General features: G+C 70.0%; 51 protein-coding genes (2 of these 51 running past the window's edge). 26 read left to right on the top strand and 25 right to left on the bottom strand.

Translation table 11 applies throughout. The annotated features are described in order from the left end of the window. Positions 1–1,639 carry the 5' portion of a monovalent cation:proton antiporter family protein gene (locus OMP39_RS15315; protein ID WP_264892739.1) on the bottom strand. Its footprint begins 362 nt before the window's first position, so only the first 1,639 of its 2,001 coding nucleotides appear in the window; its start codon is at positions 1,637–1,639; the stop codon falls past the left edge of the window. A 90-nt stretch (positions 1,640–1,729) separates the two neighbouring features. On the opposite strand from OMP39_RS15315, the gene OMP39_RS15310 reads away from it, so the two are divergent. Genes OMP39_RS15310 through OMP39_RS15290 form a run of 5 tightly spaced genes read left to right on the top strand, consistent with a single transcriptional unit; the run spans position 1,730 to position 6,171 of the window. Continuing rightward, positions 1,730–2,737: a KpsF/GutQ family sugar-phosphate isomerase gene (locus tag OMP39_RS15310; protein WP_280925514.1), complete on the top strand. Its 1,008-nt coding sequence runs from the start codon at positions 1,730–1,732 to the stop codon at positions 2,735–2,737. Further along, positions 2,737–3,315, top strand: a complete 579-nt coding sequence (locus OMP39_RS15305; RefSeq protein ID WP_264892737.1) for a KdsC family phosphatase — start codon at positions 2,737–2,739, stop codon at positions 3,313–3,315. The genes OMP39_RS15310 and OMP39_RS15305 overlap by 1 nt, the downstream gene beginning before the upstream one ends. Beyond that, on the top strand, positions 3,312–4,016 hold the full coding sequence (gene lptC / locus OMP39_RS15300; protein WP_264892735.1) for an LPS export ABC transporter periplasmic protein LptC: 705 nt from the start codon (positions 3,312–3,314) through the stop codon (positions 4,014–4,016). Before OMP39_RS15305 ends, lptC begins: the two co-directional genes overlap by 4 nt. A gap of 28 nt (positions 4,017–4,044) precedes the next feature. After that, positions 4,045–4,833, top strand: coding sequence for an SDR family oxidoreductase (locus OMP39_RS15295; RefSeq protein WP_264892733.1), 789 nt, complete (start codon positions 4,045–4,047; stop codon positions 4,831–4,833). A 48-nt stretch (positions 4,834–4,881) separates the two neighbouring features. Next, positions 4,882–6,171 (top strand): DUF445 domain-containing protein, encoded by a 1,290-nt coding sequence (locus tag OMP39_RS15290; protein ID WP_264892732.1) that lies wholly within the window; start codon positions 4,882–4,884, stop codon positions 6,169–6,171. A gap of 17 nt (positions 6,172–6,188) precedes the next feature. Here OMP39_RS15290 and OMP39_RS15285 read toward each other — a convergent pair whose 3' ends face one another. Further along, a complete protein-coding gene (locus OMP39_RS15285; RefSeq protein ID WP_264892730.1) occupies positions 6,189–6,542 on the bottom strand; it encodes a hypothetical protein in 354 nt (117 codons plus the stop codon). 161 nt (positions 6,543–6,703) lie between these two features. On the opposite strand from OMP39_RS15285, the gene fumC reads away from it, so the two are divergent. Genes fumC through OMP39_RS15270 form a run of 3 tightly spaced genes read left to right on the top strand, consistent with a single transcriptional unit; the run spans position 6,704 to position 9,431 of the window. Next, positions 6,704–8,098 carry a class II fumarate hydratase gene (gene fumC / locus OMP39_RS15280; protein ID WP_264892729.1) on the top strand — a complete coding sequence of 465 codons (1,395 nt, stop codon included), beginning with the start codon at positions 6,704–6,706 and terminating at the stop codon, positions 8,096–8,098. Positions 8,099–8,158: 60 nt separating this feature from the next. Then, positions 8,159–9,091: a sodium-dependent bicarbonate transport family permease gene (locus tag OMP39_RS15275; protein WP_264892727.1), complete on the top strand. Its 933-nt coding sequence runs from the start codon at positions 8,159–8,161 to the stop codon at positions 9,089–9,091. A 22-nt stretch (positions 9,092–9,113) separates the two neighbouring features. Further along, positions 9,114–9,431, top strand: a complete 318-nt coding sequence (locus OMP39_RS15270; protein ID WP_264892725.1) for a P-II family nitrogen regulator — start codon at positions 9,114–9,116, stop codon at positions 9,429–9,431. A gap of 80 nt (positions 9,432–9,511) precedes the next feature. Here OMP39_RS15270 and OMP39_RS15265 read toward each other — a convergent pair whose 3' ends face one another. Next, positions 9,512–9,916, bottom strand: a complete 405-nt coding sequence (locus tag OMP39_RS15265; RefSeq protein WP_264892723.1) for an RNA recognition motif domain-containing protein — start codon at positions 9,914–9,916, stop codon at positions 9,512–9,514. Between the two features lie 261 nt (positions 9,917–10,177). Here OMP39_RS15265 and OMP39_RS15260 point away from each other — a divergent pair, with 261 nt between their 5' ends. The 3 genes from OMP39_RS15260 (at position 10,178) to OMP39_RS15250 (ending at position 13,465) form a co-directional block, all read left to right on the top strand. Next, entirely contained in the window at positions 10,178–11,323 is a 1,146-nt protein-coding gene (locus OMP39_RS15260) for a zinc ribbon domain-containing protein (RefSeq protein WP_264892721.1), read from the top strand. Between the two features lie 113 nt (positions 11,324–11,436). Continuing rightward, positions 11,437–12,639, top strand: a complete 1,203-nt coding sequence (locus tag OMP39_RS15255) for a zinc ribbon domain-containing protein (protein ID WP_264892719.1) — start codon at positions 11,437–11,439, stop codon at positions 12,637–12,639. 46 nt (positions 12,640–12,685) lie between these two features. Continuing rightward, positions 12,686–13,465 carry a helical backbone metal receptor gene (locus tag OMP39_RS15250; RefSeq protein WP_264892716.1) on the top strand — a complete coding sequence of 260 codons (780 nt, stop codon included), beginning with the start codon at positions 12,686–12,688 and terminating at the stop codon, positions 13,463–13,465. Positions 13,466–13,497: 32 nt separating this feature from the next. Here the strand turns inward: OMP39_RS15250 and OMP39_RS15245 are convergent, their stop codons facing one another. From OMP39_RS15245 to OMP39_RS15235, 3 genes are all read right to left on the bottom strand, one after another. Further along, the gene (locus OMP39_RS15245; protein ID WP_264892714.1) at positions 13,498–15,027 is read right to left on the bottom strand and encodes a SpoVR family protein; all 1,530 of its coding nucleotides are present in this window, start codon (positions 15,025–15,027) and stop codon (positions 13,498–13,500) included. Between the two features lie 28 nt (positions 15,028–15,055). Next, positions 15,056–16,345, bottom strand: a complete 1,290-nt coding sequence (locus OMP39_RS15240; RefSeq protein WP_264892712.1) for a YeaH/YhbH family protein — start codon at positions 16,343–16,345, stop codon at positions 15,056–15,058. 111 nt (positions 16,346–16,456) lie between these two features. Further along, positions 16,457–18,379 carry a PrkA family serine protein kinase gene (locus tag OMP39_RS15235; protein ID WP_264892710.1) on the bottom strand — a complete coding sequence of 641 codons (1,923 nt, stop codon included), beginning with the start codon at positions 18,377–18,379 and terminating at the stop codon, positions 16,457–16,459. 854 nt (positions 18,380–19,233) lie between these two features. Here OMP39_RS15235 and OMP39_RS15230 point away from each other — a divergent pair. From OMP39_RS15230 to OMP39_RS15200, 7 genes are all read left to right on the top strand, one after another. Next, a complete protein-coding gene (locus OMP39_RS15230) occupies positions 19,234–22,512 on the top strand; it encodes a type VI secretion system Vgr family protein (protein WP_264892709.1) in 3,279 nt (1,092 codons plus the stop codon). Next, positions 22,509–23,960 (top strand): hypothetical protein, encoded by a 1,452-nt coding sequence (locus OMP39_RS15225; protein WP_264892707.1) that lies wholly within the window; start codon positions 22,509–22,511, stop codon positions 23,958–23,960. The genes OMP39_RS15230 and OMP39_RS15225 overlap by 4 nt, the downstream gene beginning before the upstream one ends. 9 nt (positions 23,961–23,969) lie before the next feature. Beyond that, a complete protein-coding gene (locus OMP39_RS15220; RefSeq protein ID WP_264892705.1) occupies positions 23,970–24,980 on the top strand; it encodes a PoNe immunity protein domain-containing protein in 1,011 nt (336 codons plus the stop codon). Then, positions 24,977–26,083, top strand: a complete 1,107-nt coding sequence (locus tag OMP39_RS15215; protein ID WP_264892702.1) for a hypothetical protein — start codon at positions 24,977–24,979, stop codon at positions 26,081–26,083. Before OMP39_RS15220 ends, OMP39_RS15215 begins: the two co-directional genes overlap by 4 nt. An 86-nt stretch (positions 26,084–26,169) precedes the next feature. Beyond that, entirely contained in the window at positions 26,170–27,243 is a 1,074-nt protein-coding gene (locus OMP39_RS15210; protein ID WP_264892700.1) for a hypothetical protein, read from the top strand. Positions 27,244–27,382: 139 nt separating this feature from the next. Continuing rightward, a complete protein-coding gene (locus tag OMP39_RS15205) occupies positions 27,383–27,808 on the top strand; it encodes a hypothetical protein (protein ID WP_264892699.1) in 426 nt (141 codons plus the stop codon). A 106-nt stretch (positions 27,809–27,914) separates the two neighbouring features. Then, the gene (locus tag OMP39_RS15200; protein ID WP_264892698.1) at positions 27,915–29,225 is read left to right on the top strand and encodes an HD-GYP domain-containing protein; all 1,311 of its coding nucleotides are present in this window, start codon (positions 27,915–27,917) and stop codon (positions 29,223–29,225) included. Positions 29,226–29,330: 105 nt separating this feature from the next. On the opposite strand, the gene OMP39_RS15195 is transcribed toward OMP39_RS15200, so the two are convergent. The 7 genes from OMP39_RS15195 to OMP39_RS15165 all read right to left on the bottom strand — a co-directional run bounded on the left by OMP39_RS15195 (position 29,331) and on the right by OMP39_RS15165 (position 34,539). Further along, the gene (locus OMP39_RS15195; RefSeq protein WP_264892697.1) at positions 29,331–30,305 is read right to left on the bottom strand and encodes a ParB/RepB/Spo0J family partition protein; all 975 of its coding nucleotides are present in this window, start codon (positions 30,303–30,305) and stop codon (positions 29,331–29,333) included. A gap of 19 nt (positions 30,306–30,324) precedes the next feature. Beyond that, positions 30,325–30,873, bottom strand: coding sequence for an RBBP9/YdeN family alpha/beta hydrolase (locus OMP39_RS15190; RefSeq protein ID WP_264892696.1), 549 nt, complete (start codon positions 30,871–30,873; stop codon positions 30,325–30,327). A gap of 13 nt (positions 30,874–30,886) precedes the next feature. Further along, positions 30,887–31,657, bottom strand: coding sequence for a ParA family protein (locus tag OMP39_RS15185; RefSeq protein WP_264892695.1), 771 nt, complete (start codon positions 31,655–31,657; stop codon positions 30,887–30,889). 10 nt (positions 31,658–31,667) lie between these two features. Then, complete coding sequence (locus tag OMP39_RS15180) at positions 31,668–32,084, bottom strand: type II toxin-antitoxin system VapC family toxin (protein WP_264892693.1); 417 nt, start codon at positions 32,082–32,084, stop codon at positions 31,668–31,670. A 28-nt stretch (positions 32,085–32,112) separates the two neighbouring features. Next, on the bottom strand, positions 32,113–32,358 hold the full coding sequence (locus OMP39_RS15175; protein WP_264892691.1) for a type II toxin-antitoxin system Phd/YefM family antitoxin: 246 nt from the start codon (positions 32,356–32,358) through the stop codon (positions 32,113–32,115). 92 nt (positions 32,359–32,450) lie between these two features. Further along, positions 32,451–33,062 (bottom strand): LysE family transporter, encoded by a 612-nt coding sequence (locus OMP39_RS15170; RefSeq protein WP_264892689.1) that lies wholly within the window; start codon positions 33,060–33,062, stop codon positions 32,451–32,453. A gap of 40 nt (positions 33,063–33,102) precedes the next feature. Next, positions 33,103–34,539, bottom strand: coding sequence for an FAD-binding oxidoreductase (locus tag OMP39_RS15165; protein ID WP_264892687.1), 1,437 nt, complete (start codon positions 34,537–34,539; stop codon positions 33,103–33,105). A 174-nt stretch (positions 34,540–34,713) separates the two neighbouring features. Here OMP39_RS15165 and OMP39_RS15160 point away from each other — a divergent pair, with 174 nt between their 5' ends. Both OMP39_RS15160 and OMP39_RS15155 read left to right on the top strand, forming a co-directional pair. Further along, the gene (locus OMP39_RS15160) at positions 34,714–35,985 is read left to right on the top strand and encodes an O-acetylhomoserine aminocarboxypropyltransferase/cysteine synthase family protein (protein WP_264892685.1); all 1,272 of its coding nucleotides are present in this window, start codon (positions 34,714–34,716) and stop codon (positions 35,983–35,985) included. Between the two features lie 396 nt (positions 35,986–36,381). After that, entirely contained in the window at positions 36,382–36,963 is a 582-nt protein-coding gene (locus OMP39_RS15155) for a cob(I)yrinic acid a,c-diamide adenosyltransferase (protein ID WP_264892683.1), read from the top strand. Positions 36,964–37,870: 907 nt separating this feature from the next. Here OMP39_RS15155 and OMP39_RS15150 read toward each other — a convergent pair. The 6 genes from OMP39_RS15150 to mnmG all read right to left on the bottom strand — a co-directional run bounded on the left by OMP39_RS15150 (position 37,871) and on the right by mnmG (position 45,558). Then, on the bottom strand, positions 37,871–38,989 hold the full coding sequence (locus OMP39_RS15150; RefSeq protein WP_264892682.1) for a 3-deoxy-7-phosphoheptulonate synthase: 1,119 nt from the start codon (positions 38,987–38,989) through the stop codon (positions 37,871–37,873). Between the two features lie 262 nt (positions 38,990–39,251). After that, positions 39,252–39,752, bottom strand: a complete 501-nt coding sequence (locus OMP39_RS15145; protein WP_264892680.1) for a hypothetical protein — start codon at positions 39,750–39,752, stop codon at positions 39,252–39,254. A gap of 123 nt (positions 39,753–39,875) precedes the next feature. After that, on the bottom strand, positions 39,876–41,342 hold the full coding sequence (gene tldD / locus OMP39_RS15140; protein ID WP_264892679.1) for a metalloprotease TldD: 1,467 nt from the start codon (positions 41,340–41,342) through the stop codon (positions 39,876–39,878). A 743-nt stretch (positions 41,343–42,085) separates the two neighbouring features. Next, complete coding sequence (locus OMP39_RS15135) at positions 42,086–42,745, bottom strand: lipocalin family protein (RefSeq protein ID WP_264892677.1); 660 nt, start codon at positions 42,743–42,745, stop codon at positions 42,086–42,088. 67 nt (positions 42,746–42,812) lie between these two features. After that, positions 42,813–43,445, bottom strand: coding sequence for a 16S rRNA (guanine(527)-N(7))-methyltransferase RsmG (rsmG, locus tag OMP39_RS15130; RefSeq protein ID WP_264892676.1), 633 nt, complete (start codon positions 43,443–43,445; stop codon positions 42,813–42,815). 136 nt (positions 43,446–43,581) lie between these two features. Further along, the gene (gene mnmG, locus OMP39_RS15125) at positions 43,582–45,558 is read right to left on the bottom strand and encodes a tRNA uridine-5-carboxymethylaminomethyl(34) synthesis enzyme MnmG (RefSeq protein WP_264892675.1); all 1,977 of its coding nucleotides are present in this window, start codon (positions 45,556–45,558) and stop codon (positions 43,582–43,584) included. A 406-nt stretch (positions 45,559–45,964) separates the two neighbouring features. Between mnmG and OMP39_RS15120 the strand changes: the two genes are divergently transcribed. Continuing rightward, on the top strand, positions 45,965–46,312 hold the full coding sequence (locus OMP39_RS15120; RefSeq protein ID WP_264892674.1) for a hypothetical protein: 348 nt from the start codon (positions 45,965–45,967) through the stop codon (positions 46,310–46,312). 15 nt (positions 46,313–46,327) lie between these two features. After that, the gene (locus tag OMP39_RS15115; protein ID WP_264892673.1) at positions 46,328–46,600 is read left to right on the top strand and encodes a YkgJ family cysteine cluster protein; all 273 of its coding nucleotides are present in this window, start codon (positions 46,328–46,330) and stop codon (positions 46,598–46,600) included. Positions 46,601–46,706: 106 nt separating this feature from the next. Here the strand turns inward: OMP39_RS15115 and OMP39_RS15110 are convergent, their stop codons facing one another. From OMP39_RS15110 to otsB, 3 genes are all read right to left on the bottom strand, one after another. Further along, the gene (locus OMP39_RS15110) at positions 46,707–47,645 is read right to left on the bottom strand and encodes a mechanosensitive ion channel family protein (RefSeq protein ID WP_264892672.1); all 939 of its coding nucleotides are present in this window, start codon (positions 47,643–47,645) and stop codon (positions 46,707–46,709) included. Between the two features lie 34 nt (positions 47,646–47,679). Continuing rightward, entirely contained in the window at positions 47,680–49,089 is a 1,410-nt protein-coding gene (gene otsA / locus OMP39_RS15105; RefSeq protein ID WP_264892671.1) for an alpha,alpha-trehalose-phosphate synthase (UDP-forming), read from the bottom strand. Between the two features lie 119 nt (positions 49,090–49,208). Further along, on the bottom strand, positions 49,209–50,081 hold the full coding sequence (gene otsB / locus OMP39_RS15100) for a trehalose-phosphatase (protein ID WP_264892670.1): 873 nt from the start codon (positions 50,079–50,081) through the stop codon (positions 49,209–49,211). 214 nt (positions 50,082–50,295) lie between these two features. Here otsB and OMP39_RS15095 point away from each other — a divergent pair, with 214 nt between their 5' ends. Continuing rightward, on the top strand, positions 50,296–50,490 hold the full coding sequence (locus OMP39_RS15095) for a YgaP family membrane protein (protein WP_264892669.1): 195 nt from the start codon (positions 50,296–50,298) through the stop codon (positions 50,488–50,490). Positions 50,491–50,621: 131 nt separating this feature from the next. On the opposite strand, the gene OMP39_RS15090 is transcribed toward OMP39_RS15095, so the two are convergent. The 3 genes from OMP39_RS15090 to OMP39_RS15080 all read right to left on the bottom strand — a co-directional run bounded on the left by OMP39_RS15090 (position 50,622) and on the right by OMP39_RS15080 (position 52,035). Then, positions 50,622–50,882 (bottom strand): hypothetical protein, encoded by a 261-nt coding sequence (locus OMP39_RS15090; protein WP_264892667.1) that lies wholly within the window; start codon positions 50,880–50,882, stop codon positions 50,622–50,624. Between the two features lie 52 nt (positions 50,883–50,934). Further along, positions 50,935–51,264, bottom strand: a complete 330-nt coding sequence (locus OMP39_RS15085) for a hypothetical protein (RefSeq protein ID WP_264892666.1) — start codon at positions 51,262–51,264, stop codon at positions 50,935–50,937. Between the two features lie 270 nt (positions 51,265–51,534). Then, positions 51,535–52,035, bottom strand: a complete 501-nt coding sequence (locus OMP39_RS15080) for a CBS domain-containing protein (protein ID WP_264892664.1) — start codon at positions 52,033–52,035, stop codon at positions 51,535–51,537. 243 nt (positions 52,036–52,278) lie between these two features. On the opposite strand from OMP39_RS15080, the gene OMP39_RS15075 reads away from it, so the two are divergent. From OMP39_RS15075 to OMP39_RS15065, 3 genes are all read left to right on the top strand, one after another. After that, positions 52,279–53,229 carry a Bug family tripartite tricarboxylate transporter substrate binding protein gene (locus tag OMP39_RS15075; RefSeq protein ID WP_264894587.1) on the top strand — a complete coding sequence of 317 codons (951 nt, stop codon included), beginning with the start codon at positions 52,279–52,281 and terminating at the stop codon, positions 53,227–53,229. 78 nt (positions 53,230–53,307) lie between these two features. Beyond that, positions 53,308–54,102: an enoyl-CoA hydratase/isomerase family protein gene (locus OMP39_RS15070; RefSeq protein WP_264892662.1), complete on the top strand. Its 795-nt coding sequence runs from the start codon at positions 53,308–53,310 to the stop codon at positions 54,100–54,102. Between the two features lie 48 nt (positions 54,103–54,150). Beyond that, positions 54,151–55,517 carry the 5' portion of a malonate--CoA ligase gene (locus tag OMP39_RS15065; RefSeq protein ID WP_264892661.1) on the top strand. It continues 169 nt past the right edge of the window, so the window shows 1,367 of its 1,536 coding nt (coding positions 1–1,367); the start codon lies at positions 54,151–54,153; the stop codon falls past the right edge of the window.

Raw genomic sequence — 55,517 nt, 5'->3', positions numbered from 1 at the left:
CATGGGAGGCGAGCATCAGCGAGCCTTCGATCGCCTCGGGCACCACCTCGGTCGCACCGGCGGCGCGCAGCTTCTCGAGGTCGGCGTCGTCGATCGTGCGCACGATCACCGGCACGCGCGGGGCATGCTCGTGCACCAGTTGCAGGATCTTCAGCGCCGAGGGCGTGTCGTGGTAGGTGACGACCACGGCGCTCGCGCGCGCCAGGCCGGCGGCCATCAGGCTTTGCAGGCGCGCCGCATCGCCGAACACCACGCTTTGGCCGGCCGCGGCCGCCTGGCGCACGCGGTCGGGATCGAGGTCCAGCGCCATGTAGGGGATGTGTTCGGCCTCGAGCAGGCGCGCGAGGTTCTGGCCGCTGCGACCGTAGCCGCAGATGATCACGTGCGCCTCGGTCTTGATCGAGCGCTTGGCGATGCTGGTCAGCTGCACCGACTGCATCAGCCAGTCGGAGGCCGACAGCCGCATCACGATCTGGTTGCTGTACTGGATGATGAACGGTGTGGCGAGCATCGACAGCACCATGCTGGCGAGCACCGGGCTGACCCAGCGCGGGTCGATGAGCTGCCCGCCGGCCCCGAGCGTGAGCAGCACGAAGCCGAACTCGCCGGCCTGGGCGAGATAGAGGCCCGTGCGCAGCGCCACGCCCGGCGCGGCACCGAACAGGCGCGCCAGCCCGGCGACAAGCACGAACTTGGCCAACACCGGCAGCGTCGTGAGCACGAGCACCAGCAGCCAATGCTCCACCAGCGGCCGGGCGTCCAGCTTCATGCCGATGGTGATGAAAAAGAGCCCGAGCAGCACGTCGTGGAAGGGGCGGATGTCGGTCTCGACCTGGTGCTTGTATTCCGTCTCGGCGATCAGCATGCCGGCCAGGAACGCGCCGAGCGCCAGCGACAGGCCCGCGTGCTCGGTGAGCCAGGCCAGCCCCAGGGTCATCAGCAGCAGGTTGAGCACGAACAGCTCTTCGCTCTTGCGGCGCGCGACCAGCGTGAGCCACCAGCGCACCACGCGCTGACCGCCGACCAGCAGCACGGCGAGCAGGAGCGCCGCTTTCAGCAACGCGAACGCCAGCGGGCGCGCCATGTCCTCGGCGCCGTGCGAAAGCGCGGGGATCAGCACCAAGAGCGGCACGACGGCCAAGTCCTGGAACAGCAGCACGCCCATCACGCGCCGGCCGTGCTCGCTTTCGAGCTCGAGCCGTTCGGCCAGCAGCTTGCCGACGATGGCCGTGCTCGACATCGCCATGGCGCTGCCCAGCACCACCGCGCCTTGCCAGCTGAGCTCCCACGGCCGGCCGAGCCGGTGGAACAGCCATGCCAGCATGAAGTGGCCCACCACCGCGCCGGCCATGGTGATCACGACCTGGCTCAACCCGAGCCCGAAGACCAGCTTGCGCATGCTCTTGAGCTTGGGCAGGTTGAACTCCAGCCCGATCACGAACATCAGGAACACCACGCCGAACTCGGCGAGGTAGTGGACATTGGCCGATTCGCCCGCCAAGGCGAGCGCATTGGGGCCGATGACGATGCCCACCGCCAGGTACCCCAGCATGGGCGGCAGCTTCAGGCTGCGGCAGGCGACGACGCCGAGCACGGCGGCGAGCAGGTAGAGCAGAACGATCTCGAGTGTGGTGGCCATGAACGGGCGAAGGACGGGGTGGTCCCGCCGCGAGGCCGGTCGGGCGACCTTCCCTAGAATGGACGCATCCTAAACGAGAGGTTCCACGTGGTGTCCGACCGCACATCCTTGCCTGTGCCTGCCGGCTTCGATCCCGCACGCGCCGTCGAGCTGGCGCGCCAGACGCTGGAGATCGAATCGCAGGCGCTTCAGGGCCTGAGGGCGCGGCTGGGCGGGGAGTTCGCGCAGGCCGTGCAGGCGGTGTTGCGATGCGCGGGGCGCGTGGTCGTCACCGGCATGGGCAAGAGCGGCCACGTGGGCCGCAAGATCGCTGCGACGCTCGCCTCCACCGGCACGCCGGCGATGTTCGTCCATCCGGCCGAGGCGAGCCATGGCGACCTGGGCATGATCACGCCGCAGGACCTGGTGCTCGCGATCTCCAACTCCGGTGAGAGCGATGAGCTGACCGCCATCTTGCCCGTGCTCAAGCGGCTGTTCATTCCGCTGGTGGCGATGACGGGCCGGCGCGAGTCCACGCTCGCGCGCCATGCCGACATCGTGCTCGACACCTCGGTGCCTAAGGAGGCCTGCCCGCTCAACCTGGCGCCCACGGCCAGCACCACCGCGCAGCTCGCGCTCGGCGATGCGCTTGCCGTGGCGCTGCTCGATGCGCGCGGCTTCAAGGAAGAGGACTTCGCGCGCTCGCACCCGGGCGGCGCACTGGGCCGCAAGCTGCTCACCCACGTGCGCGACGTGATGCGCAGCGGGCCCCTGGTGCCGCGCGTGGCGCCGGGCACCAGCTTCACCGAGATGATGCGCGAGATGTCGGCCAAGGGCCTGGGCGCGACGGCGGTGGTGGACGACGACGGCCGGGTGCTGGGCATCTTCACCGACGGCGACCTGCGCCGCTGGATCGAGAAGGGCGCGGACCTGCGCACGATGACGGCCGAGCAGGTGATGACGCGCCAGCCGAAGCTCGTGCGCGAGGACGAACTGGCCGTGGAAGCGGCCGACCTGATGGAAGAGGCGCGCATCACCTCGGTGCTGGTGGTCGATGCCGCCGGCCGCCTGGTGGGTGCGCTCAACACGCACGACCTGATGCGCGCGAAGGTGATCTGATGCGCGAGATCCGGCCGACGCTCTCGTTCCCGCCCGAGCTGCTGCTCAAGGCCCAGGGCGTGCGCGTGGCGGTCTTCGACGTGGACGGCGTGCTGACCGATGGGCGTATCTACATCGGCGAGCATGGCGAGACGGTCAAGGCCTTCAGCACGCTCGACGGCCATGGGCTCAAGCTGCTCAAGCTGGGCGGCATCGAGCCGGTGGTGGTGACCGGCCGCGACTCGCCCGCGGTGCGCAAGCGCGTGGCCGACCTGGGCCTGGTGCATGCGCGCTACGGGGTGCACGACAAGCTCGCGGCTGGCGAGGCGCTGCTGCGCGAGCTGGGGCTCGGTTGGCGCGAGCTCGCGGTGATCGGCGACGACTGGCCCGACCTGCCGTTGATGGCGCGCGCCGGCTTCTCGTGCGCGCCGCAGGGGGCGCACCCCGAGGCGTGCGCGGCGGCCGACCACGTGACGCGCGCGCCCGGCGGCTATGGCGCGGCGCGCGAGTTCTGCGATCTGCTGCTGATGGCCCAGGGCCGCTACGCCGAGTTGCTGGCCACGCAGATGCGCACGCTGGACGACGGGCGTCAGGGATGACACCTCCTGCGACCCGCCCCGCGAGCCTGCCGCCGGTGCCCGCCCGCCCGGCCGTGCCCGGGCCCCACCGGCTGCGGATGTGGTTCGATGCGGCGATGGGCTATTTGCCGCTGCTGCTCATGGCGGCGCTCGCCGGGGCCACCTGGTGGCTCGTGAAGAACACGCCGGTGCCCGACGAGCCGCGCGCGGCTCGGCCGCCGCGCCACGAGCCCGACTACACGATGAGCCGCTTCACCGTGCAGCGCTTCGACACCGAGGGGCGGCCCAGCACCTTCCTCGAAGGGCGCGAGTTGCGTCACTACCCCGACACCGACACGCTGGAGATCGACGAGCTGCGGCTGCGTCACGTGGATCGGGAAGGGCGCCTGGTGCATGCGGTGGCCCAGCGGGGGCTGGCCCACGGCGACGGCAGCGAGGTGCAGCTCTTCGGCGGCGCCCAGGTGGTGCGCGAGGCCGGCGGCCCGCAGGACGTGGTGCAGAACCGGCGGCTCGAGTTCCGCGGTGAGTTCCTGCACCTGTACATGCGCGAGGAGCGCGTCGTCTCCCACCTGCCGGTGACACTGCGCATGGGCGACATGGTGGTACACGGCAACAGCCTGCGCTACGACAACATGCAGCGGGTGCTCGAGCTGCGAGGCCAGGTGCGGGGCACGCTGCCCGCGCAGGGCGCCGCCTCGGGCGAAGGCCCCGACGCTCGCTGAGGCTCATGTCCGCGCTCGCCGCTCGACGATGAACGCGCCCGACGCCTCACCGCTCGTCTACATCACCGGGGCCTCCAGCGGCATCGGCCAGGCGCTGGCGGCGCGCTACTACCGCGCCGGCTGGCGGCTCGCGCTCGTGGCCCGGCGTGCCGCCGAAATCGAGGCGTGGTGCGTGTCGCAGGGCTACGAGCGGGCCCGCTGGGCTGCGTATGCCGCCGACGTGCGCGACATCGGCGGCATCGTCGGGGCGGGCCGCCAGTGCCTCGCGCAGCAAGGTCTGCCCGCGGTGGTGATCGCCAACGCAGGCATCAGCATCGGCGTGGACACCGCCGAGTACGAGGACCTGGACGTGGTCCGGCTGACGTTCGAGACGAACAACGTCGGCCTGGCCGCGACCTTCCATCCCTTCGTGCGGCCCATGAGCGAGGCGCGCCGGGGCACCTTGGTGGGCATCGCCAGCGTCGCCGCCATCCGCGGCTTGCCCGGTCACGGGGCCTATTGCGGCAGCAAGGCGGCCGTGGTGAGCTACTGCGAGAGCCTGCGGGGCGAGTTGCGGCCCCACGGCGTGAAGGTGGTGACGCTGCTGCCCGGCTACGTCGATACGCCGCTGACGCGCGGCAACCCTTACAAGATGCCGTTCCTGATGTCGCCGGCGCAGTTCGCCGAGCGGGCGTTCCGGGCCATCGAGGCCGGCGCGAGCTACCGCGTCATCCCGTGGCAGATGGCGGTCGTCGCGAAGCTGCTGCGCGTGTTGCCCAACCCCGTCTTCGACCGCTTGCTGGCCGGCCGGGGGCGCAAGAAGCGCCGGGGGCAGTGACACAAACGCCAACCGCCCGGGGCCGGGGCCCGCGGAACAATAGCGCCGATGCCCACACCGCCGACCGCCCCGGATTTCGACCGCACCGCGCCCGCGGACCCGCCCGGCCTGCGCCGGATGAAGCGCCTTGCGCTCGGTTTGCTGCTCGCCGCGGCGGGGGTCTATGGGGTGGCCACCGCGCTCGAGGGGCGGCACCCCGCGTGGGGCTACCTGGCCGCCTTCGCCGAGGCGGCCATGGTGGGCGCCATCGCCGACTGGTTCGCGGTCGTCGCGCTCTTTCGCCACCCGCTGGGACTGCCGGTCCCGCACACCGCGATCATCCCGTCCAACAAGCAGCGCATCGGCGAGAACCTCGCGAACTTCATCGTCGCCAACTTCCTCAGCACCGAGCAGGTGCTGGCGAAGCTGAGGGAGGCCGACCCGGGCCTGCGGCTGGCGCAGTGGCTCGCCGAGCCGACGCATGCGCAGCGCCTGGCCGCCCATGCCGCCCGGGCGGCGCACTACGGGTTGCACGCGGTCGACGACGAGCGGGTGCGCGAGTTCCTGCGCGCGACCGTCTTGCGGCGGCTGGAGGCGGTGGACGTGTCGCGCCTGGCCGGCGAGCTGCTGGACGTGCTCACCGCCGACCGCCGGCATCAGGCGGTGCTCGACGAGGTGTTGCGGCAGCTCGGCCGGCTGCTGGACGATGAAGCGCTGCAGGCGCGCGTGGCCGAGAAGGTGGCCGCCGAGGTGCGGTACCTGCGCTACGTGGGGCTGGACCAGGTGGCGGGCAACCTCGTCACCGCGAAACTGGTGGCCGGCGTGGGCCGCCTCATCGCCGAGATGGCCGAGGACCCGCAGCATCCGATCCGGCTGCGGTTCGACGACTTCATGGCGGATTTCGTCGACAAGCTCAAGCACGACCCGGATTTCCGCCTGAAGGGCGAGGACCTGAAACGCCAGGTGCTGGGCCACCCGGCCCTCTCGGAGTACCTGCAAGGCCTGTGGGGCCAGTTGCTCGCCTGGCTGCAAGACGACCTGGGCCGCCCCGACTCGCGCTTGGCCGCTCGGCTGGCGGGCGCCTTGCAGCGGCTGGGCGAGAAGCTCCTGGCCGACGAGGCGATGCGCGGATGGATCAACCAGCAGCTCGTCCAGGGCGCACCGCCGTGGATCGAGCGCTACCGCGAGGACATCCGGCGCTACATCGTCGGCCGCGTCGAGACTTGGAACACCGACGAGATGACGCGGGAACTCGAACGCAACATCGGGCGCGACCTCCAGTTCGTGCGCATCAACGGCACCCTGGTGGGCGGCACCGTCGGCCTGATCCTCCACGCGGTGACGCAGTGGCTCGGATGAGGCCCGGCCGCGGGCGCTCAGGGCCGCGGGCGGCGCTTGCGGCGCCCCACCGCCATGCCGATCCCGGTGCCGAGAACGAGACCGAGCACCAGCGCCCAGCCGACCTCGGCCCCGCCCGCCTGCGACGGCCGGGGGGCAGGCGGCTGTGCGCACATCGGCAGGGCCGCGCGCCAGTCCGCCGCGGTGATCTGCGTCATCCGCGCGGCTTCGGGCAGGCCGTAGACGCACAGCTCGCCGCCCGGCAACTGGCAGAACCGCTCGGCAGGGCACTGCGTGAGGATGTGCGGCGCGAGCCCCTCGCCGCAGCGGGCACCGCCGCTGCGCAGCACCTGGAGCGTCACTTCAGGATGCTTGGTGAGTTGTTCGGGCATGGCAGATCTCCCGCGGGGGGCGCCCCGGGTGGCGGGGCAACCGGTGTGCCGTCGTCGCCCGCGCGCGGGGGCCGGGCACCCTGTCGCCACCCGGGCCTTGCGCCAGCGGCCGGGCGGTGCGCGATGATGATGACGATGCCACACCACGGAGGCGACACGCGATGAATACCCGCATCGAGACCGATTCCATGGGCCCGATCGAGGTGCCGGCCGACCGGTACTGGGGCGCCCAGACGCAGCGCTCGATGCACCACTTCCCGATCGGGGTGGCGCGCTTTCGCTGGCAGCGGCCGGTGATCCGCGCGCTGGGGCTGCTCAAGAAGGCGGCGGCGCGCGCCAATGCCGAGTTGGGCGAGCTGCCGGAGGAGACCGCGTGGCTCATCGAGCAGGCGGCCGACGAGGTCATCGAGGGGCGGCTGGACGCGCACTTTCCGCTCGTCGTGTTCCAGACGGGGTCGGGCACCCAGTCGAACATGAACGCCAACGAGGTGATCGCCAACCGCGCGATCGAGATCGCCGGCGGCGTGATGGGCAGCAAGAGCCCGGTGCATCCGAACGATCACGTCAACCGCGGGCAGTCGTCCAACGACACCTTCCCGACGGCGATGCACATCGCGGTCGTCGAGGAGCTGCAGCAGCGCCTGTTCCCCGCGGTGCTGGCGCTGCGCGACACGCTGCACGCCAAGGCCCAGGCCTACGACCACGTCGTGAAGACCGGCCGCACCCACCTGCAGGACGCCACGCCCATCACACTGGGGCAGGAGATCGGCAGCTGGGTGGCGCAGATCGACTTCGGGCTGGATGCGGTGCAGGCCTCGCTCACCGGGCTGTATGACCTGGCGATCGGCGGCACGGCGGTGGGCACCGGGCTCAACGCCCACCCGCAGTTCGGCGAGCGCGCGGCCGAGCACCTGGCCGAGCTGACCGGCCACCCGTTCCGCTCGGCGCCGAACAAGTTCTTCGCGCTGTCGGCGCACGATGCGCTGGTGCAATGCTCCGCAGCGCTGCGCACGCTCGCCGGGGGCCTCATGAAGATGGCCAACGACGTGCGCTGGCTGGCCAGCGGGCCGCGTTGCGGCATCGGCGAGCTGCGCATCCCCGAGAACGAACCCGGCTCGTCGATCATGCCGGGCAAGGTGAACCCCACGCAGTGCGAAGCCCTGACGATGGTGTGCGTGCAGGTCTTCGGCAACGATGCCGCGGTCGCTTTCGCCGGCACGCAGGGCAACTTCCAGCTCAACGTGTACAAGCCGGTGATGGTGCACAACGTGCTCGAGAGCATCGAGCTCCTGGCCGATGCGTGCGGGGCGTTCGACCGCTACTGCGCGCAGGGCATCGAGCCGAACGAGGCCGTGATCGACGAGCACCTGGAGCGCAACCTGATGCTGGTGACGGCGCTCAACCGGCACATCGGCTACGACCGCGCCGCGCAGATCGCGAAGAAGGCGCACAAGGAAGGCCTGACGCTGCGCGAGGCGGCGCTGGCCTCGGGCTACGTCAGCGCCGAGGACTACGACCGCTGGATCGACCCGCTGGCGATGACCCGGCCGGGCTGAGTCGGGGGGCGGCCCCCCTCCGGGGGCGGGCGTCAGCCAGTTGTGGCAGCATCGCGGCCCATGCTGGACGTCGTCGTCTTCTTTTTCCTGCTGGGCGTGATCGCCCGCGTGGTCGGCTCGGACTTGCGCCTGCCCGAGGCGCTGTACGAGACCTTGTCCATCTACCTGCTGCTGGCCATCGGCCTGAAGGGCGGCATCGAGCTGTCCAAGCAGCCCATGGCCGCGCTCGCACCCCAGGTGGGCGCTGCGATCCTGCTGAGCTTCACCATCCCGTTCCTGTTGTACCCGGTGCTGCGCGCGCTGCGGCTCGCCGGGCCCGACAGCGCCTCGCTGGCCGCGCACTACGGCTCGGTCAGCGTGGTCACGTTCGCCGTCGTCACGGCGGCGCTGACCCGCGCCGGCCTGCCCTACGAGAGCCATGCGGCGCTGTGGGTCGCCGTGATGGAGGCGCCGGGGATCGTCTCGGGGATTCTGCTCGCCCGGCTCGCCAAGCTGCAGGAGGTGCGCTGGGGCGCGTTGCTGCACGAGGTGCTGTTCGGCAAGAGCGTGCTGCTGCTGCTCGGCGGGCTGATCATCGGGGCGATCGCGGGCGTGGAGGGCACGGCGCCCATCAAGGCGGTGTTCATCGACCCCTTCAAGGGGGTGCTGGCGCTGTTCCTGCTCGAGCTGGGCTTGGTCGCGGGGGGCCGCTTGTCGGAAGTGCGGCGGTTCGGCCTGCCGGTGGTGGCGGTGGGCGTGCTCGCACCGCCGCTGCTGGCCGTCCTGGGCGCGGGCGTCGGCGTCGCGCTGGGGCTGTCGACCGGCGGGGTGGCGGTGTTCGCCACGCTGGCGGCCAGCGCGAGCTACATCGCCGCCCCCACGGCCATGCGCCTGGCGGTGCCGGAGGCCAACGCGGCGCTGTCGATCACCGCGGCGCTGGGCATCACCTTCCCGTTCAACATCGTCGTCGGCATCCCGCTCTACATCGGGTTGGCGCGATGGCTCACACAATGATGCGACGACGCATCGAGGAGGCATGCACACCATGGCCCTGACCAAACACGCCCGCCAGCTGCTGGTGATCATCGCCGAGGCCGCGCTGGAGAAGTCGCTGGTGCGCGACGTCAAACGCCTGGGAGCGCACGGCTACACCGTGTACGACGTGCGTGGCGAAGGGGCGATGGGTGTGCGCGAAGGCGAGTGGGAGGCCGACCGCACGATCGAGATGAAGGTGATCTGCGAGGCGCAGGTGGCCGACCAGATCGCCGAGCACGTGCTCAACACGTACGCGCCCAATTACGCGGTGACGATGTTCTTCGCCGCGGTGCAGGTGCTGCGCCCGGAGAAGTTCTGAGCAATGAAAAAGCGGCAGGGCTTGCGCCGTGCCGCTTTCGCCGGCCGGCCCCGTGGGGCCGACACGAGAGGTGAGGGGGATCAGTAGCCGCCGCGGCCGCCACCGAAGCCGCCCCGGCCGCCACCGCCGCCGAAGCCACCGCGGCCGCCGCCACCGCCACCCCCGAACCCGCCGCGACCGCCGCCGTTGCCGTAGGCGCCGCGGAAGCCACCGCCGGCACCGCCGCCCGGACGATCTTCACGCGGGCGCGCTTCGTTCACGACGATCGCGCGGCCGGCGAGCGACTGGCCGTTCATGCCGTTGATGGCGGATTGGGCCTCGGCGTCCGAGCCCATTTCGACGAAGCCGAAGCCTTTGGAGCGGCCGGTGTCGCGGTCCATCATGACCTTGGCGGACGTGACGGTGCCGAACTGAGAAAACGCGCTGCCGAGTTCTTCGTCACGCACGGAATAGGCGAGGTTGCCGACGTATAGCTTGTTGCCCATGAGAGAGCCCCTTTCAAACACAAAACAGACTTGGAGCTTCTACCCATCGAACAACTCAACCAGGCGCCGCTTCCAAGAACCATTATGGGGCTGTCTGCCAGGAAAGGAAGGCTTCGATGTGAAAAAGTGTTGTTCGTGGGGGAAATTGCGGGGGGCGTCTTTCCGCCTTGCGCGAACCGACGCCGCGCAGGGCGGCCGTATGATGCCGACGGGCCGCGGGCCGGGCTGTCGCGGCCCGACTTTTCCCTGAGAGGAGCAGTGATGAGCGTGTCTTGCCTCGAATGCGGGGCGGAGAACCGGGAGGAAGCGAAGTTCTGCCGCAGCTGCGGCTTTGCGCTGGCTCGTGGCAGCGCCGCGGCTGCTGCGCCCGCCGACGAACTGCCGCCCAGCGCGCTGGCCGACACCGTGCCGGCCGCCCTGGACGAGGCGCGGCCCGGCCCACGGACCATCGATTTCGACCCCACCGAGGCGCCGCCTGCCCCTGCACCTGTGCCCGCACCGGCACCCGCACCTGTACCTGCGCTTGCCCCTGCGGGGGCGGCCCCGCTCGCCGCGCCGGCACCGCTGGCCGCGGGCTTCGGCACCTCGCCGGCCGCGCGGCTGGCGCAGCCCGAAGCGGATGGGGACCTCCCCGAGCCCGTCTGGGCCTCGCGCGAGCCCCTGCCCGCGGGCAGCGGCGGCGGCGGGCGTTGGGCGCTGGTGATCGCAGCCCTCGTGTGCCTGGGGGCGGCCGCCCTGTGGTTCGGCCGCACGACCCGCCTGCCTGCGGTGGCTGCCGGCAGCGCCGCCGCCTCGGCTTCGCTGGCCCCGGTGCCCGCTTCGTCGGGTGCCGAGGCCCCGCCCGTGGCGGCGGGCGCGCAGGGCCCGTCCTCCACGGCCGCGGCACCCGTGGCGGTGCCCGTCGCCGCCTCGGGCGCGGCGGCGGGCCCGGCGGGCGTGGCCGAGGCCCCCTCGCCAGCCGGCGCGGCGCGCGGCGTGGGTGCGGGCGATGGCGCCGCAACACCGGGTGCCGCGCCGCCACGCCAGGCCGGGGCCCGGGGGCCGGCAGGGCCGAAGCCGGCCGCGCCAGCCGACCCGAAGCCGGCCCCCAAGGTGGCGGCGAAGGCGCCGTCCAAGCCCGCTCCCGCTGCCGAGGCCAAGCCTCGCAGCGACGTCCGGGGCGAGCCCTCGCGCTCGACGGCGGCGCGCGACGAGGGCGCCGGCCCTGCACGGCCGCCGGCTGCGGCCGACGGCTCGCGCACGAGCGCGGCCGCAGCGGCGGAACCGTGCGCCGGCAAGAACTTCCTCATGGCGATCGTCTGCCTCAAGCAGGAATGCTCGAAACCCGCGTACGCACAGCATCCGAAGTGCGTCGACTTCTTGGAGAAGGAACGCCAGCGCGAGGAGCGCGAGGCCATGTTCCGCTAGCCCAGCGCCGCGGCGTCGTCCCGCAGGCGGCCGGTCCACCGCCTCGTGACGAGGCAAGATGCGGGGTGGAGCGGCCCCGGGCCGCGCGAAACGCCACAGGGAGGACCAGACAGATGCCGGTGAGCCGACACTTGCCGAAGGAAGCCTTGCGCGGGCTGTGGGCCAGCTTGCGAGCGGTTCGTGATGGCCCGGCCTTGGGCATGCTCTCGGCCACCTATGCCGCGGCGGGCCTGCTGCTGGCGATGGTCCAGCAGTCGGTGGCCGCAGAACGATGGGGATTCGCGTGGGGCTATGGGGCCGCCATGCTCGCGGTGGCCTTCTATGGCGGCAACGCGGCCGGCATCTTGCTGATGGACGACGCCCGCGGGGCCCCGCGACGCACGGCGGCCGCGGCGCTGCGGCAGTCGTTGCGCACGGCCCATCGCCTGCTCGGCGTCATGGCGCTGGTCGCCGTCACCTATGCGGCGGGGCTGGGGTTGCTCGCCCTGGTGCTGGTGATGTGCCGCACGCCCTGGCTCGGCCCGTTGATGTACACCGTGGTGCTGCCGGCGGGGGTCGTGGTGTCTGGGCTGGCCTGGCTGGCGCTGCCGGCCGTCATCGTGCCGCTCGCCGCGCCGGCGGTGTGGGACGGCGTCGAGACGCTGTCCGTGCTGCAGCGCCTGTACGGCCTCGTGCGGCACCGCCTGCTCGAAGTGCTGCTGCTGATGCTCGGGGTCGGCGTGCTGGCGAGTTTCGTGGCGGCCGTGGTGGTGTTCGTCATCGCGGCCGGAGGACAGACGCTGGCCGCGATGTCCCGGCTGATCCTCGGCGCGGAGGTGCCGCTCGCGCAGTGGATGGCCGGCTTGTTCGGCTACGGGGTGCGCAGCCTCGCCAGCGCCGGGGTGGACCTGCGGGGGCAGCCGCACGCGCTCGCGGGCCTGGTGGGCGGGGGCGTGGTCTTCGTGCTCAGTCTGGTGCTGCCCAGCCTCGTCTACCTGCGAGGCGCGTGCGCGGTGTATCTCTCGCAGGAGGGGCGGGAGCCGGAAGTGCCCGGGCTCGGCCCCCGCAGCGAGCCCTCGGAGCGCGGCGCACCGGTTCGCTCGCCGGCGGGCGCCGCCGCCGGCCGCGCGGCCGGCGACGGGATTCTGACGGGGCCCGAGCCGCAGCTCGAGACGACCATCATGATGGCCAGGGCCCCGGCGCAGGCCCCGACGCCCGGCAGGGCGGTGGACGTGCTGCTGCCGCTGGACGAGCCCGCCCGGCAGGACTGCCGGGCCTGCGGCGCGCCGATGGCGCGAGGCGACCGCTTCTGCGCGGCGTGCGGCGCGCGGGCGTGAAGCTGTCGGGCGTACGGGGTGGCGAGGCCGGATCGAGGAGGCTGACATGACGCCGCGTATCGCCAGCCTCGTGCCTTCGATCACCGAGTTGCTGGTGGATCTCGGTCTGACGCCTTGGATCGTCGCGCGCACGGGCTTTTGCATCCATCCCCGCGAGGTGGTGTGCACCATCCCGAAGGTCGGCGGCACCAAGGACGTGCAGCTCGAGAAGCTGGAGCGACTCGCGCCCACGCACGTCGTCGTCAACGTGGACGAGAACACCCGCGAGACGGTCGAGGCGCTGCGGCGCTTCGTGCCCGAAGTGGTGGTGACGCATCCCTGCGATCCGCGCGACAACCTCGCGCTGTATGCCCAGATGGCGGAGGTCTTCGGCGCCTGGGGGCAGGTGCGCGCGCGGGCGGCCGCGTGGAGCGAGGCGCTGCACCGCGAGCTCGACCGGCTGGAGGCGCAGCGCTGGCCCGAGCGGCGGGTGCTCTATGCGATCTGGCGCGATCCGTGGATGACGGTCGCGCGCGACACCTACATCTCGCGCATGCTCGCGCTCGTCGGCTGGCACACCTGGCCGGCGGTCGAGGGTGGCCCGAGCGGTGCGGCCCGCTACCCGGCGTTCGAGTTCGACGAGCGGCTGGTGAGCCAAGTGGACGAGGTGCTGCTCGGCAGCGAGCCCTATCGCTTCACCGAGGCGCACGTGGCCGAGGTGAGTGCGCGCCTGCAGGCGCTGGGCAGCACGGCCCGTGTGCGGCTGATCGATGCCGAGATGGTGAGCTGGTACGGCAGCCGCGCGGTGAGGGGGCTGCGCTACCTCGCCGACTTCGCGGCGCGCTGAGCCGCTGTGCGGCGGGCATCAGGGCCGCGTCACTACTGCCGGGGCGCGTGCGCCGTCCAGCGCCGCTGCGTGCGGCCGCGGCCGTCGACGCTTTCCAGGTGCACGTCGAAGCCCCACAGCCGCGCCACGTGCTTGAGCACTTCCTGTGCGTCGTCGTTGAGCGGGCGGTCGTTGTGCTGGGTGTGACGCAGCGTGAGCGAGCGATCGCCGCGCAGATTGACGCTCCAGACCTGGATGTTCGGCTCGCGATGGTTGAGGTCGTACTGCTTGGACAGCGATTCGCGCAGGTGCCGGTAGCCGCTGTCGTCATGGATGGCGGAGACTTCGAGCTCCGGCTCGTCCTCGTCGTCGCGGATCGCGAAGAAGCGGAAATCGCGCATCAGCTTCGGGCTCAGGAACTGGCCGATGAAGCTCTCGTCCTTGAAGTTGCGCATCGCATAGTCGAGCGTGGTGAGCCAGTCGCTGCCCGCGATCTCGGGGAACCAGCGGCGGTCTTCCTCGGTGGGGCTCTCGCAGATGCGCTTGATGTCGGAGAACATCGCGAACCCCAGCGCATACGGGTTGATGCCGCTGTAGGCCGGGTGCCCCACGGGCGGCTGGAAGATCACGTTGGTGTGCGACTTCAGGCACTCCAGCATGAAGCCGTCGGCCAGCAGCCCGCGGTCGTAGAGCGTGTTGAGCAAGGTGTAGTGCCAGAAGGTCGCCCAGCCCTCGTTCATGACCTGCGTCTGGCGCTGCGGATAGAAGTACTGCGCCACCTTGCGCACGATGCGCACGATCTCGCGCTGCCAGGGCTCCAGCAGCGGCGCGTTCTTCTCGATGAAGTAAAGCAGGTTCTCCTGCGGCTCGGGCGGAAAGCGCTTGGCGGCTTCCTCCTCCTCGCCGGATTTGTCGGTGCGCCGGGGGACGGTGCGCCACAGGTCGTTGACCTGCTGCTGCAGGTAGGCCTCGCGCTCGGCCCGGCGCGCCTGTTCCTTGGCGAGCGAGAGCTTCTGCGGACGCCGGTAGCGGTCCACCCCGTAGTTCATGAGGGCATGGCAGGAGTCGAGCACGTCCTCCACTGCATCGACGCCGTGGCGCTCCTCGCACTCGGCGATGTAGTTCTTCGCGTAGACCAGGTAGTCGATGATCGACGACGCGTCGGTCCACATGCGGAACAGGTAGTTGCCCTTGAAGAAGCTGTTGTGGCCGTAGGCCGCGTGGGCGATCACCAGCGCCTGCATCGCCATGGTGTTCTCTTCCATGAGGTAGGCGATGCAGGGGTCGGAGTTGATGACGATCTCGTAGGCCAGGCCCATGTGGCCGCGGCGGTAGCTCTTCTCGGTGGCGATGAACTGCTTGCCGTACGACCAGTGCCGGTAGATGACCGGCATGCCGACCGACGCGTAGGCATCCATCATCTGCTCGGCGGTGATGATCTCCAGCTGGTTCGGGTAGGTGTCGAGTTTGTACTCGCGCGCCACCTCGGCGATGGCGTCGTGGTACGTCTCGATCAGCTCGAACGTCCAGTCCGACGGGCTGGGCAGCGGCTGGGTCGCGCGTTCGCGCACGGTCTCGTTCATGGAACTACCCTCGGCCGGGCCGCGGCGCTCATGCCGGCGCCCCTTCCTTCTTGAACAGGTCGCGGAAGACCGGATAGATGTCGGCGGCGTCGGAGACCTTGCGCATCGCGAAGTTCTTATGCGTCTCGAGCAGCTGGGTGTATTCCTCCCAGAGGTTCTGCTCGGCCTCGGCCACCTGCACGTAGGCGTAGTAGCGGCACAGCGGCAGGATCTGCTCGGCCAGCAGCTGCCGGCAGCGGCCGCTGTCGTGGTGCCAGTTGTCGCCGTCGCTGGCCTGTGCGCCGTAGATGTTCCACTCGCTGCTCGGGTAGCGCGCCTTGACGATGTCCAGCATCAGCTGCAGCGCGCTCGAGACCACGGTGCCGCCGGTCTCCGTGGCGTGGAAGAACTCGTCCTCGCTGACTTCGGCCGCCTGGGTGTGGTGGCGGATGAAGACGAGGTCGATCTTCTCGTAGTGCCGGGTCAGGAACAGGTACAACAGCATGAAGAAGCGCTTGGACATGTCCTTGCGCGCTTCGTCCATCGAGCCGGAGACGTCCATCAGGCAGAACATCACCGCCTTGGCCGTGGGCACCGGCGTGCGCACCCGGTTGCGGTAGCGCAGGTCGAACGGGTCGAGGAAGGGGATGCGCTTGAGGCGCTCGCGCAGCTCGGCGATGCGGTTTTCCGTCTCGCGCAGTTCGTGCTGCACCATCACGTCGGTGGGGTGCGGGTGCGCCTTCAGCCGCTCCAGGTGCTGATCGAGGTGGCGCAGCTCCCGGCGCGCATCGCCCCCCAGCGCGATGCGCCGGGCCAGCGCGCCGCGCATCGAGCGCACCACGTGCAGGTTGTTCGGCGTGCCGTCGCTGGTGAAGCCCGCGCGGTGCGATTTCCATTCCGGCACTTCGGCCAGCTGCGTGCGGATCAAATGCGGCAGGGCCAGGTCCTCGAAGAAGACCTGCATGAACTCTTCCTTGGTCAGGTGGAAGACGAAGTCATCCTCGCCCTCGCCGCTGTCGCTCGCGCCGGAGCCTGCGCCGCCGCCCCCGCCGCCTTGCGGCCGCTGGATGCGGTCGCCCTTGACGTACTCCTGGTTGCCGGGGTGCACGTACTCGCGCTTGCCCCCGGGCCCGTGCCCGAACACGGGCTCCGAGACGTCGCGCCGGGGCAAGGTGATGTCTTCGCCCTGCTCGAGGTTGCGGATGCCCCGCCCGCTCACCGCGCGACGCACCGCCTCGCGGATCTGATCGCGATAGCGGCGAAGGAAGCGCTCGCGGTTGCCGATGGATTTGTTCTTGCCCGACAGCCGGCGATCGATGATCTGCTGGAGCATGGGCATCTGGGTCAGCCTTTCTTCAGTGAGCCGCGGGCCGAGCGCGCAGCCGGCACGGGCCGGCCGGCGCCCCTCCCGGGGGCGGGGCGGCCGGGGTACTCGACGGGCGGCGGCTCATCACGAACTCTTGCGCACACGCAGGTACCACTCGCACAGCAGGCGGACCTGCTTGGGCGTGTAGCCCTTTTGCACCATGCGGTTGACGAAGTCCTCGTGCTTCTTCTGCTCGTCGGCGCTGGACTTCGCGTTGAAGCTGATGACCGGCAGCAGCTCCTCGGTGTTCGAGAACATCTTCTTCTCGATCACGGTGCGCAGCTTCTCGTAGCTCGTCCACAGCGGGTTCTTGCCGCCGTTGTTGGCGCGCGCGCGCAGCACGAAGTTGACGATCTCGTTGCGGAAGTCCTTCGGGTTGCTGATGCCGGCCGGCTTCTCGATCTTCTCCAGCTCGGCGTTGAGCGCCGCACGGTCGAAGATCTCGCCGGTGTCCGGATCGCGGTATTCCTGGTCCTGGATCCAGTAGTCGGCGTACGTGACGTAGCGGTCGAAGATGTTCTGACCGTACTCGGAGTAGCTCTCCAGGTAGGCGGTCTGGATCTCCTTGCCGATGAACTCGGCGTAGCGCGGCGCCAGCAGCTCCTTCACGTACGAGAGGTACTTCTGCTCCACCTCGGCCGGGAACTGCTCGCGCTCGATCTGCTGCTCGAGCACGTACATGAGGTGCACCGGGTTGGCCGCCACCTCGGCGGGGTCGAAGTTGAACACCTTCGACAGGATCTTGAACGCGAAGCGCGTCGAGATGCCGCTCATGCCCTCGTCCACACCCGCGTAGTCCCGGTACTCCTGGATGGACTTGGCCTTCGGGTCCGTGTCCTTCAGGTTCTCGCCGTCGTAGATCTGCATCTTGCTGAAGATGCTCGAGTTCTCGGGCTCCTTGAGGCGCGTCAACACCGAGAACTGCGCCATCATCTTCAGCGTGCCCGGCGCGCACGGCGCGTTGGCGAGCGACGAGTTGCGGATCAGCTTCTCGTAGATCTTGATCTCCTCGCTCACGCGCAGGCAGTACGGCACCTTGACGATGTAGATACGGTCGAGGAAGGCCTCGTTGTTCTTGTTGTTGCGGAACGCCTTCCACTCGCTCTCGTTGGAGTGCGCGAGGACGATTCCGTCGAAGGGAATGGCGCCAAAGCCTTCCGTGCCCTTGAAGTTGCCTTCCTGCGTGGCGGTGAGCAGCGGGTGCAGGACCTTGATCGGCGCCTTGAACATCTCGACGAATTCCAGCAGGCCCTGGTTGGCCAGGCACAGGCCGCCGGAGTAGCTGTAGGCGTCCGGGTCGTCTTGCGCGTAGGTTTCGAGCTTGCGGATGTCAACCTTGCCGACCAGGCTGGAGATGTCCTGGTTGTTCTCGTCGCCCGGCTCGGTCTTGGCGATGGCGATCTGCTTCAGGATCGACGGGTAGCGCTTGACGACCTTGAACTTGCGGATGTCGCCGCCGAACTCCTCCAGCCGCTTGACCGCCCAGGGGCTCAGGATGCGGTTGAGGTAGCGGCGAGGGATGCCGTACTCCTTCTCGAGGATCGAGCCGTCTTCTTCCGGATCGAACAGGCCGAGCGGCGATTCGTTGACCGGCGAGCCTTTGATGGCATAGAAGGGCACGTGCTCCATCAACTGCTTGAGCCGCTCGGCGATGGAGCTCTTGCCGCCGCCCACCGGCCCCAGCAGGTAGAGGATCTGCTTCTTCTCCTCCAGGCCCTGCGCGGCATGGCGGAAGTAGGACACCACCTGCTCGATGGCGTCTTCCATGCCGTAGAACTCCCGGAAGGCGGGATAGATCTTGATGACTTTGTTCGCGAAGATGCGCGACAGGCGCGGGTCGTTGCGCGTGTCGATCAGCTCAGGCTCGCCGATCGCCTTGAGCATGCGCTCCGCGGCGGTGGCGTAGGCCAGCGGATCGCGCCGGCAGATCTCGAGGTACTCCTCGAGGGAGTACTCCTCTTCACGAGTGCGCTCGTAGCGAGCGGCGAAGTTGCTGATCACGTCCATTCAGACCTCCAGGTCCTTGTGCGGCGCCGTGTGCATCCATGATGACACCGATCGGCGGCCTTGGTTTCAGCATCGATGAAATGCCGAGCCCTCATCGTGCAAACAGAAGCACAAACCTACTCCTGTTTTTTTGTTCCCGTGGTCGTGCAAGGAGCGTGCCCTGACGCAGCGGCCGTGTTCACTCACGAAAGCACGGTTCCTGAAAGAAAGGAGAACACACTCGCCCGTAAAGTTCCATCGGGTATATGCGGTCAACGCAATATCGAGCGTGGAGAAGTTGCGCGACGCGCACACTCGCTCGTGAGGCGTCGCTCGCACGCCTGTGCGGGGCCGGTCAAGGAGGGCGGCGCGAACCCGGCGCCTCGCGCGTGCGCCAGGCACGAGCGGGCGCGAGCGAACAAGCCACGCGCGAGGCGGCTGTCCTCGGGAGCGATCGTCGGTGCGCATCGATGAAGAAGCCCGTGGTCGTGGCCGCCCACACCGCTTCTCGATCGGGACAGCTCGTCCATCATCGCCTCTGACCGGAAGTTGACCCGCTCGCGCGGGATCGAACCTGCCGCGCCGAGCGGGGCGCTGTTGGCAGCCGCGTGCAGCGGCTGCCATCCTGCATTGCATCGCTCGCCGGCGCCTTCCTGGTGCATGGGGCCCGGCGCCTGGGTGGGGTCCACCGGCGCGGGCGTCACGACCGGTAACAACTCCGCCCGCGATCCCCTCCTTTCGGTGAGTGCCAGCCTGCGCGGCGCTCGGCACAATGCGGCGCGCGCCGATCGGGCCACCGCGCTCGCGGCGCGGGTCTGCGCCCCCGCCTGGGGGCCGGGCCGAGAACCACTACATGCATTCCAGGGAGGGAAGCCATGACCCGCATCGTGGCGGACCGGCCGCACGCAGCGGCCGGGTGGGGCCGTGCCGTGCCTGCCGGGCCGGTCGGGTTGGAGGAGGCCGCTCGCAGCGCGCTGTCCGGCGCCGCCTGGCTGAGCCAGCACGACCGGCTGTTGCAGGTTTGCACCGTGCTCGGCCCCGAGCGCCTGGTGGCCGAGCAGGCCACGATCCGAGAAGCGTGCGACACCCCGTTCTCGATCGAGCTGACGGCATGCAGCCCCGGCGAGCTGCCGCTCACGCGGCTGATCGGCCAGCAGCTCAGCCTCGCGCTGCGGCAAGCCGACGACCGCCGGCGCACCTGGCACGGCTACGTCGCGGCGGCCGCCCACCTGGGCAGCGACGGCGGCTGGCATCGCTGGCGCCTGCGCCTGGGGTCGTGGCTGGACTTCCTCGCGCTGCGGCGCGACACCTATCTCTACCAGGACCGCACCGCGCTGGAGATCGTCGAAGACGTGTTTCGCGATCATCCTCAGGCGCACTGGCGCGTGGAGGTGACCCGGGCGCTGCCGCGGCGCGAGATCTGCACCCAGTACCGCGAGACGGACCTCGACTTCGTGCAGCGCCTGCTGGCCGAGGAGGGCATCGGGTACCACTTCGAGCACCAGAGCGACGCCGACGCCCAGGCGCAGCGCGACGGGCTCGCGGCGCACCAGGCGCGTCATTGCCTGGTGCTCACCGACCGCGCCAGCCCCCGGCCGTTCCTGGGGCCCGTGCGGTTCAGTCAGCCGCGCGACCTGGCCGGCCGCCACGCCCGCGCGCGGGCATGGGAAGTGGACACCCTGAGCCGCGTGCGTTGCACCCAGCGGGCCCATCCCACGGCCCTCACGCTCGCGCGCTGGCATCCCGAGCGCCTGCAAGGCGTCGCGGCCGAACAGGAGGTGCCCCTGGCCGGGGCGGCCCTGCCCCGCCTGGAGCATTACGACGGGGTGGGCGAGCGTTGGCCCGGCGGAGGCGCGGCCCAGGACGGGCGCGCGACGCGGCCGGACGACGCCGAGGGCGTGGCCGCTGCGCGCGCCCAGGTGCGCGCCGACGCTTACGCGCAGGACGGCAGGCGCGTGCACGCGCAAGGCACTTGGCGCATGGCGCGTCCCGGCGCGCGGTTCGCGCTGGTGGAGCACCCCAGCCTGGGCGGCGAGTACCTGGTGCTCGCCGTGGAGCACCGGGTGCACAACAACCTGGGCGCCCGCGCTGCCGAGATCGCCGGCGAGCCCGAGCTGGAGCACGGCGCGTACCGCTGCGAGCTGCAGGCCCAGCCGGCCGAACTCGCCCATGTGCCGCCCCCGCGCCCGCGCCCCACCGCGTGGGGCTTGCAGACCGCGCTGGTGGTGGGCCACCCCGGCGAGCCGGCCACCACCGAGCGCGACCAGCGGCTGAAGATCCAGTTCGCCTGGCAGCGGGGCGAGGCGCCCTGGCCGGGTGGGCTGCCGCACGACGAGTCCAGCCCGCACGAAGGGGGCAACGCCCCCGGCGACGCACGCAGCGGCGCGTGGGTGCGCGTGGCCGAGCGCGCGGCCGGCGCCAACTGGGGCAGCGTCTTCACCGCCCGCGTGGGCAGCGAGGTGCTGGTCGACTTCATCGCCGGCGACATCGACCGCCCGGTGATCGTCGGGCAGCTGTACAACGGGCAGGACCGCCCGCCGCTGGCCGGTGGCGAGAGGGCCGGGCGCGAAGTGCCCCCGGCGGGCGCGTGCGAGCCGAGCGGGGGCTTCGACGGGCGCGCCGGGGCTCGCGCCGCGGGCGACCGCGCCCCCCTTCGCGCGGCCAACCACCCGGGGGTGCTGAGCGGCTGGTACCAGCGCAGCCTGGGCGGCGCCGGTCACCAGGAATGGGTGCTCGACGACGCCACCGGCCAGCTGCGCATGCGCTGGCAGGCCAGCCACACCCTGGCCGAGCTGGCGCTCGGTCATCTCATCGAGCAAGCGTGCGGGAGCGCTTGGCGCGGCGGCGTGCGTGGCGCCGGCTTCGAGGCCGGCACCCAAGGCTGGGCGACGCTGCGCGCCGGCGAGGGGCTGCTCGTGACCACCAGTGCCCGCCCCGGGCGCTACGGCAGTGCCGAGTCCACCCAGATGGATGCGGCCGAGGCGGTGGCGCAACTGCGCGCGGCGCAGGAGTTGGCCGAACGCCTGCACGCCGCTGCACGCGCGGCGCGCGCCCACGGGCTGGAGCCGCACGAGGCCGAGCCGGCGGGGCAGGCGGCCGGCGGGCCCGGCTCGGCGGTACAGCTGTTGCGCCTGCTCGACCCTGCCGAGGAGGGTCGTTACGGCGGCCCGGTGAGCGGACAGCCCGCCGTCAAGCAGGACGCGGCGCGCCAGCCCACCGAACCGGTCGAACGGCCCGCAGGCCCCACCGTGACGTTGGACACGCCGTCCACCCTGGCCCAGGCGAGCGAGGCCGCCCTCGTGCAGCATGCCTCGGGCGACCACGCCGCAGTGGCGCAGGGCGACTGGCACGCCAGCGCCGGCGCCACGGCCAGCGTGACCGCCGGCGGCACGGCCAGCTGGTACACCCACGCCGGCGGCCTCCAGCTCAAGGCCGCGCGAGGGCCGGTGAGCCTGCGCGCGCACACCGACCGGCTGCAGATCCTGGCCGACCAGCAGGTGCAGATCCTGAGCGTGGCCGACGAGATCGTCGTGCAGGCCAAGCAGCGCATCGAGCTGGTGGGCGGCGACAGCGCCGTCGTGCTCGACGGCAGCGACATCCGCTTCACCACCCCGGGCAGCTTTGTGGTGCAGGCGGCCACGCATCAGTGGGAGGGGGCGGGGCGGGAGGCGGCGGTGTTGGAGGCGTTGCCGGTGGGCACTGCATCGCAGAAGCCGGCCGTGCTGGAGCTGAACTACCACGATGAGTGGCTGCAACCGGTGGCCCGCGCGCCTTACCACGTGGTGTTCGAAGACGGTACCGTGCGCCAAGGTGTGCTCGACGACAACGGCTACGCACGGCTTGAAGGCGTGCCGAACTGTCCCGCCCGCGTGTACTACGGCGAAGACCCCGCGGCGCCCAGGGCCTGCGTCGAACTGCCCGCCAACACCTTCAAGGCCGGCAGCAGCACGAACGAGGAGGCCATCGCGAACATCGAACGTTACCTGAGCGAGACGGCACGGTTCTGGTCGCAGCAGGCCACCGCCGAACAGCGCGAACTCCACGCCGAGTTGAACGCCGCAACGGGTGAGCCGGACGGCGAGGACCTCTGGCACTACCTGGACGAAACGCGCCAGCAGGCCCTGAGCGAGACAGTGCGTGGAGGTCGGGCATGAGCACCGCCGTGGCCACCCGTGCTGCTCGCGAGGGCGCTCAGGCCGGTGCAGGCAGCAGCCGTCACGGCTGGCTCGATGAGCTGAAGGACGAAGCCGTCAGCTTCCTCAAGGGCGACAACAACGCGCCGTGGGCCATCCTGGCGGAAACCGTCATCGGTTGCGTGCCGGTGCTCGGCCAGCTCGTCGACGCGCGCGACATCATCAAGGGGCTGGTTGAGGTGAGCGCCGCGCCCGCCAGCCCGCTGGCCTGGTTCAACCTGATCACGGCCCTGATCGGATTGATCCCCGGTGGCGGCGATGCTGCCAAGCGCTCGCTGCGCGCGGTGAACAGTGGCACAGTGCGTGTCGACGAACTGCTCGACATGATCCGCCGCCTGTACAAGGGCGACCCCGAGAAGGTGCTGCGCGAGGTGCTGGATCTTTCCAAGTTGCGCCAGACGCTGGACGGCATCCTGACGAATGCCAACCTCACGCGGCGCCTCAGCCCCGAGGTGCGGCAGAGCATCGAGCGGATCCGCCAAAACCTGGGCCGGCAGTTCGATGCCTTCAAGAAGCAGGTCGACGAATGGCTGGCCCGGGGTCGCAAGACCAGCGCCGACACCCCGCTTCCAACGCGGCCGGGTGCAGGCACGCCGGTCACCAAGCCCAACACGCATGCGCGCGCTGGCAGCAACCCCGGCACCGACCACCACAACCACGCCCAGCCGAACAGCCCCAACGCCGCGACCCAGCGCACCGCGCGGTTCAAGAGCCTGACGCAGAAGGTGCTGGGCGTGATGGGCGAGCACATGGCCGACTACCACTGTCAGGAGATCAAGGGCTGGGGCAGCAAGGTGCAGCACGACCGCGGGGCCAAGAACAACGCGAAGCTCAATGACGGCGGGCACTTGGTGCAGCTGTGGCCTTGTGCACCGAGGGGGCGCGGCATCGACGCGGTGTGGAGGACCAACAACGGCCCGAAGCCGTACGCGATCATCGAGGCCAAGGCCAGTTATGACCCGACGAAGAGTCTGGCCGCGTTGTTGGGGGAGGCGGGGGACAAGAACGAACGGGGAGCGCCGAACGCCGGCGGCCTGCGCCGGCGAACAGGTACGGGCGGACAGAGTGCAGCCGGGGCTACCGCCTTCCGCCAGACTAACGGCAAGATCACGCAGATGAGTCACTCCTGGATAGAAAGGCGTCTGCCATCTGCGCTCGCTTCAAGCCCTCCGGACCTTCAAGTGTTCCGCCGACTGAAGGCAGCGGCGTACAGCCGGCACGTGTTGTTCTTCTCCATTCCTCAGGCGGGAGCTCATGCGGAGGCCTTGATTCTTCATGCTTCGCAACGCGACGTACAGGCAGGCTTTCACGCCACGCATCAAGCCACAAGAGAGTGGACGGACAACCAGATTGCGCAAGTCGTGAACGACCGGGCAGGCGTTCCCGCCGCGAACCGGCGTTCACGTTGAAGGAGAGATATGGAGTTCCATGAGATCCGCCGCCAGCAGTTCCTGACCCAGCAGTACTACCTCGATCAGCTCAAAGGATTCGAGGAAGTTCTGTACGGTCCGGAGGGTCTGGAAGAAAACCTTCGGTCTCCCGAGAGGGAGCCTGGCTGGCACATGTCCCTCGCGCGTGGCGCGGCCTATGAGCGGTTCTGCAGGTTGCTGCTTCGCTACACGGCGGGCGAGGCCATCGAGCAGTTGCGTCTCGAGCTGGAGGGTGTGGTTGCAGCCTACGAGCGCTACGGTGAACTGATATGGCGCGAGACGGACGATCGCAACGAGGTCGTGTTCACGTTCACCTTCCTCGACGAGTACTGCGAGCTGATGCAACTGATCGGACTGTGCTTCCTTCTCCACCGCCGTGACTTGCTCCCGCGGATCGCCGCCTTGCAGGACGGGGAAGGCGGCACGTCAAACGGCGGAGCCGATGTCATCTATGAAGAGTTCATGATCCACGTGTTCGGAGCAGAGAAGCGGTTTACCACCGAGCACGCATGCCAGGTCCGGCCGTACGAAAACCTCTTCTATGCCCTGACCGAGGACACACCAGCCAAGCAACTCAAGGAACTCGACCTGTTCCTGAAGCGCTGGTACAAGGACTTGGCCGGCACCGGCTGGCATGACAGCCACAAACCGGACGAGAACGGCAACCAGGGTGGCTACTACGGCTACTGGAGCTTCGAAGCAGGCGCCGCCGTGCTGCTGCTCGGTATCGAGGACGACTCCAGCCTGCACAAGTACATCTACTACCCGAAGGATCTCGTCGCCTGGGCGCGCGAGCATGCCGAGCTTTCGGAGCAGTCACCCGGCGGGCCAACGCGCCTGCGCTGCGAAGCCGGCCAGCCCTGCCCACGCGAAGGCTGGTGGTTCACCCCCGCCAAGGCCGACAGCCGGCGCTTCTTCAAGCAAGGCGAAGTGATGCCGGCCTTCGGCACCGACTACGGGCTGACCATCTGGCAGTGGGACGAGCGGCAGGACACGTGACACTTCGCCGCGCCTGTGCTCAGCGGGATGAAGCGGCGCTCCTGGACCTCGGTACCACCCCGCCGCGGGTGTTTGCCTTCGGTGTCAAAGCCGCGGACAACGAGTTCCACTGGGCGTCATGGGGCAAGCGGCGAAGCGTCATCGCGTTGAAGCGCAACGTACGGTTCATTTACGCGGGTGGGCGGCGGACGCCGCCGCCGGCGGACAACGACTTGTGGTCGAACATCAAGCCGACGATGTTCGAGACGCCGGTCGAAAAGCTCGTTCCGTACGCGCGCGAGTGCCCTCGTGCTCGAGAGCAGCGACATCCGCTCTCGGCCCGCCGGGAAGCCGCTAGACCAAGCCGTGCCGCCGGCCAGCCACTGAGGAAATGCAACATGAGTACCGCTGACAACCCGCTGCAACTGCCGGCGCACATCAAGGCGATGCCAGAAGAAGAGAAGCGACTGCGCAAGGAGTGGCTCAAACGCAAGTTCGCCTCGTTCGAGTACCACGAAGAGCTGGTCCGCCTGCACGAGCAGTGGCGCAATGCGCTGCGCAAGGCGCTGCAGCGGGCGGTTCACGACCGGACGCCAGACCCGGACTGCGGTACCAAAGGGCAGGCAGCAAGGAACTTCGAGCGCACGTACTGGCCCATCATCGAACGCAAGCCCAAACCGGGCGACTACAAACCCGAACTGTGGGACAAGTACTACGCCACAGGCATGTTCCGGTCCATCCCCGACTACAGCCGCTATCTGCTCAGCGAAGGCGACATGCTGGACTGGATGACGGAGGACGAACACACGGAACTGACCAAGTACTGGACGCCAATGGCGCGTATGGCGCAGAACATCCGCTATACGGTGGATGACATGTGGTCATACGAGGGCACTGACGACTGGATTCTTGACCAGACGTACACCGGTCCCATCGACTGGCCCGACAATTGGCGAACCGAAGTCTCACCGCCTCGCATCAAAGCCGGCGAGCCGGTCCCCCAGGGCGGCGTGTGGCAGTCGGTGGATGACCACAAGCGCCAGTTGAGGGTCCACGCCGGCGAGCGGCTGCCCGATCTCGGCTCTGCCTATGGCATCACGCTGTGGGAACGGATCGGCGACTGATCTGCAGCGCCCGCCCGTCGGCGGGCAGTCAAAGTCTGTTCCGACCTCTGAATGAAGGTCCCCCTTTCCGTACCCGACGGCACCCAATGAGCGAGCCGATCCTTCTGCCCTACGACGTGCCCCGCAACCTGGACCAGGATGCGTGGTTCCTGTATGAGGCCACGTCGATCCCTTACTACGAGCTGTGCGCGCAGCTGTGCGAGGAGTTCGCGCACTTCTTCAACAAGCTCATTGGAGGCCACCAAGCCCATGGCCGGGGGCGGGTCGACTATTGGGTTTCACGCTACCTGACCCATGCAGAGAACATTCGCCGTGGCATCGAGTTCGTCAGAACGGCGGGCGACTACATGCCCATGCTCGACTTCCTGTCGTCGGCATCTTCCGACTATCGAGGCTTGATCGAGAACGCCTTTGGCTATGAGACGCGTGACGAATGGAGAAAAGAGTTCGAACGCATGAGTTACGCCTGTGGGACGGGCGCCGACGTGCTGAGGGACAACGAGTGGAAGGGGTTGAAATGGCTGAATCGGGATTCGCTCATTGAGCAGAGTCGCAGGCTATTGGATATGAGCAATGGGCCGGTCGGTGACGACCCAGTAGGAAAGAAGTCCTTCGTCGACAAGTACCGGCTGGCAAACCCTCCCGCCTCCTTTCCAGTCCATCCGATCGACCGTGGCATCCAAGCAAGACCCGGCGAGCGCTGCCCACGCACGGGCGTATGGGTTCCGGCTCAATGGGCCGACGAAGGTGCGGGCAACTTCAGCTTGGCGTTCTGCATCGAAGGACGTGCGATGCAGCCCGCCTACAGAATCACAGGCCGCGAGGTGGTTGATATCTGGGAAGACTATGATCGCCAGCTCGGAATTGAGCACGAACCGGACGATCTCACTGAAGTGACCGGCACGCTGAAGACGGTGGCCGTAGACACCACGTGGTACTTCGTGCACAAGCCGGACGTGCGTGGCGGCGAACAGCCGAATTGGCAATCTCCGGTTCGTCTGCGCTGTGAAGCGAACAAGCCCTGCCCGCGCGAAGGCTGGTGGTTCACCCCAGCGAAGGCCGACAGCCGGCGCTTTTTCAGGCAAGGCGAAGTGATGCCGGCCTTCGGTACGGACTACGGCCTGACCATCTGGCAGTGGGACGAGCGGCAGGACACCTGACCACTTCGCCGCGCTGGTGCGCAGCGGGATGACACGGAGCTCCTGGTTCGTCCCCACATGTCCATCTTCCCAGCACGGGCCAGCGCTTGATGAGCGAGCCGATCCTTCTGCCCTACGACGTGCCCCGCACATCAAGGCGATGCCAGAAGAAGAGAAGCGTTTGCGCAAGGAGTGGCTCAAGCGCAAGTTCGCATCGTTCGAGTACCACGAGGAGATGCTGCGTCTGCACCACCAATGGGTCGAGGTGATACGCAAGGCCAAGTACTGGACACCGATGGCGCGTATGGCACAAAACATCCGCTATACGGTGGACGACATGTGGACATACGAGGGCACCGACGACTGGATTCTTGACGAGGAATACACCGGCCCCATCGACTGGCCCGACGATTGGCGAGCGGAAGTGTCACCGCCTCGCATCAAAGCCGGCGAGCCGGCCCCGCAAGGCGGCGTGTGGCAATCGGTGGACGAACACAGGCGCCACGTGAGGGTCCAGCCGGGCGAGCGGCTGCCCGACCTCGGCTCGGCCTATGGCATCACGCTGTGGGAGCGGATCGGCGACTGATCTGCAGCGCCCGCCCAAGCCGACGATGTTCGAGATGCCCGTCGAGCGCCGGGCCTGCCGATAATGCGGGGATCGCCTCCCCTGCCACGCCTTGTCTGCGCCGTTGATGAACCCCCCGGACCCGAAGCATTACCTGCTGGCCGTCACGCGCCTGCACCGCAAGCGACCGGTGGTGACGACGCGGGCCGTCTACAACGTGCAGGGGGTGAAGTTGCTGGACCAAGGCGTGGGGGTGGACGAGCGCCTGTACGAGCGCCTGACGCAGCACAGGCTTTCGCAGCCGGTGGATGAGTGCCTGGCCAGCGAGCCCTCGGTGACGGGGCGGGTGTTGCGCGAGGTCGCGCAGGAGGCGTTGCAGCGCTGGGACTTCTTCGCCCGGATGCTCGCAGCGGCCAAGACGCGGGAGGTGGTGCTGCATGCGCTCGAGAGCACGCCTTTGCCGGCGCCGGTGGCCTTCAGCTTGACGCTCGCACGCGAAAATTACCCGGCCCTCTTCGATCATTCGGTGCTCGCTGCCATCACCGCGGGCTACCTGGTGTGGACGCCGGTTGCGTCGCGGCACGACGTGGCGGTGGCGGTGGCGGCGGGGCTGCTGCACGACCTGGGCATGCTCTACGCCGACCCGGTGCTGTGGCAGCCGGAGCACCGGCTCAACAGCGAGCAGCGCCGCCAGCTGTATGCGCATCCGGTGACGGGGGCCTTGCTCGCCGAGCGCCACCACGAGTATCCGAAGGACGTGGTGCGCGCGATCCTGGAGCATCACGAGCTGCTGGATGGCTCCGGCTATCCCCGGGCTTTGCGCGCGGACGCGATCAGCCCGCTGGGGCGCGTGCTGGCGGTGGCCGAGGTGGCCACGGCCATGTTCAAGTGCGAGTCGGATTCGCCCGAGTTGAGGCTCTCGCTGGCGCTGCGGATGAACCGGGATCGCTACGACGCGACCTTGCTGTCCGACATCGTGCGCCTGCTGGAGCCGGGCGTGCGCGAGGCGCTGGCGCGCGTGCCCTGCCGGGGCGACGCCTTGCCGCGACTGCGCGAGCTGGCCGACGTGCTCGGGCAATGGCGGGAGGTGGCGGCCCGGGCGAGCCTGCCGGACGAGCAGGCCCGCACGGCGGTGGCCCGCACGCACGAGCAAGTCGATCGCGTCTTGCGCAGCATGGCAGGCGCCGGGGTGAGCGCGGAGCAGCTCGCGTGGCTGTCGCGTGAGGCGATCGACGACGCGGTGGCGGCCGAACTCACGCTGCTGGGCCGCGAGGCCGCCTGGCAGGCCCGGGCCGTGGTGCGCTTCCTGCGGCGCCAGTGGCGCCCGTCGCGCGGGGTGCTCCTGACGCCCGCGATCGACGCCTGGCAAGCGCGCTTGAGCGAGGTGTGCGAGCAGTGGCTGGCTGGCGGGGAGCCGGCACGCTCGGTGGGCGGCTGAAGAGGCCCTTGGGGCCTTCCGGGGCTCGCGTGAGGGGCGGCTCAGCGCGCCCGGGCACCCAGCGGAGCGGGGCTTCAGAACTGCGTGACCGCACGGGAGGCGCCCTCAGCGCGCGCCGAGCCCCAGCTTGTCGAGCAGGCCGTTGAGCTCGTCGAGCGAGCCGAAGGCGATCGCGATTTCGCCTTGCTCGCCGCGCTTGGTGCGCTTCTTGATGCGGATCTCGACGGCGGCGGTGAGGTGGTCGGAGAGCTCCTCCTCGATGCGCACGAGGTCGCGCGGCTTGTCCTGCTTGACGCGCAAGAGCGGCGCCTGGCGCGCTTGCTGCGTGCGGGTCACGAGCTTCTCGGCCTCGCGCACGTTGAGCTTCTTGGCGACGATCTCGTGCGCGGCGAGGATCTGCTGGGCCGGCTCGAGCGACAAGAGCGCGCGCGCGTGGCCCATGTCGAGGTCGCCGGCCATGAGCATCTGCTGCACGGGCTCGGCCAGTTGCAAGAGGCGCAGCAGGTTGCTCGCCGCGCTGCGCGAGCGGCCCACGGCCTGCGCGGCCTGCTCGTGCGTCAGGCCGAATTCGTGCACCAGGCGGTGCAGGCCCTGCGCTTCTTCCAGCGGGTTGAGATCCTCGCGCTGGATGTTCTCGATGAGGGCCATGGCCGCGGCGGCCTCGTCGGCCACGTCGCGCACCAACACCGGCACTTCGTCCAGCCCGGCGAGTTGAGCGGCGCGAAAGCGCCGCTCGCCGGCGATGATCTCGTAGCGGGGCAGGCCGCCGGGCCGGTGCGATGCGCCCGGCGCCGGGGAAGAGCCCTGCGGCTTGTCGTCCGGCGCCTGTGCTGATGCGCCCAGCGGGCGCACCAGGATGGGCTGCATGATGCCCTGGGCCTTGATGCTTTCGGCCAGCTCGTAGAGCGAGCCCTCGTCCATGCGGGTGCGCGGCTGGTACTTGCCGGCCTGCAGTTGCGAGACCTTGAGCGTGGAGGGCGGGCCCTCGCCCGCGGGCGAGGGGCCGGGCGTGTCGCTCACCTTGGGGCCCAGCAGGGCTTCGAGTCCGAGGCCGAGGCCTTTGGGTTTTTTCGTGACCATGGGCGGCACCAGAGAGGAATCAGGATTGCGGCGCGAGCAGCGCGTCGAGCAGCTGGCGGCCTTGCGGCCAGTCGCCCAGGCCCGACTCGGCGTTGATGTGGCCGCGCGCGCCGATCTGCACCAGCGTGGCGCCCCAGGCCGCGGCCATCTCGGCCGCACGCTCGGGCGCGCAGAAGGGGTCGTCGGTGCTGACGACGGCGGTGGCAGCAAAGGGCAGGCGCTGCCGCACGATCGGCCGCCAGCCGTGCAGCTGGGGCGGGGTGTCGGGGCGCTCGGTGTCGGGCGGGGCGACCAGCAGCGCGCCGCGCACGCGGTCGGTGTGGCGCGAGTGCGCGGCCCAGGCGGCCACCAGCTGGCAGCCCAGGCTGTGCGCGACGAACGCGGCCGGCCTGGGGTCGGCCAGGATCTCTTCTTCGAGCCGCGCCATCCAGTCGCCGCGTTTGGGCCACTCCCAGTCGTCCTGCACGACGCGGCGGTCGCCGTGCAGGGCCTCCCAGCGCGTTTGCCAGTGCCCGGGGCCGGAGTCGAGCCAGCCGGGCAGCAGGAGGATGCGGACGGCGTCGTTCATCGCGGCGCGCCGGTCACATCGTGGCGATGCGGGCGACCATCTCGCGCGCGAACTCGACGTACGACTGGGCGCCCTTGGAGGCCGGGTCGAACACCACGCCCGGCTGCCCGTAGCTGGGCGCCTCGGCCAGGCGCACGTTGCGCGGAATGACGGTGTTGAACACCTTGTCGCCGAAGTGCTGCTTGAGCTGGTCGCTCACCTGGCTTTGCAGTGTGATGCGCGGGTCGTACATCACGCGCAACAGGCCGATGATCTTGAGCTCGGGGTTCAGGTTGGCGTGCACCTGCTTGATGGTGTTGACCAGGTCCGACAGGCCTTCGAGGGCGAAGTACTCGCATTGCATCGGCACGATCACACCGTGCGCGCTGACCAGGCCGTTGAGCGTGAGCATCGACAGGCTCGGCGGGCAGTCGATGAGCACGAAGTCATAGTCGCCTGCGACGGCGGCCAGCGCTTCCTTCAGGCGCCGCTCGCGGCGTTCGAGGTCCACCAATTCGACCTCGGCGCCCGCCAGCTCGCGGTTGGCGCCCAGCACGTCGTAGCCGCCCAGCGCCGAGCGCGCCCGGGCCTCGGGGATGGTGGCCGCGTCGATCAGCACGTCGTAGACGGTGTGGGGCAGGGCGCGCTTGTCCACGCCGGAGCCCATGGTGGCGTTGCCTTGCGGGTCGAGGTCGACGAGCAGCACGCGCTGCCCCACCTTGGCCAGCCCGGCAGCGAGGTTCACGGCGGTGGTCGTCTTGCCGACGCCGCCTTTCTGGTTGGCGATGCAGAAGATCTTGGCCATCAGGTGGGGGTCACAGTTCGATCAGGTCCACGCCCACCGCCCGGGCGGCCCGGCGCAGGTCGGCGTCCAGCGTGGCCAGCGGCAGGTGGCGGCGCATCGCCAGTTCGAGGTAGGCGGCATCGTAAACCGTCAGGCCCTGCGCGCGCGCCAAAGGCAGCACGTCGTGGCGCATCAGCCGCGCGGCGGCCCCGTCGGTGTCGATGGGCAGCTGGTCCAGGCTGGCGAGGATTTCGGCGATCACCGATTGCGTCGCCCGCTGCCGGCGCTCGGCGTTGAGCAGCATGTTCGCGACCTCCAGGTGCCACAGGGCCGGCACCACCGCGCCGTGGTCGGCCACGCGGTCCAGCAGCGCGAGCGCGCGCTCGGTCTGCTCCTCGCGGAAGCACCAGGCGAGCGTCGCGGACGCGTCGAGGACGAGGGCGCTCATCGGCGGCCCTCGGGCGGCCAGGCGCTGCTCATCCCTTGCGTCCGTCGTCGCGCAGCGTGCGCCAGTCCAGCCCGGCCAGGCTCAGCCGCTGTCCGATGTCCTTGAGGCGCGCGACGGCGGCCGCGACGTCCTCCTCGCGGGAGGCCGCGACCGGCGTCAACCGGGCCACCGGCCGGCCGTGCTTGGTGATGACCACCTCCTCGCCCTGTTCGACGCGGTCGAGCAGGGCGGAAAGATGCGTCTTGGCTTCGAAGGCGCCGACGGTGGTGGACATGACCGAACTGGTTGAAACAACTGGTTTATTGTCCGCCCCGGGGGCACGGCCCGTCAAGGCCAGCCGGTGGCGATCGGCGCGTCGAGGAGGGGTTATTGCGTGGCGAGCTTCACTCCGAAGCCGACCAGGAAGACGCCCGCCACGCGCTCCAGCCACTTCGCCAGGGGCTTGTGCGCGCGCACGCGCGCCGCGATCGCGTCGGCGAAGGCGGCGAGCGTCAGGCAGTAGGCGGCGGTGAGCGTCGCGATCGTCAGCGCCATCGCGCCGAAGGTGAGCAGGCCCTGGTGGCGGGCCGGGTCGATGAAGAGCGGGAAGAAGGCCATGTAGAAGACGATGGCCTTCGGGTTGAGCAGCGTGATGAAGAACGCCTGCCGCAGGTAGTGGCCGGGCCGCAGCTCCAGCGGGCGCGAGGCCCCGTCGCGGGCGCGCAGGAGCTTCCAGCCGATCCACGCCAGGTAGGCGGCGCCCAGGTACTGCACGCCGTGGAAGAGCGCGGGGTGGGCGGCCAACAACGCGGCCACGCCCGCCACCGCCAGCCACAGCAGCACCTGGTCGCCGAGGATCAGCCCCAGCGTGGCGGCCGCGCCGCCCCGCAAGCCGCCCTTGCCGGTGGCCGACAGCAGCGCGAAGGTGCCGGGGCCGGGCAGGGCGAGGAAAACGAGAACAGCCGCGCAGAAGGCGCCGTAGTCGCCGATGCCGAACATGGAAAGGCCTTTCGTCCGAGCGAAGCGGTCTCAGGAGCGGTCACCAGGGGAAGATCTTGCCCGGGTTCATGATGTTCTTCGGGTCGAGCGCGTGCTTGACCGCGCGCATCAGTGCGATCGCGCCGTCGCCGGCCTCCTCGCGCAGGAAGCCCATCTTGTGCAGTCCGATGCCGTGCTCGCCGGTGCAGGTGCCTTCGAGCCCGATCGCGCGTGCCACGAGCCGGCGGTTCAGGTCCTCGGCGAGTTCGCGCTCTTCGGGTCGTGCCGGGTCGATGAGGTAGCCCATGTGGAAGTTGCCATCGCCCACGTGGCCCACCACGAAGTAAGGCAGGCCGGCGGCGTCGGCCTCGTCGATGGTGGCCAGCAGGCAGTCGGCCAGACGCGAGATCGGCACGCAGGCGTCGGTCGTCACGGCCCGGCAGCCGGGCTTCATCTGCAACGCGGCGAGGTAGGCGTGGTGGCGCGCCGTCCACAGCCGGGTGCGCTCCTCGGGCGTCGTGGCCCATTCGAAGTCCTCGCCGCCGTGCTCGCGCGCGATCTCCTGCACCAGCTCGGCCTGCTCCTTCACGCTCGCGGGCGTGCCGTGGAACTCCATCAGCAGCATCGGCCCTTCGCGCAGGCTGAGGCGGTCGTGCCGGTTGACGGCGCGCACGGCGTTGGTGTCCAGCAGCTCGCAGCGCGCGATGGGCACGCCGAGTTGGATGATCTGGATGGTCGTTTGCACCGCCGCGGCCAGCGTCGGGAAGCTGCAGATCGCGGCGGAGATGGCCTCCGGGTGCGGGTACAGGCGCACCGTGATCTCGGTCATGATGCCCAGCGTGCCCTCGCTGCCGACGAACAGCCGCGTGAGGTCGTAGCCGGCGCTGGACTTCCTTGCGCGCGTGCCGGTGCGCACGATCTCGCCACTGGCCGTCACCACGGTGAGCCCCAGCACGTTCTCGCGCATCGTGCCGTAGCGCACCGCGTTCGTGCCGCTGGCGCGCGTGGCCGTCATGCCGCCGATGGACGCGTCGGCCCCCGGGTCGATCGGAAAGAACAGGCCCGTGTCGCGGATCGCCGCGTTGAGCTGCGTGCGCGTGACGCCGGCCTGCACGGTGGCCGTCAGGTCCTCGGCGTGCACGGCGAGCACCCGGTTCATGCGCGACAGGTCGATGCTGATGCCGCCTTGCACCGCGAGCAGATGCCCTTCGAGCGAGGAGCCCGCGCCGTAGGGGATGACCGGCACCTCGTGCCGGGCGGCCAGGCGCACCGCGTCGGCCACGTCCTCGTTGCTCTCGGCGAAGACGACCGCCTCCGGCGGCGGCACGTCGAAGGGCGATTCGTCGCGGCCGTGCTGCTCGCGTACCGCGGCGGCGGTGGAGCACCGCTCGCCGAAACGCTCACGCAGCGCCTCGATGAGGGCGGGCGGCACGGGGCGGGGGGCGATCTGCGGCGCGATGACGCTCATCGCGGCGGGCAGGGGGTCGGGGGCATTCATCGGCAAGGACTCCGGGGGCGCTCATCGCAACGCGGCGCCACACCTCAGGATACGCGCTGTCGCCCGCGGACTCAAACGAGCCCCCCTCGGTGGGGCCCGTACACTCGCACTCGCTGCGGCGCGAGCGCTCGCACCGCCCCGCCGCCGTCCTTTGCACCACCATCAGGAGGACCCATGCGTTTCGAAACCCGCACCGTGCACGCCGGCCAGGCGCCAGACCCGACCACCCGCGCGGTCGCGGTCCCGATCTACCAGACCGTCTCGTACGCGTTCGACAACACCCAGCACGGTGCCGACCTGTTCGACCTGAAGGTGCAGGGCAACATCTACACCCGCATCATGAACCCGACCCAGGCCGTGCTCGAGCAGCGCCTGGCCGACCTGGAGGGCGGCGTCGGCGCCCTGGCCCTGGCCTCCGGCATGGCGGCCATCACGGCGGCGATCCAGACCATCGCGGGCGTGGGCGACAACATCGTCGCGTCTTCGACGCTGTACGGCGGCACCTACAACCTGTTCGCGCACACCTTCCCGCAGCAGGGCATCGAAGTGCGCTTCGCCGACCCGGCCGATCCGTCGAGCTTCGAGCGCCACATCGATGCGCGCACGAAGGCGGTGTTCTGCGAGTCGATCGGCAACCCGCGCGGCAACGTCACCGACTTCGCCCGCCTGGCCGACATCGCCCACCGCCACGGCGTGCCGCTCATCGTGGACAACACCGTGCCCAGCCCCTACCTGTGCCGCCCGTTCGAGCACGGGGCGGACATCGTCGTGCACTCGCTGACCAAGTACATCGGCGGCCACGGCAATGCGCTGGGCGGCGTCATCGTCGATTCCGGCCGCTTCCCGTGGGCGCAACACAAGGAGCGCTTCAAGTCGCTCAACGAACCGGACGTCTCGTATCACGGCGTGGTCTACACCGAAGCGCTGGGGCCGGCGGCTTACATCGGCCGCGCCCGCGTGGTGCCTCTGCGCAACATGGGCGCCGCGATCTCGCCGCTCAACTGCTTCCTGATCCTGCAGGGGCTGGAGACCCTCGCCCTGCGCATGGACCGCATCTGCGACAACGCGCTGCGCATCGCGCAGCATCTGCAGGGCCATCCGAAGGTGCGGTGGGTGCGTTACGCCGGCCTGCCCGGGAGCCCCGAGCACGCGCTGGCGCAGCGCTACATGGGCGGGCGCGCCTCGGGCATCGTGAGCTTCGGCGTCGAGGGCGGCCGCGAGGCCGGCGCGCGTTTCCAGGATGCGCTCAAGCTCTTCACGCGCCTGGTCAACATCGGCGACGTGCGCTCGCTCGCGTGCCACCCGGCCTCCACCACGCACCGCCAGCTGGCACCGCACGAGCTGCAGCAGGCGGGCGTGACGGAGGACATGGTGCGCCTGTCGATCGGCATCGAGCACGTCGAGGACCTGATCGCCGACCTCGACCAGGCGCTGCAGGTGGCCTAAGGCCCGGCGCGCGGCCGCCCGGAGCCGGGCCGTCACCCCCGCGGGGGGTGGGGCGCACGCCCCGGGGGCAAAGATACGATGCCCGGCGCGCGGCCGCCCGGAGCCGGGCCGTCACCCCCGCGGGGGGTGGGGCGCATGCCCCGGGGGCAAAGATACGATGCCCGGCGCGCGGCCGCCCGGAGCCGGGCCGTCACCCCCGCGTGGGGTGGGGCGCATGCCCGGGGGCAAAGATACGATGCCCGGCGCGCGGCCGCCCGGAGCCGGGCCGTCACCCCCGCGGGGGGTGGGGCGCACGCCCCGGGGGCAAAGATACGATGCCCGGCGCGCGGCCGCCCGGAGCCGGGCCGCCCAGGGCCGCGTGCCCGGTACACTGGGTTGCGACGAAGAGGAGACGACATGGGCAACCGGCTCTCGCAGATCGCCACGCGCACGGGCGACGACGGCACCACCGGCTTGGGCGATGGCACCCGTGTGTCGAAGGACCATTTGCGCGTCCACGCGATGGGCGACGTGGACGAGCTCAACTCGCACCTGGGCGTGCTCCTGGCCGAGCCGTTGCCGCAGGACGTGCGCGAGCTGCTGGTGACCATCCAGCACGAGCTGTTCAACCTGGGCGGCGAGCTGTCGATGCCCGGCTTCGAGCTGCTCAAGACGCAGGCCGTCGCCCGGCTGGACGAAGCGCTGGCGCACTACAACGCGCAGCTGCCCCGGCTGAAAGAATTCATCCTGCCGGCTGGCACGCGCAGCGCGGCCCTGGCGCACGTGGCCCGCACGGTGGCCCGCCGCGCCGAGCGCGCGGTGGTGGCGCTTGGCCAGCACGAGGCGGTGCGAGACGCGGCCCGCCAGTACCTGAACCGGCTGTCGGATCTGCTCTTCGTGCTCGCCCGGGTGCTGAACCGTGCGAACCTCGACGGGCTCGGTGGCGACGACGTGTACTGGAACAGCGAGCGGCTGAAGCGCGACGACGCTGGGGGTTGAAGCCCAAGGAGCCCAGTGCCGGCAGTCTTTCTTGGGCTGATCGGCTTTTGGGGGTGGTGGTGGGGTTCGTAGAGGTCAGGGGTGGTACTGCGGCGGGTGGAGCGTGCGGCCGGTGGGGAGCCTGCGGGCTTCGGCCCCATCGCGGTCGGCCACCGAGCGGGGCGGGAGGTGGCCTCATCAACACGAGCCAAGTGGCTCACCCGTCAGGACACCGCGAACCAGGGCCTGCGCCCGCAGGCACGCCCACCGGCCTGCGACACGGCGGGTAGCATGCGAAGAAGCAGAAGAAGGAGAACAACGGGTGACCAGCACCGACGGGTGCGGCGCCCCGACCCTCCCCACGCCTGAGCGAAGGGCACGCCGGTGCCCGAGCGGCAGGGGGTGGGTGGTGGGGGCGATTTCTCGGGCGGCGAGGAGCGCAGGGGCTCGGGTCAGCGCGCGCCAGCGCGCCACGTCCTCATACTCGCCGCCGATGTTCGAGCGCAGCGAACGCAGTGAGCGCAGCGAGTTCGGCGGCGGACCCGAGCCCCGAGCACCACAGCGGAGTCGGGCCCCGCGGGGCCCGACCGCTCGAGCATGAGCCCCCGCCGCCCACCCCCTGCCGCGCAGCGCTCCACCCGCCGCAAGCACCTTGCCGCCGCCCCGAGAGCGTTCCCCAGCGCCAAGCGAGCAAAAAAATGCCCGCCGAGGTCCAAGGGCCTGCGGCGGGCTATCCCACTCGACGTGGGCTCTGCTGAGGGAAAACGGAGATTCCGCTCGATGGAGACGTTGCAATCCCGACGCACCGTATTCGACTACGTTCCCCCGCGGGGTGCCAGCACGCTTGCCGCCCCTTACGGCGTTTACAAAAAAGTAAGCGCCCGCACCGTGTCAGACGGAGCGGGCGCCTCGTTCCGGGGGCGCAAGATCACTTGCGGCGGCGCTTCACCGCGTCGGCGAGGGCCTGAAGGGCCTGCAAGGAATCGTCCCAGCCCAGACACGCGTCGGTGATGCTCTTGCCGTATTCGAGCTTGGCCGGGTCGTCTTTGCCCGGGGTGAATTTCTGATGGCCCGCCTGGAGGTGGCTTTCGATCATCACGCCGAAGATCCGCTTCGAGCCGCTGGCGATCTGGTCGGCGATGTCGCGCGCCACCACCAGCTGGCGCTCGTGCTGCTTGCTCGAGTTGGCGTGCGAGCAGTCCACCATCAACGTGCCGGGCAGCTTGGCCGCTTCGAGCTCCTGGCAGGCGCTCTCCACGCTCCTGGCGTCGTAGTTCGGTGCCTTGCCGCCGCGCAGGATCACATGGCAGTCCTTGTTGCCCTTGGTCTCCACGATGGCGACCTGGCCGTTCTTGTGGACCGACAGGAAGTGGTGCGGGCGGCTGGCGGCCTGGATCGCGTCGGTCGCGATCTTGATGTTGCCGTCGGTGCCGTTCTTGAAGCCGATGGGCGCCGACAGGCCCGAGGCGAGCTCGCGGTGCACCTGGCTCTCGGTGGTGCGCGCGCCGATCGCGCCCCAGCTGATCAGGTCGCCGATGTACTGCGGGGAGATCACATCGAGAAACTCGCTGCCGGCAGGCATGCCCAGCCGGTTGATGTCGATGAGCAGTTGCCGCGCGATGCGCAGGCCTTCGTCGATGCGGAAGCTTTCGTCCAGGTACGGGTCGTTGATGAGGCCCTTCCAGCCCACGGTGGTGCGCGGCTTCTCGAAGTACACGCGCATCACGATCTCCAGCGTGTCGGCGAACTTCTCGCGCTGCGGCACCAGGCGCCGCGCGTACTCGAGGGCCGCGGCCGGGTCGTGGATGGAGCAGGGGCCGATGATCACCAGCAGCCGGTCGTCCTTGTGCTGCATGATCCTGCGGATGCGTTGCCGCGTGTCGCCGACCAAGGTCTCGATCGTCGTGCCGCGGATCGGGAAGAACCGGATCAGGTGCTCCGGCGGCGGCAGCGGCGTCACGTCGCGGATCCTTTCATCGTCGGTTTGCGAGGTCTTGTCGACGGGCGCATACCAACCCTCCACGGCGGTGTTGGACTTGGCGTTCATGGCAGCTGCTCTCCTAAGGGTTCGAGGGGTACGGTGAGCGTCCGAGGGGCGAAAAAAAAACCGCCGGGGGGTGCCCCGGCGGTCGGTTGGGATTCGGTTCGCTCGTGTTGGGTTACGCGCTGGCCTCTCCTCCGCCGGGGCGGTGCGAGAACCAAAAGTAAAAGCCGAAAAACCAAGCGCGGGCCATGCGGCAACTGTAGCACGTGGTTGCTGCAACGCGTCAAGAGGCGCGTGGTGCGCCGACGACGATGCCTGCGTCAGATCAAACGAGAATGTCGGGCTCGTCCCACGGGGAGGCGGGTTCGGCGCCTGCGTCCGACTCCAGCCCGCGGGTGAGGGCCGACCACCAGCCCGGGCGGCGTTCCGGCGGGTCGAGCACTGGGTCGGGCTGACGCAGCACCTCGATCTCGCCGAGCATGCGCGTGGCCACGTCGATGAAGTCCCGCCGCACCTCCAGCTCGTCGGCCTCGCGCGCGGTGGTCGCGATCCAGGCGTCGAGCAGCCACTGGACCTCGGTGAACGTCACGGCGTAGTGGCGCAGCGCCTCCGGCAGCACCGACTGGCCGCCCAACAGCGCGGCGCGCTCGGCCTCGAGGCGCTCGCGCATGTCCTGTTGCAGCTTCGCGCGCACGGGCGGGCTGGCCGTGCGGGCTTGCCGCACGAACTTCATCAGCTCCGAGTTGATGCGCTCGGCCCGTTCGATCACCGAAGGATCGGGCGGCTGGCGGCGCGAGGGTGGAACGTCGTCTTCGTCGGGGGCCATGGCGGGCGGCCACAGGGAAGGGCACTCAGCGTAGCGGCTCCCCCCGGGCAGGGCAAGGCGCCCGCCCGGTGAAGGCGCCGCGGGCGTGACAAGCGCCTCGGGCCAGGCCGGCGCGGCGCGGGCTCAGGCGGTGCCGCCCACCGTGAGGCCGTCGATGCGCAGCGTCGGCTGGCCCACGCCCACCGGCACGCTCTGGCCCTCCTTGCCGCAGGTGCCCACGCCGGTGTCGAGCTGGAGGTCGTTGCCGATCATCGACACGCGCGTCAGCGCGTCGGGCCCGTTGCCGATGAGGGTGGCGCCCTTGACCGGGTACTGGATCTTGCCGTTCTCGACCCAGTACGCTTCGCTGGCCGAGAAGACGAACTTCCCGCTGGTGATGTCCACCTGCCCGCCGCCGAAGTTGACCGCGTACAGGCCCTTCTTGATGCTGGCGAGGATCTCTTCCGGCGCGCGGTCGCCGGCCAGCATGTAGGTGTTGGTCATGCGTGGCATCGGCACGTGGGCGTAGCTCTCGCGCCGGCCGTTGCCGGTGGGCCGCGTCTTCATCAGCCGGGCGTTCATCGCGTCCTGGATGTAGCCGCGCAGAATGCCGTCTTCGATCAGCACGTTGCGCTGCGTCGGGTTGCCCTCGTCGTCGATGTTGAGCGAGCCGCGGCGGTCGGGAATGGTGCCGTCGTCGAGGACGGTGACGCCCTTGGCGGCCACCCGCTGGCCGATGCGGCCTGAGAAGGCGCTGGAGCCTTTGCGGTTGAAGTCGCCTTCGAGCCCGTGGCCCACGGCCTCGTGCAGGAGCACCCCGGGCCACCCGGGGCCGAGCACGACGGTCATCTCGCCGGCAGGCGCGGGGCGGCTTTCCAGGTTAGTGAGCGCTGCCTTCACTGCGTCGTCCACGTATCCCGCGAGGACGTGGTCCTGGAAGTAGCCGAGCCCGAAGCGTCCGCCGCCGCCGCCGGTACCCACTTCGCGCCGGCCGTGCTGTTCGGCGATCACGGTGACGGACAGCCGCACGAGCGGACGCACGTCCGCGGCCAGCGTGCCGTCCGCACGCGCCACCAGCACGACGTCGTACTCGCCGACGAGCCCGGCCATCACCTGCACGATGCGCGGGTCCTTGGCCCGGGCCAGGCGCTCGACCTTCTCGAGCAGGGCGACCTTCTGGGTGCTGTCGAGCGTGGCGATGGGGTCCATCGGCGCGTACAGCACACGGCTCGGGGCGATGGTGGGCTGGGAGCGCCCCACCTTGACGCGGCGGCTTTGTCCGCTGGCGGCGATCGTGCGCACCGTGCGGGCGGCGTCGAGGAGCGCGGCTTCGGAGATGTCGTCGGAGTAGGCGAAGGCCGTCTTCTCGCCCGAGATGGCGCGCACGCCGACGCCCTGGTCGATGCCGAAGCTGCCGGACTTGACGATGCCTTCCTCCAGGCTCCAGCCCTCGCTGCGGGTGTACTGGAAGTACAGGTCCGCATCGTCGATGCGGTGCTCTGCGATGACCTGCAAGGCGCGGGAGAGCGCGGATTCGTCGAGGCCGAAGGGGTCGAGGAGCAGCGACTTGGCGATGGCGAGGCGTTCGAGGGTGGGTTCGCGGGAGATCATGGATCGTGTCGTCCTGGGGAGGAGTCCCCTGTGCGGGCAATTGTAGGAGGGTGTGGATGACCGGGTCGGGGGTGCGGCAGGAGTCGTGTGTTTGGCGGCGTTGAGGGGTGAGAGGGGGGGAGGCCCGTGGCGAGTGGAGCGCCGCGTGACAGGGCTGGGGCGGCACGCTGGGGCGCGCTGACCCGAGCCCCTGCGCTCTTGGCTCCTCCTTCTTCTCTTTCTCTTCTTCGCATGCCACCCGCCCGCAGTACCACTCCGACGAACCGCACCCCGCCCCCAAAGGCCGGTGGGCGTGCCTGCGGGCGCAAGTCCTGGTTCGCGGTGTCCTGACGGGTGAGCCACTTGGCTCGTGTTGACGAGACCCACCTCCCGCCCGCTCGGTGGCCGACCGCGAGGGGCCGAAGCCCGCAGGCTCCCCACCGGCCGCACGCTCCACCCGCCGCAGTACCACCCCAACGAACCGCACCACCGCCCCCAGAAGGCCGGTGGGCGTGCCTGCGGGCGCAGGCCCTGGTTCGCGGTGTCCTGGCTGGTGAGCCACTTGGCTCGTGTTGATGAGGCCACCTCCCGCCCCGCTCGGTGGCCGACCGCGATGGGGCCGAAGCACGCAGGCTCCCCACCGGCCGGACGCTCCACCCGCCGCAGTACCACCCCGACGAACCGCACCACTGGCCTGACGCTCCACCGGCCGCACTGCACCCCAGCAAAGCCGCACTTCCCCAGAAAGCGCAACCGCGCCCGCGTCAGGGTGAGGCCGTGGGGCGCTGGTTGAGCGGGCGCTCCTGGGGGTGTACCTGGAGGCGGGACAGGTCGAATCCCTGTTCGCGCAGGCGCGTGCGGATGGTGGCGTCGTCGTCAGGGGAGAGTGCGGGCGAGCGCGAGAGGACCCAGAGGTACTTTCGGCTCGGCTCGCTGACGACCGCGTAACGATAGTCGTCCGCCAGTTGAATGACCCAATAGTCGCCCCAGACCCAGGGCAGCCACGCCAGCCATGCGGGTGCGAAGCGCACTTCCAGCACCGAACCCTCGACGCCGCCCGGCGCCTTCGACGCGTGTCGTGCGACGCCTTCGGCCCGGTCGGGCTCGCCGTTGCTTCGCCGGCACTGGTTGAGCACTTCGATCGTTCCATCCGGCCGCGGCGTGTAGGTGGCCGTGGTATCGCTGACGCAATGCGATTGGAAGTCGTTGGGATAGAGCGCCACTTGGTACCACAGGCCGGCGTAGCGCTGCAGGTCCACGCGAGGCACCGGTTGCAAGGGAGGGGCGTCCGCGGTCAGCGCCAGGCCGGGGCTCAACGCGAGGGCGGCAGCAGCGAGCGCGACTCGAGCGCGCCTGGCGCGGCGGGCGGGGCCGTTCCGCACGATGGACAGGGCGGGGAGTGGCGAGGTGGGGGCGGGAGTCATGCTCGGGGCTCCGGTTGCGGCCTCTCGGCGGCGCGGCGTCGGCCGGCGATGCCTCCGCGCGACCCGCTCACCCGTGGACTTGGGCCGCGGGCCGCAACCAGACCAGGCACCGATCTGCTTCGAGCCCGGGGACGGCGAGATGTTCCACGTGAAACACTTCGACTCCGGGCGGCAAGTCGCGCATTTCATCCAGAGGCTCCTTGCCTTTCATGGCAACCCACGTGCCGCCGGGCGCCAAGTGCGCGGCCGTGCATGTGGTGAAGTCTCGCAGCGACGCGAAAGCTCGGGAGACGATGAGGTCCGCGTTCGCCGAGGGGAGCGATTCGACGCGGCTGTGCACGCCATGGAGGTGGGGGAGCGCCAGCTCGACCGCCACCTGCTGGATGAAGGTCGCCTTCTTGGCCACGGCGTCCACGCAGGTGACGTGCCACTCCGGGCATGCAATGGCCACCACCACGCCCGGCAGGCCGCCGCCGCTTCCCACGTCGAGGAGCCGGGCCGTTCCCGGGAGGCGGCGGCGCAGCGAGGGCACGATGGCCAGGCTGTCGAGCAGATGGTGTGTCAGCGCCTCGGCTGGGTCGCGCACGGCAGTGAGGTTGTAGACCCGGTTCCACTTGAGGAGAAGGTCGAGGTAGCGGGTCAGCTGGTCTCGCTGCACGGGCGACAACGGCACGCGCAGCGCCTCGGCGGCCACGGCCAAGCGGACCTGCGCCTCCTCGTGCGACAACGCATGGGCGGGCGTGCGGCCCGAGCCGGCCCCGTGGCCTGCCGCCCGGGGGCGGCTGAGGGTCGGGGTGCCGGCGGAGGGGCGGCGGGGGCGGGGAGGGGGCGGCATATCAGGCGGCGTCGGCCGCACCCGGGGTGTCGTTGGCGGCCAACCGCTCGAAGCCCTTGAAGCGGCCCTTCTTCAAGTGGATGAGCAGCAGTGAAATCGCGGCGGGGGTGATGCCCGAGATCCTGGAGGCCTGGCCCAGCGTTTCTGGGCGGTGCTTCTGAAGCTTCTGCCGCACCTCGTGGCTGAGCGCCGTGACCTGGGTGTAGTCCAGGTCCTCCGGCAGGCGCAGGTGCTCGTAGTAGGCGGCCCGTTGCACCTCCGCGTTCTGCTTCTCGATGTATCCCGCGTACTTGACGCTGATCTCCACCTGCTCGATCACCGCATCCGCCAGCGCCCCGCCCAGCTCGGCCCGGAGTGTTTCACGTGAAACACCCGCGTCCGGACGGGCGATCAAGGCGGCCTCGGCGACGGTGTCGAAACCGATGCCCGGCCGGCGAAGCAAGTCCGCGAGGTTGTATTCGCGCTCGATCGGCTTGCCCAGCAGCCGCGTGGCCTCGGCTTCGGGGAGGATGCCGGGATGCACCCAGGTCGAGCGCAGGCGTTCCATCTCGCGCGCGATCGCGTCGCGCTTGCGGTTGAACGCGTCCCAGCGCGCGTCGTCCACCAAGCCGAGCTGACGGCCGATCTCGGTGAGGCGCAGGTCGGCGTTGTCCTCGCGCAGTTGCAGGCGGAACTCGGCGCGGCTCGTGAACATGCGGTAGGGCTCGGTGACACCCTTGGTGATGAGGTCGTCCACCAACACGCCGAGGTAGGCTTGATCGCGGCGCGGCACCCAAGGCGCGCGGCCTTGCACCTGCAGCGCGGCGTTGAGGCCGGCGTACAAGCCCTGCGCGGCCGCTTCCTCGTAGCCGGTGGTGCCGTTGATTTGACCGGCGAAGAAGAGCCCGCGGATCGCCTTGGTTTCGAAGTTCGACTTGAGCTCACGCGGGTCGAAGTAGTCGTACTCGATGGCGTAACCGGGCCGCAGGATGTGCGCGTGCTCCAAGCCCGGCATCGAGCGCACCGCGGCGAGCTGGATGTCGAAGGGCAGGGAGGTCGAGATGCCGTTGGGATAGAACTCGTTCGTCGTCAGGCCTTCGGGTTCCAGGAAGATCTGGTGCGAGGTCTTGTCGGCGAAACGGTTGATCTTGTCCTCGATGCTGGGGCAGTAGCGGGGCCCCACGCCCTCGATGACGCCGGTGAACATCGGGCTGCGGTCGAAGCCGGAGCGGATGATCTCGTGTGTGCGTTCGTTGGTGTGGGTGATCCAGCAGGGCAGCTGCTGCGGATGCTGCTCCGGCGTGCCGAGGAAGCTGAACACCGGCACCGGGTCCAGGTCGCCCGGTTGTTCGGTCAGTTTCGAAAAATCGATCGTGCGCCCGTCGATGCGCGGGGGCGTGCCCGTCTTCAGCCGGCCCTGCGGCAGTTTCAATTCCTTCAACCGCGCCGACAGCGACACGGCCGGCGGGTCGCCGGCTCGGCCGGCAGCATAGTTCTGCAGGCCGACGTGGATGCGACCGTCGAGGAAGGTGCCCGCGGTGAGCACCACGGCCCGGCCACGAAAGCGAACGCCCACTTGCGTGACGGCGCCCACCACGCGGTCGCCCTCAAGCATGAGGTCCTCAACGGCCTGCTGGAAGATCCACAGGCGGGGCTGGTTCTCCAGGCGGCGGCGGATCGCCGCCTTGTAGAGCACGCGGTCCGCCTGCGCCCGCGTGGCGCGCACGGCCGGGCCCTTGGAGCTGTTGAGGATGCGGAACTGGATGCCCGCCTCGTCGGTGGCCGCGGCCATTGCCCCGCCCAGCGCGTCCACCTCCTTGACGAGGTGGCCCTTGCCGATGCCGCCGATCGACGGGTTGCAGCTCATCTGGCCGAGCGTTTCGATGTTGTGCGTCAGCAGCAGCGTGGCGCAGCCCATGCGGGCTGCTGCGAGCGCCGCCTCGGTGCCGGCATGGCCGCCACCGACCACGATGACGTCGAATTCTTGGGGGTAGAGCATGGGGCACCTCGCGACGACGAGGAAGAGAACGAGCGCGATTCGATCGCGCCGGCATGGGGCACGCGGCCGCGCGCAGCCAAACGTTCAATTGTATGAGGGGCGTTTGGCGCCTGTGATCCTCAAGGCTTTTCACGGCGTGGAAGCAGATCGCCCCTCGGTGCCCCCTCCGCGGCCCAAGACCGGCGGGAGGATTGCATGCAGCTCCCCCTGAAGGGGGAATCCAGCCAGACGGCTGCGATTTCCCGCCCGACGCGCTTGTCGCCGCGCGGGGCTGCCAGAACAATGGTCAGTTCTGTGAAGCGCCGCCGTGTGCGGAGGCCCTCCTCCCCCGCGTCGTCGCCCGCGCCCGGGAGATCCGCCCGTCTTGGGGGCGGATCTTCGATTCGACGAGTTCTGATCTGTCTCGATGGTCGTTCCCGCTGCTGCTCTCGATCGCGCCTTGCTTCACCGCTCGCCGGAGGCCTCGTCTTTGCACGTGGAGCCGTGCGACCTGCGGCGCGCCTGGGGGGTGTTGCACCGGCCGCAGGCGCTGCCGCTGCGGTGGGAGCAGCGCATCCTGATGCTCTCGGGGCTGTTTCCCGGGCGCTCGTCCGCGTGGGTGCATGCGCTGGAGGCGCGGCTGGAGGCGCTGCGCCACGAGGCGGCGTTGCGAGCTCAGGGGCCGGGCGAGGAGGCGTTCTCGCTTGCCGCGCGTGCGCCGCTCGTCAGTGTCGACGGCCATCCGCGCTTCGCCGCGGGCAGCTGCGCCTGGTGAAGGGGGGCTTGCTGGATGGATTGCCGCCCGCGATGTGCCGCCTGCTGCATCGCGCCGTCGATCAGCAGCCCCATCCCCGGCATGCCGCGGGGCAAGCCTGCGGGCGTGCCCTGCGTGCAGCTCGACGAGGCGCTGCGATGCCGGCTGTTCGGTCGGCCGGAGCGACCCGCCGTGTGCACCTCGCTGCTCCCTCACGAGGACATGTGCGGCGCCAGCCGCGAACAGGCCATGCGATGGCTGGGGCGGCTCGAGCAGGAGACGATGCCCGCGGTGCTGCGACCGCAGTGACGGGCCGGGCACTCGGCCCTTGCCCGCACGAGCGGCGCGTCCCGCGGCAGGCGAGGACGTCTGGGGCCCGCTGCCCCGTAGGGCCTTCGTCCGGCGGCCCCTCGCGCTAGTGCCGCACCGAAGGCGCGATGCCGGCTTCGGCCGGGGCGGCAGCGTTCAAGCTGCGCACGGCGAATGCGGGTGCGCGTCCGTCCTTGTCCTGTCCGGCGTACACCGTCAGGTGCGGATAGGGGATCTCGATGCCCCGTGCGTCGAAGGCCTTCTTGAGCCGCCGCAGGAACTCGCGCTTGACGTTCCATTGCTCCAGGGGCGCGGTCTTGAAGCGGCAGCGGATGACGACGGCCGAGTCGTCCCAGCGCTCGACACCCGCCATTTCGAGGTCTGCGAGGATGCGGCTGGAAAAGCCCGGGTCGTTGCGCAACTCGGCGCCCACCGCCTTCATCACCTCGATGACTTCGTCCACGTCCTCGCGGTAGGCCACCGAGGCATCCACCACCGCCTGGGCGTAGCCGCGGCTCATGTTGATCACCGTTCTGATCTCGCTGTTGGGCACGAAGTGCACGTTGCCGTCGTAGTCGCGCAGCTGCACGTAGCGCAGGGTGACCTCTTCGACCAACCCGCCGTGGTCGCCGAGTTGCACCACGTCGCCCTGGCGGATCTGGTTTTCGAGCAGGATGAAAAAGCCGGTGAAGTAGTCCTTGACGAGCGATTGCGCGCCGAAGCCGACGGCCAGGCCGACCACCCCGGCCGCGCCGAGGATGGGCGCGACCGAGACGCCCAGCTCGGCCAGGATGAGCATGATGGCGATGGCCGACACCACCACTGCCACCAGGTAGCGGAAGACGCGGCCCAGCGTTTCGGCGCGTTTGATCTGTTCGCGGTCGTGCATGTGCGCCGACAAGCGCAGGCGGAAGCCGCGGATCAGGCGTTGCAGCACCACGATGAGCAGCCAGGCCGCCACCGCGATGGCGAGGATGCGCAGTCCGGTGGTGGCCGCCACACCCAGGCCGGCCCACCACGCCTCGAAGGTCGTCGTCGAATCCATGCAGAAGGCCCGCCTTCGAGCGGGTCGTTGCGAGTCAGGCGGCCCGTTGACGTGCGGCCGCATCCACGTGTTCGAGCGCTTCCAGGAAGCTGCGGCGCCACCAGTGCACGTCGTGCGTGCGGATACGGTGCAGCAGCGCCTGGTGCCGTGCCTGTCGCTCCTCCAAGGGCATGTTGAGTGCCTGATGGATGGCCCGCGCAGTGCCCTGGGTGTCGTAGGGATTGACCAGCAGCGCCTCGCGCAACTGCTCGGCCGCGCCCGCGAAGCGCGAGAGCACGAGTACTCCCGGGTCGCCCGGGTCCTGCGCGGCGATGTACTCCTTGGCGACGAGGTTCATGCCGTCGCGCAGCGGCGTGACGAGCGCCACGCGCGCGGCCCGGCACAGCCCCGGCAGACGCTTGCGCGCGAGCGTGCGGTGGATGTAGCGCACCGGCATCCAGTCGAGCTCGCCGTAGTCGCCGTTGATCTGCCCGCACAGATGCTCCAGCTCGCGTCGGATGTCCATGTAGGCGTCCACGTCCTCGCGCGTGGGCGAGGCGATCTGGATGAGCGTGGCGCTGCGGCGGCTCTCGGGGTAGGAGGCGAGCAACTCCTGGAAGGCGCGTATGCGGTGGGGCAGGCCCTTGGAGTAGTCGAGCCGGTCGATGCCCACCAGCAGCTGGCGCTTGGAGTACTGCTCGCGCATCGTCTCGTACGTCTCGCGAGCCTCCTTGCCGTGCGTGAGCGCGGCGAACTCGTCCACGTCGATGCCGATGGGAAAGGAGCGGGCCAGCACCGTGCGCCCGAAGGCGCGGTAGAGGTCGGGGCCCACCACCTCGGCGTGGGCCTCGCTTTGCACGTAGCGGCTGAAGTGCTGCGCGTCGGCCTCGCTCTGGAAGCCCACGACGTCGTAGGCGAAGAGCGCGCCGACGAGCCACTCATGCCCTGGCAGTGCGGCCAGGATCAGCGGCGGCGGCAGCGGGATGTGCAGGAAGAAGCCGATGCGGTTGTTGCAACCCAGCTTGCGCAACTCGGCCGCAAGCGGAATCAGGTGGTAGTCGTGGACCCACACCAAGTCGTCGGGCTTGAGCAGCGGCAGCAGCTGGCGCGCAAAGAGCTGGTTCACGCGCCGGTAGCCGGCGAGGTACGCGGTGTTGAAGTCGGCCAGATCGAGCCGGTAGTGGAACACCGGCCACAGCACGCGATTGGCGTAGCCGAGGTAGTAGGTGTCGTGATCCTCGCGGCTGAGGTCCAGCGTCGCCAGGGTGACGTTGCCCGCCTGCTGGACCTTCAGCTCGCCTTCGCCGGGACGTCCGCCCTCGGCGCCCTCGACGATCTTGCCGCTCCAGCCCATCCACAGCCCCCCGGTGGCGTTGAGCGTTTCGCCCAGCGCCACGGCGAGTCCGCCGGCGGCGGCTTTGCGCGGGTCGGCCACGCGGTTCGATACGGCGACCACTCGTGCCATCTGCATCCTCCTTGATAGGGCCTACGTGGGGCCTACCGACCCAGTGGGCCGGGCGCGCCCCGGGGCAGAGGCGCCGCCGCGCCGCCGAGGCGGGGGCGCGAGAGGGCTCTGGAGCCGTTTCATGCCCCTCCGGGCAGGGCGGCCGCCCGCACCGCCCTCGCGGCCTCGGGGCCCGCTTCTCGGGACGTGCCCGCCGCAGCCTCGCCCGGCGCCGCGGCCGGCCGGTTCCCGTTCACGGGGGCCGCGTCCAACGCGTGCGCGCACTGCGCGAGCCATTCGCGCAGTGCCTGCGGATCGCCGAGACGCCAGCGCGCGCAACTCGGGCCGTCCCCCACCTTGATCGCGGTGCCGCCTTCGGACTGCACCGCGGCGAAGCCGTCTTCATCGGTGACGTCGTCGCCTGCGAACAGCGCGCGGCGGCCCCGGAACGGAGGCTCGCGCAGGAAGGCCTGGATCGCGTGCCCCTTGTTGGCCACGGCGGGCTTGACCTCATACACCATCTTGCCGTGCAGCAAGGTCAGCCCGGGCGCGTCTTCCAGCGCCGCGCGCAAGGCCGCCTCGCAGTACGGCCTCAACTCGGGCGCCTGCCGGTAGTGCAGGGCCACGGCCCCGTGCTTGCGCTCCACCAGCAGCCCCGGCAGACGGGCACAAAGCGCCTGCGCCGCCTCGATCACGCGGTCCAGCGCGGGGGCCGCCAGGCGCTGCACGTAGCCGTCGGCGCTGCGGCGCTCCACGCCGTGCACTCCGGCCGAGGGCAGGCGCAGCGGGCGCAGCAGCTCGTCGAGCTGCTCCAGCGGTCGGCCCGAGACGACGGCCACCGCGCCGTGCAGCGCTTGCTGCAAGCGCTGCAGCGTGTGGATCAGCGAAGGCGGTACCCGCACCGCGTCGGGCCGCGGGGCCAGATCGGCGAGGGTGCCGTCGAAATCGAGGAAGAGCGCCGCGTCGGGCGTCAGCAAAGGCAGCTCGGAAACAGACAGAGGTGCAGGCGACATGGCCCCGACCGTAGAGCAAGTGCCATGCCTCGTCAGTCAGACAGAGCCCGACGCGCCTGGGCGCGTGATGCACGTGACGTTCGTCAAGACAACGCGGCCCAGGTCTGCGACACTTCCCCCGACGCCCGGTGCTGCGCCACGCCCTTGTCTGGGCCGCCGCGCCTGCAAAGAACCGCGCCGGTGACGGCCAACGTCCTGTTGAGGAGCGAAGCAGATGAAAACCAATGTCGGCGGTGTCGACCGCGTGCTGCGTATCGTGGTGGGCCTGGCGCTGGTGCTGGCCGCCGTCTTCGGTGCCATCGGTGCCTGGGGCTACATCGGCCTGGTGCCGCTCGTCACCGGGGCGGTCGGCACTTGCCCCCTCTACTCGATGCTGGGCCTCAATACCTGCCCGATGAAGCGCACCTGATCGAGCGGTCGAGCCGGCGCGCCCGCAGGCAGGCAGAAGCCGGGGCCGGGCAAGGCGGCCTGGCGCGAACCCTCGGCTGAGGGACTGCGGGCGGAGCCGCCGCGGGCGGCAGGGGCCCTCTCGTTGCGGGCTCAGCGGTGCTTCACCTGCTCGCGGTTGAAGCCCGGCGTCGGGGCGATGGTGCTGGGCATCTTGCCGGAATGCGGGCTGCACGGCGCCAGCCATTCGCGCAGCAGCGTCTCGATGTCGGTGTCGCCGTACTCCCGGGCCATGGCGATCAGTTCACCGGCGTTCGCGTCGGTCACGTGCTCATGGCCCACGCCGCGCTTGAGCTGCGCGTAGATCTCGCGGATGTCGGGTTCGCTCTTGGGCTTCGGTTCGCGTTCGTGCATGGGTCGGTCCTTGACTGAGGGGTGGAGTAGGGGCGCGGAGTAGGGGCGCCCTTCAGCCGGCCGCCTGGGGGTCCACGCCGCCCAGGGGGCTGACGAGTTCATCCACCCGGCGGCGCTGGGCGTCGTCTTGTACGGCGATGACGAGCAGGTGCACGCCTCGCTCGACCGTGCGCTCGAAGTTGCTGCAGTAGTCCGGCTGGGCGGGACTCTCGTCGGTCACGCCGCGGCCGTTGCCGATCACGAAGTTGCCTTCCACCGGGCCGGCCTCGTCGTCGATCGACTCCAGACGCACCGCCTCCGGTGCGAAGCCGGCCCCCAACAGCGCCTCGCGCGCCTGCTGCGCGTGGGCGTAGGCCTCGAACGTCCTGAGCACCGTCTGCATTGCGTCTCCCGGCCTGTCTCGTCTCGATCCAGCCCGGCAAGCAGCGTTCCACGTCCTTCGCGCCACTGCAAGCCGGTGCGGGGCACCGGGCATCGCGCTGCGCGGAGATCACCCGGCGCCTCCTCGTGGAGCGCGGCTTCGACGCCGCGACGGTGGAGGCGGACCGGCCCGACGCGCTCGGGGCCAGCCGATGGGTGCAGTGCGAGCCGCTGGCGGGGTCGATGACGACCCGCTCGCGGCCCTTTCGGCAAGTGAGGCGGCCCGTCAGCGTCAGTGCATGCGGCTGGCCTGTCCCGAGGCCGAGCCGCCGCCTGCGGGGCCGCTGGCCTGGCTCATGTTGGAGCGATCGGGCTCGGCGGGCTCGGAGATGTCGGCCAGCGCCTCGCCTGCGCACTCCTCGCCGGCCTTGACCGCCACGTCGCCCAGCGACAGGATGCCCACGACGTGGCCCTCGTCGTCCACGACGGGCATGCGCCGCACCTGGACCCCGCGCATCTCTTCGAGCACTTCCTCGAGCGACTGGTTCTCGCGGCAGCAGCGCACGTCGGTGCTCATCACGTCTTCGAGCTTGGTCGAGTCGGGCGCGCAGCCCTGCGCCACGCCCCGCACCACGATGTCGCGGTCGGTGACGATGCCCACGATCTGGTCGCCCTGGCACACCGGGATCGCACCGACGTTGAGCTCGTCCATCGCCTGCGCGGCCATCATCACGGTGTCGTTCGGCGTCATCGTGCGCACGCCACGGGTCATCACTTCCGATACGGCAGTCATTGCAGTCTCCTTTCGACGTCCCCGCGAAACGCAGCGGGTCACAGCGCAGGCGCAGCAACTGCCGTTCCGGCGCCCGCGGTCCGCGGGCACATGGGATTCCCCGGAGCCGGCTCCCCCTGGGCGGGTGGTAGCCTGCCCCGTCGCCCCTGCGCCCCGAACGAGGAGCCGCCATGCCCCGCTGCCCACGCCTGCCCGCCGCCCCCCCCCCGCGCCTGCCTGGTGCGCCTCGCCGCCTTCGCGGCCCTGACCACCCTCGGCCCCTCGTCGGTGGCCCTGGCGCAAGGGCAGGGCGCCTCCTGGCCGGCCAAACCCCTCACGGTGATCGTGCCCTTTCCCGCCGGGGGCGGCACAGACGCTTTCGCGCGGCCGCTGGCCGCCCAGCTCACCAAGCAGCTCGGGCGGCAGGTCCTCATCGACAACAAGGGCGGGGCGGGCGGCACGCTGGGCGCAGGCCTGGCGGCGCGCTCGGCGCCGGACGGCTACACCTGGTTCATGGGCGCGGTGCATCACGCCATTGCACCGGCCATGTACGCCCGGCTCGACTACCACCTCGAGACCGACTTCATCCCGGTGGGGTTGGTCGCCAGCGTGCCGCAGGTGATCGTCGTCAACCCGCAGAAGGTGGCGGCCACCGACCTGGCGGGTCTCTTGCAGCTGCTGCGCAAGAATCCTGGCAAGTACAACTACGGCTCGGCCGGCAACGGCACCTCGCACCACTTGGCGGGCGAGCTGTTCAAGATGCAGACGCGCACCTTCATCACGCACATCCCGTACCGCGGCGCGGGCCCGGCGCTGCAGGACCTCATCGCCGGTCAGGTCGATCTGATGTTCGACGGCCTGGGCTCGTCGGCCCAGCACATCAAGGCCGGCCGCATCCGCGCGATCGCCGTGGCTTCGGACAAGCGCGCGCCGGGCTTTCCCAACGTGCCGACGGCCGGCGAGGGCGGGGTGCCGACGTACCAGGTGTCCACGTGGTATGGCCTGTGGGCGCCCAAGGGCACGCCGCGCGAGATCGTCGATCGCATGACGGCGGAGCTGCGCACCGCGCTCAACTCCCCCGAACTCAAAGACGCTTGGACGCAGCTCGGCTCCGAGACGCCGCAGCTCTACGGGGAGGACTTCGCCCGGTTCGTCGCGGCCGAGACCAAGCGTTGGGCCGAGGTGGCCAAGACCTCGGGTGCCAAGCTCGATTGAAGGCCGCCCCCGCGGTCGCCCCAGGCCCACGAGCCCTCGCACGAATCCACACACGAACCCTCGCATGAGCCCTTACCGATGAGCCCTGCCGGCATCGTCGTCCACCCGCATCCCGCTTTGGCGCACGTCGCGTGCGTCACGCTCTCGCAACCGGACAAACTCAACGCGATCAGCCGCGCGATGTGGCGCGCGCTGCGCGAGACGTTCGAGGGCTGGGCCGAGCGCGAACCGTCGCTGCGGTGCGTGCTGGTGCGCGGGGAGGGCGGCAGCTTCGCCGCCGGAGCCGACATCGAAGAGTTCCCGTCCTTCCGTTTCGACGAGGCGGCCCTGCGCGAGTACCACGAGGGGCTGATCGCCCCGGCGCTGCACGCGATGCTCGCGTGCGACGTGCCGATCGTCGCGCAGATCGAGGGCGCCTGCGTCGGCGGCGGCTTGGAGATCGCGGCCTGCTGCGACCTGCGCATCGCGGGCGCGTCGGCCCGCTTCGGCGCGCCCATCGCCCGCCTGGGCTTTCCGATGGCGCCGGACGAGCTGGCCGTCGTCGCCCGCGTGGCGGGCCTGGCCACCGCGGCCGAGCTGCTGCTCGAAGCGCGCCTGCTCGATGCCCCCACGGCGCTCGCGCGCGGCCTCGTACACCGGGTGGTGCCCGACGCCGAGGTGGCGCGCGAGGCCGACGCCACGGCGGCGCGCATCGCCGCGCTCGCGCCGCTCGCCGCACGGGCCAACAAGCGCACCTTGCGCCTGCTCGCCCAAGGGCGCCTGCCCGACGAGGGCGAGCGCCGCGAGCACTTCGCCTATGCCGCGAGCGCCGACCACCGCGAGGGCATCGAGGCCTTCCTCGGCAAGTGCGTGCCGACCTTCCAAGGCCGGTGAGCGGCGCGCCGCTTGGTATCGTTGCGGCAGCTTTCCATCGCACCCGCCATGCAAGACCACAACCTCTATACCGCCTTGCGCGCGGCCTTCCCGGCCGACCTGGACGACGTCGCGGTCGAGACCGACACCGGCCTGCGCTACTCCTGGCGGGACCTCGATCGCGGCAGCGCGATGCTCGCCAACCTGCTCGCCTCGCTGGAGCTGCCCGAGGGCACCCGCATCGCCGTGCAGGCCGACAAATGCGTCGAGTCGCTGATGCTGTACCTGGCCGTGCTGCGCGCCGGCCACGTGTACCTGCCGCTCAACACCGCGTACCAGGCGGCCGAGCTGGAGTACTTCATCGGCAACGCCGAGCCCGGCGTCGTCGTGTGCACGGGCAAGAACTTCCCCTGGGTGAGCAAGCTCGCGTTCAAGCAGGGCGTGCGCTACGTCTTCAGCCTGAACGACGACCGCACCGGCACGCTGCTCGAGCGCGCCTCGCACTTCGGCGACCAGCACACGCCCGTCGAGCGCGGCGAGGACGACCTCGCCGCCATCCTCTACACCAGCGGCACCACCGGCCGCAGCAAGGGCGCCATGCTCACGCACGGCAACATGCTCAGCAACGCGCGCACGCTCAAGGACTACTGGGACTGGCGACCCGGCGACGTGCTGATCCACGCGCTGCCGATCTTCCACGTGCACGGCCTCTTCGTCGCCATCCACGGCGCCTTGCTCAATGGCAGCCGCATGCTGTGGATGGGCAAGTTCGACGCCAAGCAGGTCATCGAGTGGCTGCCGCGCGCCACCGTCTTCATGGGCGTGCCCACGCTCTATGTGCGCCTGCTCGCCGAGCCCGGCCTCACGCGCGAGCAGTGCGCCCACATGCGGCTTTTCATCAGCGGCTCGGCCCCGCTGCTCATCGACACCTTCAACGAGTTCCGCCGCCGCACCGGCCACACCATCCTCGAGCGCTACGGCATGAGCGAGACCATCATGCTCACCTCCAACCCCTGCCGGCCAGAGGACGGCGAGCGCATCGGCGGCACCGTGGGCCGGCCGCTGCCCGGCGTGGGCGTGCGCGTGGTGGACGGCAAGACGGGCCGCGAGCTGCCCGCCGGCGAGATCGGCGACATCCAGGTGCGCGGGCCCAACGTCTTCAAGGGCTACTGGCGCATGCCGGAGAAGACGGCCGAGGAGTTCACCGCCGACGGCTGGTTCAAGACCGGCGACGTCGGCCACTTCGACGAGCGCGGGTACCTCACCATCGTCGGCCGCAGCAAGGACCTCATCATCAGCGGCGGCTACAACGTCTACCCGGCGGAGGTCGAGGGCTACCTGAACGAGACGGAGGGCGTCGCCGAATCCGCCGTCGTCGGCGTGCCGCACCCCGACTTCGGCGAGGCGGTGATCGCCATCGTCGTGCCCAAGCCCGG

Source organism: Schlegelella aquatica (assembly GCF_026013905.1).
In the GTDB taxonomy this organism is placed as follows: Bacteria; Pseudomonadota; Gammaproteobacteria; order Burkholderiales; family Burkholderiaceae_C; genus Caldimonas; species Caldimonas aquatica.
Note: the sequence above shows the minus strand (reverse complement) of the source record. Positions and strands in the feature narration are given on the sequence as shown.

Coding starts and splice junctions, on each gene's coding strand:
- OMP39_RS15305 (WP_264892737.1), top strand. CDS start 2,737: ATGCGCGAGATCCGGCCGACGCTCTCGTTCCCGCCCGAGCTGCTGCTC.
- lptC (WP_264892735.1), top strand. CDS start 3,312: ATGACACCTCCTGCGACCCGCCCCGCGAGCCTGCCGCCGGTGCCCGCC.
- OMP39_RS15295 (WP_264892733.1), top strand. CDS start 4,045: ATGAACGCGCCCGACGCCTCACCGCTCGTCTACATCACCGGGGCCTCC.
- OMP39_RS15290 (WP_264892732.1), top strand. CDS start 4,882: ATGCCCACACCGCCGACCGCCCCGGATTTCGACCGCACCGCGCCCGCG.
- OMP39_RS15285 (WP_264892730.1), bottom strand. CDS start 6,542: ATGCCCGAACAACTCACCAAGCATCCTGAAGTGACGCTCCAGGTGCTG.
- fumC (WP_264892729.1), top strand. CDS start 6,704: ATGAATACCCGCATCGAGACCGATTCCATGGGCCCGATCGAGGTGCCG.
- OMP39_RS15275 (WP_264892727.1), top strand. CDS start 8,159: ATGCTGGACGTCGTCGTCTTCTTTTTCCTGCTGGGCGTGATCGCCCGC.
- OMP39_RS15270 (WP_264892725.1), top strand. CDS start 9,114: ATGCACACCATGGCCCTGACCAAACACGCCCGCCAGCTGCTGGTGATC.
- OMP39_RS15265 (WP_264892723.1), bottom strand. CDS start 9,916: ATGGGCAACAAGCTATACGTCGGCAACCTCGCCTATTCCGTGCGTGAC.
- OMP39_RS15260 (WP_264892721.1), top strand. CDS start 10,178: ATGAGCGTGTCTTGCCTCGAATGCGGGGCGGAGAACCGGGAGGAAGCG.
- OMP39_RS15255 (WP_264892719.1), top strand. CDS start 11,437: ATGCCGGTGAGCCGACACTTGCCGAAGGAAGCCTTGCGCGGGCTGTGG.
- OMP39_RS15250 (WP_264892716.1), top strand. CDS start 12,686: ATGACGCCGCGTATCGCCAGCCTCGTGCCTTCGATCACCGAGTTGCTG.
- OMP39_RS15245 (WP_264892714.1), bottom strand. CDS start 15,027: ATGAACGAGACCGTGCGCGAACGCGCGACCCAGCCGCTGCCCAGCCCG.
- OMP39_RS15240 (WP_264892712.1), bottom strand. CDS start 16,345: ATGCCCATGCTCCAGCAGATCATCGATCGCCGGCTGTCGGGCAAGAAC.
- OMP39_RS15235 (WP_264892710.1), bottom strand. CDS start 18,379: ATGGACGTGATCAGCAACTTCGCCGCTCGCTACGAGCGCACTCGTGAA.
- OMP39_RS15230 (WP_264892709.1), top strand. CDS start 19,234: ATGACCCGCATCGTGGCGGACCGGCCGCACGCAGCGGCCGGGTGGGGC.
- OMP39_RS15225 (WP_264892707.1), top strand. CDS start 22,509: ATGAGCACCGCCGTGGCCACCCGTGCTGCTCGCGAGGGCGCTCAGGCC.
- OMP39_RS15220 (WP_264892705.1), top strand. CDS start 23,970: ATGGAGTTCCATGAGATCCGCCGCCAGCAGTTCCTGACCCAGCAGTAC.
- OMP39_RS15210 (WP_264892700.1), top strand. CDS start 26,170: ATGAGCGAGCCGATCCTTCTGCCCTACGACGTGCCCCGCAACCTGGAC.
- OMP39_RS15205 (WP_264892699.1), top strand. CDS start 27,383: ATGCCAGAAGAAGAGAAGCGTTTGCGCAAGGAGTGGCTCAAGCGCAAG.
- OMP39_RS15200 (WP_264892698.1), top strand. CDS start 27,915: ATGAACCCCCCGGACCCGAAGCATTACCTGCTGGCCGTCACGCGCCTG.
- OMP39_RS15195 (WP_264892697.1), bottom strand. CDS start 30,305: ATGGTCACGAAAAAACCCAAAGGCCTCGGCCTCGGACTCGAAGCCCTG.
- OMP39_RS15190 (WP_264892696.1), bottom strand. CDS start 30,873: ATGAACGACGCCGTCCGCATCCTCCTGCTGCCCGGCTGGCTCGACTCC.
- OMP39_RS15185 (WP_264892695.1), bottom strand. CDS start 31,657: ATGGCCAAGATCTTCTGCATCGCCAACCAGAAAGGCGGCGTCGGCAAG.
- OMP39_RS15180 (WP_264892693.1), bottom strand. CDS start 32,084: ATGAGCGCCCTCGTCCTCGACGCGTCCGCGACGCTCGCCTGGTGCTTC.
- OMP39_RS15175 (WP_264892691.1), bottom strand. CDS start 32,358: ATGTCCACCACCGTCGGCGCCTTCGAAGCCAAGACGCATCTTTCCGCC.
- OMP39_RS15170 (WP_264892689.1), bottom strand. CDS start 33,062: ATGTTCGGCATCGGCGACTACGGCGCCTTCTGCGCGGCTGTTCTCGTT.
- OMP39_RS15165 (WP_264892687.1), bottom strand. CDS start 34,539: ATGAATGCCCCCGACCCCCTGCCCGCCGCGATGAGCGTCATCGCGCCG.
- OMP39_RS15160 (WP_264892685.1), top strand. CDS start 34,714: ATGCGTTTCGAAACCCGCACCGTGCACGCCGGCCAGGCGCCAGACCCG.
- OMP39_RS15155 (WP_264892683.1), top strand. CDS start 36,382: ATGGGCAACCGGCTCTCGCAGATCGCCACGCGCACGGGCGACGACGGC.
- OMP39_RS15150 (WP_264892682.1), bottom strand. CDS start 38,989: ATGAACGCCAAGTCCAACACCGCCGTGGAGGGTTGGTATGCGCCCGTC.
- OMP39_RS15145 (WP_264892680.1), bottom strand. CDS start 39,752: ATGGCCCCCGACGAAGACGACGTTCCACCCTCGCGCCGCCAGCCGCCC.
- tldD (WP_264892679.1), bottom strand. CDS start 41,342: ATGATCTCCCGCGAACCCACCCTCGAACGCCTCGCCATCGCCAAGTCG.
- OMP39_RS15135 (WP_264892677.1), bottom strand. CDS start 42,745: ATGACTCCCGCCCCCACCTCGCCACTCCCCGCCCTGTCCATCGTGCGG.
- mnmG (WP_264892675.1), bottom strand. CDS start 45,558: ATGCTCTACCCCCAAGAATTCGACGTCATCGTGGTCGGTGGCGGCCAT.
- OMP39_RS15120 (WP_264892674.1), top strand. CDS start 45,965: ATGGTCGTTCCCGCTGCTGCTCTCGATCGCGCCTTGCTTCACCGCTCG.
- OMP39_RS15115 (WP_264892673.1), top strand. CDS start 46,328: ATGGATTGCCGCCCGCGATGTGCCGCCTGCTGCATCGCGCCGTCGATC.
- OMP39_RS15110 (WP_264892672.1), bottom strand. CDS start 47,645: ATGGATTCGACGACGACCTTCGAGGCGTGGTGGGCCGGCCTGGGTGTG.
- otsA (WP_264892671.1), bottom strand. CDS start 49,089: ATGGCACGAGTGGTCGCCGTATCGAACCGCGTGGCCGACCCGCGCAAA.
- otsB (WP_264892670.1), bottom strand. CDS start 50,081: ATGTCGCCTGCACCTCTGTCTGTTTCCGAGCTGCCTTTGCTGACGCCC.
- OMP39_RS15095 (WP_264892669.1), top strand. CDS start 50,296: ATGAAAACCAATGTCGGCGGTGTCGACCGCGTGCTGCGTATCGTGGTG.
- OMP39_RS15090 (WP_264892667.1), bottom strand. CDS start 50,882: ATGCACGAACGCGAACCGAAGCCCAAGAGCGAACCCGACATCCGCGAG.
- OMP39_RS15085 (WP_264892666.1), bottom strand. CDS start 51,264: ATGCAGACGGTGCTCAGGACGTTCGAGGCCTACGCCCACGCGCAGCAG.
- OMP39_RS15080 (WP_264892664.1), bottom strand. CDS start 52,035: ATGACTGCCGTATCGGAAGTGATGACCCGTGGCGTGCGCACGATGACG.
- OMP39_RS15070 (WP_264892662.1), top strand. CDS start 53,308: ATGAGCCCTGCCGGCATCGTCGTCCACCCGCATCCCGCTTTGGCGCAC.